This is a genomic window from Flavonifractor sp. DFI.6.63, from assembly GCF_024462255.1.
GTDB classification, from domain to species: Bacteria; Bacillota; Clostridia; order Oscillospirales; family Oscillospiraceae; genus Lawsonibacter_A; species Lawsonibacter_A hominis.
In genome coordinates this window covers 1-56716 of record NZ_JANGBE010000001.1, presented here as the reverse complement: position 1 = coordinate 56716, position 56716 = coordinate 1, and the positions used below count along the sequence as shown (strand labels likewise).

Genomic DNA, 56716 nt, shown 5'->3' with positions numbered 1-56716 from the left:
ACCTCTACGATATCGCCGTTTTTCAGGGCGGTGTCAAAGGGCACCATGCGGCCATTGACCTTGGCGCCCGTCATGTGGTTGCCCACCGCGGAATGGATGTTGTAGGCAAAGTCGATGGGGGTGGCCCCGGCGGGCAGGTTGATCACGTCGCCCCGGGGGGTGAACACGAACACCTCGTCGGCGAACAGGTCCACCCGCATGGTGCGCACGAATTCCTCCGCGTCGATGTCCTGCTGGCTTTCCAAAAGCTTGCGCACCCACTCGAAGGCCTCCTCGGTGCCCAGCTTCTCGTTGGCCATGCCCTGCTTGTACTTCCAGTGGGCGGCGATGCCGTATTCCGCCGTGTGGTGCATTTCCCAGGTGCGGATCTGTACCTCGAAGGGCAGCCCCTCCCGGCCGATGACGGTGGTGTGCAGGCTCTGGTAGCCGTTGGGCTTGGGGGTGCCGATATAGTCCTTGAAGCGGCCCAGCACCGGCTTGTAGAGATCGTGGATGACGCCCAGCACATTGTAGCAGTCGGGGATATCATCCACGATGACCCGGAACGCGTACAGGTCGAAGATCTCGTCCATGGTCTTGTTCTGGGCGTACATCTTGCGGTAGATGGAGTAGATGTGCTTGACCCGGCCGTAAATGGTGCAGCGGATGCCCTCCTCGTCCAGCCGCTCCTGGATGCGCTTTTGGATGCCGGAGAGGAATTCCTCATGGGCGGAGGAGCGGGCGGCCAGTTCGTCGGCGATCTCCTGGTAGCCGATGGGGTCCAGATATTTCAGGGAGGTGTCCTCCAGCTCCCATTTGATGCGCTGCATGCCCAGACGGTGCGCGATGGGGGCGTAGATCTCCATGGTCTCCAGGGCCTTCTCCTTCTGCTTGCGGGGGGTCTGGTAGGCCATGGTGCGCATGTTGTGCAGCCGGTCGCAGATCTTGATGAGGATCACCCGGATGTCCTTGGCCATGGCCATGAGCATCTTGCGCAGGTTCTCCATCTGCTCCTCTTCCTTGGAGGTGTACTGCACCCGCGTCAGCTTGGTGACCCCCTCCACCAGATCGGCCACGGTGATGCCGAAGAGCTTGGCGATCCCTTCGTGCGTGACGCCGGTGTCCTCGATGCAGTCGTGGAGCAGGGCGGCAATGATGGAGTCGGTGTCCAGCTCCAGCTCGGCCACAATCTCCGCTACCGCCAGGGGGTGGGTGATATAGGCAGAGCCGTCCTTGCGCAGCTGTCCGGCGTGGGCGTTATCGGCGTAATTGAACGCGTTGAACAGGCGCTGGGTGTCCAGCGCCGGGTTATAGGTCTTGATCTTGTCTTCCAGGGCGTGATAGCGCTCCAGGATGGGGTCCATAACAGGCCACCTCCGGCGAACGCGTTGCGCAGACGCGCGGGACGCGTTAAGGTTCCAGAATGCTGCGCAGCTTGCGCATGATGACGGACTGCTCCAGGTCCACCTTGCCGTCCACAGCCGTCAGGCCGATCTGCAGGTGGTCGGTGGTGCGCTCCAGACGGATCAGGCCCCGCTCGTCGAAGACCTCCAGGCACACCAGGGTGCGCATCACCGTCTCCCGCTGTCCGCAGGCACGGGCAATGTTCCGGGCCAGCCGGGGTGCGGTCTCCTCCAGCGGGCCGTGAGCGGTGTGCCCCTTCAGGTAGCGCCACAGGGAGACGAAGTCCTCCCGGCTGGGCAGCAGGGCGGCGGCCTCCGAGCGGGAGAGCGGCTCCCCCCGGCGAAATTTCTCATAGAGGGCCCGCTCGGCCTGGGCCCGGGTCAGAGCGGGGCGCAGGTCGCACAGCTGCAGCTGCACGGTGCGCCAGCCCCGGTACTCGTTGACCTGGGGGGTAAAGGCCACGTCCACCCGGTCCCCGCAGGACAGACCCGCCTGGGCCAGAGTGGCGGAAAAAAAGATGGCGTCGAAGCTCCTGCCGCCGCAGGCGAGCTTGAGCTTCAGGTGCCGTCCGCCGCCCACCTCGCTGGCGGCGGAGACGGTGCAGCCCGACAGGGAAAACACCGGCTTGGGGTTGCCCGCGCCGTAGGGCTCCAGCAGATCCAGACCCTCCACCCCATCCAGGGTGAGCGCGCCCGCGTCCTCGATCTCCGCGTCGATCTCCAGCGTGGAGACCATCTCCGCTCCGCCGGTCCGCAGGCGTACATACTCCGCCATGCACGCGGCAAAGGCGGGGATCTGTTCCTCCCGGATGGTAAAGCCCGCCGCCAGGGCGTGGCCGCCGAAGCCCTCCAGCAGGCCGGCGCAGTGCTCCAGCGCGGCAAACAGGTTGAAGCCCCCGAAGGAGCGGCAGGAGCCCTTGCCCCGGCCGTCCTGCAGGCAGATCATAAAGGTGGGACAGGAGTATTTTTCCGCCAGACGGGAGGCCACAATGCCCACGACCCCCTGGTGCCACGCCTCGCCGGAGAGCACCAGCGCGTACCGCTCCTCGCCGGGCAGGGCCTCCACCCGGGCGACGCATTCGGCATAAATGGCGGCCTCGATGGCCTGGCGCTCCCGATTGAGCTGGCACAGCTGCGCAGCCAGAAGAGCGGCCCGACCCGGGTCTTCGGTGAGCAGCAGCTCGCCCGCCAGGCTCGCGCAGCCCATCCGCCCGGAGGCGTTGATGCGGGGGGCGAGCACGTAGCCCACGGACATGGAGCTGATGGGCTTTTCCTCCAGTCCGGCCTCGTGGAGCAGGGAGCGCAGGCCGGGACGCCTGGTGTGCTGCAGGGCCTCCAGGCCCAGGCGCACCAGGCAGCGGTTTTCTCCAGTGACGTTCATCACGTCGGCCACGGTGCCGATGGCGGCCAGATCCGCATACTCCGCCAGCAGCGCCGCCCGCCGGGCTGGGCCGCCCAGGGCCAGCACCAGCTTGAGCGCCACCCCGACGCCGGCCAGGTACTTGAAGGGATAGGGACAGCCGGGACGGTGGGGGTCCACCACCGCCGTGCAGCGGGGCAGCGTGTCCTTGCACTCGTGGTGGTCGGTGACCACCACGTCCACCCCCAGGCGTTGGGCGTACTCCGCCTCGTCCACGGCGGTGATGCCGCAGTCCACCGTGACGATAAGGGAAACGCCCTGCCGGTGCAGGGTATTCACTGCGTCCCGGTTCAGGCCGTAGCCCTCCTCCATCCGGTCGGGGATGTAGGAAATCACCGCCGCGCCCTCGCTGCGGAGAAAATCGGTGAGCAGGCAGGTGGCGGTGATCCCGTCCACGTCATAGTCCCCGTAGACGGCGATGCGCTCGTCCCGCTCCAGCGCCAGACGCAGGCGCCCGGCGGCCTTGTCCATGTCCAGCATCAGCAGAGGGTCGTGGAGCAGTTCCTGCCCGCAGGCCAGAAAGGCCCGGGCCTTTTCCGGAGTGTCCTGACCCCTGGCGCACAGAGCCAGGGCCGCCAAAGGGGGGATGCCCGCCCGCTCCAGGGCGGCGCGCGCCTCGCTGTCACAGTGTGTCCGGTTCCATTGCTTATATTTCATGGGCGCGCGTTGTCCCTCCCGATCAGTCAAATCAAAATTACCCTTTATTATAACAAATTTCGTAAAGGGTGACAAGGGCTTTGGACATTTCCGCGGCGGAGACAGACAATGGTTTTAAGTTCACCAACCGTTTTTCCAACAGCAAGCGGCACCTACCCACCCTGTTTGAAGCTGCCGCCGCTAAACCAGGCATCCGGCACAAACTCATCCGTCCTTATACACCCCGCCACAACGGCAAGGCGGAACGCAGCCACCGGGAGGACCAGAAACGGTTTTACTCCTGCCACAACTTTTACTCGCTGGATGACTTCGCTAAACAACTTGCTGTCCACAACCGCCGCTCCATCAACTTCCCCATGAGGCCCCTTCACTGGCTTTCTCCCGCAGAGTTCACTGTCCAATATCTTTGACAAACCTACAATTCGCGTACGGAAGAATACAAAAGGCACGGCAAGGCGCAAACGCGGCCCCGGACCAGCCGGTCCGGGGCCGCGTTTGCGTTTATTCCGTTCGCTTTCCCTCGGGAGAGATCTCACCGCCCAGGGGGATGGGGTCCGGAGCGGCAGAGACCGTGGGCGTGTGCTTCTCGCGCTTCTGCTCCGGGTCGGGATAGCGGTCGGCCAGAGCGGGGTCCCGGCCCTCCAGGATGGCCACCATCTCCGCGCCGGTGATGGTCTCCTTCTCCAGAAGATAGGCCACTACCTTGTCCATATCCTCCCGGCTCTCCTCCAGCGTGGCCACAGCCTGCTTGTAGCAGCGGTCCAGGATCTCCTTCACCGCCCGGTCCATGGCGGCGGCGGTATCCTGGGCGCAGTCCATGCCGTAGCCGCCGTCCAGGTACTGGTTGCGCCTGGAGGCCAGGGCCATCATGCCGAACTCGTCGCTCATGCCGAACATGGCCACCATGTTCCGGGCCACGCTGGTGGCGTCCTGGATGTCCTGGGCAGCGCCGTTGGTCATGGTGCCCAGGACCACCTCCTCCGCCGCCCGGCCGCCCATGGAGACGGCGATCTTGGCCAGCAGCTCGTCCCGGGTGCGCAGCTCGGTCTTGTCCTCCTCGGGCATCAGCAGGGTATAGCCCAGACTGCCCTGCGTATGGGGCACGATGGTGATCTTCTGCACCGGTTCGGTATTCTTCTGCTTATAGGCCACCATGGCGTGGCCCACCTCGTGATAGGCCACCAGCTTCTTTTCAAACTCGGTGAGGACGCTGCCCTTTTTCTCGCTGCCGGCAATGACCAGCTCGAAGGAGACCAGCAGGTCCTCCTGATTGACGGCCTTTCGTCCCAGGCGCACCGCCCGCAGCGCGGCCTCGTTGACCAGGTTGGCCAGATCCGCGCCCACGGTGCCCGCGGTGGCGATGGCGATCTTTTTCAGATCCACGTCCTCGGCCAGGCGGATATTGCGGGTGTGGACCTGGAGGGTGGCCAGCCGCCCGGCCAGGTTGGGCCGGTCCACGATGATGCGCCGGTCGAACCGCCCGGGCCGCAGCAGCGCCTGATCCAGCACCTCGGGCCGGTTGGTGGCGGCCAGAAGGATGACGCCCTTGGTGGGGTCGAAGCCGTCCATCTCCGCCAGCAGCTGGTTGAGGGTCTGCTCCCGCTCGTCGTTGCCGCCCATGCGGTTGTCCCGGGACTTGCCGATGGTGTCGATCTCGTCGATGAAGACGATGCAGGGGGCCATCTTGCTGGCCTCCTTAAAGAGGTCGCGGACACGGGAGGCGCCTACGCCCACGAACATTTCAACAAAGTCCGAGCCGGAGATGGAGAAGAAGGGCACGTTGGCCTCACCCGCCACCGCCTTCGCCAGCAGGGTCTTGCCGGTGCCCGGCGGGCCCACCAGCAGGGCGCCCTTGGGCAGCTTGGCGCCGATCTCGGTGTACTTTTGGGGGTTGTGGAGAAAGTCGATGATCTCCACCAGACTCTCCTTGGCCTCGTCCTGCCCGGCCACGTCCTTAAAGGTCACGCCGGTGGATTTTTCGACATAGACCTTGGCGTTTGCCTTGCCCACGCCGCCCAGGCCGCCGCCCATCTTGCCGGCCATATTGCGGAACAGGAAGGAGAAGAGCACCACCATCAGCACCATGGGCAGCACGTAGCTGATGAGCAGGCTGACGATGGGGGAGAGGGGCTCCTCATAGGGGGAGCCGTACTGGACCACGCCGTACTCCTCCAGCAGGGGGATCAGGCCGTCATCCCGCACGTTGGCCGTGGTGGGAGGCGCGCAGTAATAGGTCTTCTGGGTGGTGTTCAGGGTCTCCAGCGGGGGCAGGCCCAGCTGGCTCTCGGGGCTGGGGCTCTCCGCCGGGGCGGCGCTCTCTTCGGCCGGTTCGGTCTTGGGGTAGATGGTGTACTTGGCGCTGGTCATCTCCACCGCTTCCACTTTGCCGTCCATCACCATCTGGCGGAATTCGCCGTAGGTGATCTCCTGCGTATGGGCCGAACGGGCCATGGAAGTGGCGTAGTTGACCAGTACGGTGATGACCAGGGCCCACAGGATGATGGAAATGATGGCGGTGGCGTTGCGCTTGCCGCCGGTCCCCCCGCCTCTGCCGCCGCTGTTACGATTATCGGGCATGAAATGTATATCCTCCTTGGAACGAATCGCTCGCAATTATTTTCGGTATGGAACGAAAATGCGGTAAGACTGTTATAGCACACACCACCCCAAAAAACAAGGAAACCGGCGGGGAAACCTGTAAACTTTCTATGAAATCGGCCCACCGGGACGGTATTCCGCCGAACCAAACGGCGCTTTGCGGCGGCCGGCGGCCGTGGGCGCGCCGCCTTGCTTTTCTGTTACAGGCGCATTTTTGGCTTTTTCTGTACGCCGTCTTGTGGTATACTGTTGCCGTTATCACACGGGGAAAGGCGGGACAAGCCATGAAGGAGCGCAGGATGGAGGCCCAGGCCGAGGCCGACGGCATCATCGAAGGGCGCAACGCCGTGTTGGAGGCCCTCCGGGCCGGTACCAGCATCGACAAGATCTATCTGGCCCGCGGCGAGACCGACGCCGCTCTGGGGCATATTGCGTCCACGGCCCGGGACAAGGGCATCGTGGTGGTGGAGGCCGACCGCCGCAAGCTGGACGGCATGAGCCGCACGCACGCCCACCAGGGCGTGATCGCCCTGGCGGCCGTGCGGGAGTATGCCAGTGTGGACGATATTCTGAACGCGGCGCGTGAAAAGGGCGAGCCGCCCCTGATCGTGGTGTGCGACGAGCTCTCCGATCCCCACAACCTGGGCGCGGTGATCCGCACCGCCGAGTGCGCGGGGGCCCACGGGGTCATCATCCCCAAGCGCCGCAGCGCGGGGCTCACCGCCGTGGTGGCCAAGACCTCCGCCGGGGCGGTCTCCCATGTTCCGGTGGCACGGGTGGCCAATCTGCCCGCTCTGCTCCGTCAGCTCAAGGACGAGGGCGTCTGGGTCTTCGGCACCGACGCCGGCGGGGACCGGCTGCTGTACGAGGCCGACCTGAAGGGTCCCGCCGCCATCGTCATCGGCAGCGAGGGCTCCGGCATGGGGCGTCTGGTGGGTGAAAACTGTGATTTTCTGGTGCGGATCCCCATGCGGGGAAAGCTGAATTCGCTCAACGCCTCTGCGGCGGCGGCCATCCTTTTATACGAAGCCGTGCGCCAGAGGATGCTCTGACGATGATCTTCACGTCCGCCTCCGCCGTGCACCCACGGCTGGAACCGGACTGGAATAACGGGTGATATGACACATGGCAAAGGACCGGGACGACGAACTGAATAAAGGCCCCTCCAGCGGGGAAGAGACGTTTTCCCTGGAGGAGATCATGGCGGAGTTCGGCGCCGGGCGGGGCAAGCGCCCCGTGGGCGACGACACCATCCCTTTTCCCACCGTCCCCTCCGCCGCCTCCCCCGCCCCCACCGGGCGCAGGCCCGGCAAGGTAGTCTCCTTCCCCGGCGCCCCCGCGCCCGCTCCGGCGCCGCCGGAGGAAAAGGTGGTGGAGTTCCCCGCCGCCGCCCCCCCGCCGGAGGAGCCGGCGGGGGCGGAAGCGCCGCCCGGGGCCGAAGTGCCCGCCCCGGCCTCGGACAACCCCATTGCGGAGGGGCTCAACCGTCTGATGCAGAAGGCGGACGATTACGCGGGGCATATGTTTGAGGAGGAGGGCGCCGAGCAGGACGAGGCCGTCCGCCGGGCCGAGCGGTATATCCCAGGCACCGACGAGGAGGCGCCGGAGCAGGCGCGGCGGGAGCGCCGGAAGCGCCGTGCGCCGCCGCCCGCCCCCGACCTGCCCCCGGCGGACCTGGCCCGCCGTTACCACAAAGGGCTCAAATCCCTGCGTGTGCGGAGCGTACTGGCCTTTTTGCTCTGCCTGCCGATGCTCTACCTGACCCTGGCCCCCCTGTTCCCCCTGCCCCTGCCCGCTCCGCTGACCCCACGCCTCCAGACGCTGGCCCTGGCCGGGCTGCTGGTGCTGGTGCTGCTGCTGGGGGTGGATGTGCTGGCCCGGGGGCTGTTCCGGCTCTTCCGGCTGGAGCTGGGCATGGATACGCTGCTGGTGTTTTCCTGCGCCGCCACGCTGGCCGACGCGCTCACCCTTCCGCAGCTGGACCCCCGGGACGGGCAGCTGCCTTACTGCGCCGCCGCCGCGCTGGCGGTGGCGTTCCTGCTGCGGGGCACTTGGCTCAAGCGGCGGGGACAGCGGCTGGCCTGCCGCACGGCGGCCTCCGCGTCCGAGCCCTATCTGGTCACCCTGGACGAGGGGAAATGGAACGGACGGGATACCTATTGCAAGTGGTCGGGCGCTCCCATCGGCTTCGGCCGCCAGATGCAGGCCGCCGACGGAGCCGAGCGCATCTTCCACCGCTTCTGCCCGCTGCTGTTTGTGGCCTGCCTGGTGCTCTCCCTGGTGGCCTCCGTGGGCATGGGCGCGCCGGAGCGGCTGCTGTGGTGCCTCTCCGCCACCCTGGCGTCGGCCTCCTCCTTTTCGGGGGCCCTGTGCTTTGGCACGCCGTGGCATAAGCTCTCCCGCCGCCTGTCCAAGTCCGGGGCCGCCATCGCCGGATGGGACGCGGTCACCAGCACGGGCGCGGGCAGCGGCATCCTGCTCACCGACGCCGATCTTTTCCCGCCCGGCTGCGTCTCTCTGAACGGCATCAAGGTCTTCGGGGACTTTTCCGTAGACAAGGTGGTCTCCGCCACCGCCACCCTGATCCGGGATTCGGGCAGCGGGCTGGACAAAATCTTTCACGACCTGCTCCGCTCCCAGGGCTGTGTCTACCGCCGCGCCCAGGACCTGTGCTGCTACGAAGGGGGCGCGGGGGCGCTCATCCGCGGGGAACAGGTGCTGGTGGGCTCCTCCGCCTTCATGCACCTGATGGACGTGGAGCTGCCTCAGGGCCTCAATGTAAAAAACGCCGTCTTTTGCGCGCTTGACGGGGAGCTGGCGGGTATTTTTGCCCTCAACTACTCGCTTCACGGGCTGATCGAGCCCTCCCTCAACGCCCTGATCCGCAACCGGATCACCCCCGTGCTGGCCACCCGGGACTTCAACCTGATCCCCGCCATGCTCCGCCAGCGCTTCAAGCTGCCGGTGGAGAAGATGGAGTTCCCGGCGGTGGAGCGGCGGCGGGAGCTGTCCGGAGCGGAGCAGTCCCACAGCGATATCCTGACCGCCGTCCTCTGCCGGGAGGGCCTGGGGCCCTATTCGGAGGCAGTGGTGGGGGCCGCCCGGCTGCGCCGGGCCGTGCGCTGCTCCGCGGTGCTCGCCTGCGTCGGCGCGGCTGTCGGCGTGCTGCTGGCCTTCTATCTCACCTCCGTGGGGGCCTACTCCTCGCTGTCTCCTTCCAACCTGCTGGTATTCCTGTTCATGTGGCTGGTGCCCACCCCGCTGATCTCCGGCTGGGTGGACCGGTATTGACCCGGACAGAAGAGGCTCCCCGGACGGCTTGGGCCGTCCGGGGAGCCTCTTCTGAGTCTCTGGAAGCGCCGGCCCGCCGCACGCAGGAGTTGTCCGCCAGAAGCGGACAACTCCCCAGGCTGCCGAAGACCCCTCCCGCAGGAGCGCCCGGGGCGGAGCCGGCCGGTATGGGGGCGCAAGTCAGTCCAGCGCGGCCAGAGCGGCGGTAAAGGCTGCCTCGCCGGCGTCGGCGTTCTCCGCGATCAGGAAAAGCACATACCCGTCCTGCACCAGCAGGCGGGCGTCCTGCACCTTGGGCAGATTCTGGGACAGGTACCAGGAGAACGTGTCCTCCTGGCTCTGGCGGTAGGCCTCCAGAGCGGTCTTGACGGCCTGCGTGTCGGCGCCCTCGGCCAGCTTGCCGAGAACCAGGGTGTCGGGGCTGACCATCATGGGGAAGAAGCCGACAGCCTGCTCAAAGGCGTCGGCGGGCAGGCCGTAGGTCTCGGCCATCCCCTGCGCGTCGGTCTTCATGCCGTAGCCCATGCCCGACGCATCCATGATCTGATAGGCCAGCTTCACCAGCGGCGCGTTGTTGGGGGTGGTGATGGCAAGGCCGTCTTCCGCGGCTTCCACCGTGTACCCCTCCAGCCCCTCCAGAAGCGCGGCGGGCAGGAAGGTGACGCCCTGCACCACCCGGGCGGTCACGCCTTCGGCCGCCGTGTCGTTGACGGTGACCGATCCGGTGGCAAAATCCACGCTGATCACGTTCCCGTCCAGATAAAACGCGCCGGTATTCTCCTCTTCGTACCAGGCGGCGGAGCCGTGATCGGACTCGGCCACCAGGCGCATGGGCAGCAGCCCCTGGCCGGACACGGCGGGGACCCCGGCGGTGTCCAGCGCCTGTCCGTTGACGGTAATGGCGCCGGCGCAGGCCGTGGGCTTGGGGGAAATGAGCCGCTCGGGCTCACCGGCCAGGGCGCCGATGGACAGGGCGCCGGTCAGGGTCACGGCCAACGCCAGTGCGGGAAGCTTTTGGTTCATATTCTGCATTCTCCTTGTCGTTCAAACTACCGGGCTTACCCGGCCATGTTACATCAGACGGACCGGGGCGCAAAAAGTTCCCCCGGGCGTTTATTTCCCCACCGGGGCGAAGCTGCCCCGGCTCAGGCGGCACAGGTCGCCCGGCGCCAGCTCCACCTGGGCGCCGATGCGCCCGGCGCTTACCGTCATGCTCTCCCGTCCCCGGGCGCTCTCGTCCAGCACGGTGGTAAACTGCTTTTTCATCCCCAGCGGGGAACAGCCCCCGTGGACGTATCCGGTCAGCGGAAGCAGCTGGGCCTGCCGGATCATCTCGATGGATTTCTCCCGCACCGCCCGGGCCGCCGCCTTCCGATCCAGCTCGCTCAGCACCGGCACCACAAACACGTAATACTTCCCCGTGGCCCCCTGGGTCACCAGGGTCTTGAACACGGCGCCGGCATCCTTGCCGATCCGGGCCGCCACCGAGACCCCGTCCACCGCCCCGTCGGGACAGGCGTAATAGTGGGGGATATAGGGGACCTTCTTCTGGTCTAACAGCCGCATCACGTTGGTCTTTTCTTCCGCCATGTTTCTCGCGCTCCCGCTTGTAATTTCGGCCCGGCCGGGCTATGATTGGGATATCATACTACAAATAAGGAGTCAATGCAAATGCATCTGGAAGACTGCAGGGAGTTTCTCATGAACACCGCCCGCCGCCTGCTCGCCGCCGACAGCCCCAGCGGCTTTACGCAGCAGGCCGCCGCGGTGGTGGAACAGATCGCGGAAGAGCTGGGCTATCCTGTGCGGCGCACCAACAAGGGCAACGTGATCCTCTCCGTGCGTGGGCGGGAGCGCGGGAAAACGGTCGGCCTGTGCGCCCACATCGACACGCTGGGGCTGATGGTGCGCTCCATCACCGCCGACGGCATGCTGATGATCACCAAAATCGGCGGGCCGATCCTGCCCACCCTGGACGGGGAATACTGCCGCATCTACACCCGGGACGGGCGGATGTATACCGGCACCATCCTCTCCCTCTCTCCGGCGGCGCACGTATTCGACGACGTGCTGACCCGTCCCCGGGACGAAAAGAATTTGGCGGTGCGCATCGACGAACCGGTGCGGGACAAGGCCGGCGTGGAGGCGCTGGGCATCTGCGCCGGGGATTTTGTGTGCTTCGACCCCAAAACCCAGGTCACCGGCAGCGGCTTTTTAAAGTCCCGCTTCATCGACGATAAGGGCAGCGCCGCGTGCCTGCTCACGCTGCTCAAGCTCCTGCGGGATACGGGAGCCGCCCCCCGGTACGACACGGAGCTCTGCTTCACTGTACACGAGGAGGTCGGTCACGGCGGCTGCGTCATGCCGGCGGTGGACGAGCTGCTGGCGGTAGACATGGGGTGCGTCGGGGAGGACCTGAACTGCACGGAGTACCAGGTGTCCATCTGCGCCAAGGACAACAACGGCCCCTATGACTACGGTATGGTGTCCCGGCTGGTGGAGCTGGCCCGCGCCAACGGCGTGGACTACGCCGTGGATATTTATCCGCATTACGGCTCCGACGTGGCCGCTTTCTGGAAGGCGGGCAACGACACCCGGGGCGCCCTCATCGGCCCCGGCGTCCACGCCTCCCATGGCATGGAGCGCACCCATTTCGACGGCATGAAGCATACCATCCATCTGGTGTGGCTTTATCTGGAGTGCGCATAAGGCGCGCACAGTGCGCTCCATCGCGCCGTCAGGCGCGCAGCCCGGCGGGATTCACTCTCGCCGGGCGGATGCAAGGCACGGGGTCCCCGCGGGATCACATCCCGCGGGGCGCGCACCCATTTCGACGGCATGAAGCATACCATCCATCTGGTGTGGCTTTATCTGGAGTGCGCATAATACGCGCACAGTGCGCTCCCAGCCCGCTTTTTCGGCAGGACTCCGCCGGGTTTATTTCACGGCATGCCTATCGCAGCAACGCCCAGGGATGCAGCAACGACCGCCGCCGTGCGGGCAAGCGTGTTTTCGACTTGCGGGCCATGATTCGGGGGTAATCCCCGTACAATCAGGGGAAAAAGGCGGCTTTACGCCCGGGGGTTGCATTTTGTTTCCAAATAGATTACAATATAGTAACAAAAAATATCGGTTGGAAACAACTGTCTGCCGTAAGGAGTGATTCCCATGCGCAAACAGCTTTTGGCTCTGCTGCTCTGCCTGGCCGCCCTGGCCGGCGTTTCCGGCCCGGCTCTGGCCGCCGGGGAAGCCGCCTCCGCAGAGCCATCCGTACCCCAGATCTACGTCGACGGCGCGCTCTACGAGCACGCCTACACCGCCGTCATCGAGCATGTGACCTATGTATCCCTGCCCGCCCTGGCCCAGGTGATCCGTCCCACTGTGACGGCGAGCTGGGAGAACGGCCGCGCGGTGCTCCGGGACGAGGGACTGGAACTGACCGCCAAGCCAGGCGACCTGTACCTGTGTGTCAACGGCCGGTATCTTTACATCGCCGGCGGCGTGCAGGTCGGCTATGACGAAAACGGCGGTGCCGTATGTACGCTGGTCCCGGCCCGCACGCTGGCCCAGGCCCTGGGCGCCGCGCTGACCTGGGACGGAGCGATCCAGATCTCCACCGCCGGGGCCGTGCTTCCGGTCTCCGGCGCGGAATTTTACGATGCCGACGCCGTCTTTCTGCTCTCCCACATCATCTACAACGAGAGCGGAAACCAGCCTATGGAGGGCCGGATCGCCGTGGGGAACGTGCTGCTCAACCGGGTGGCCCACCCCTCCTTCCCCGGTACGCTGTACGACGTGGTCTATCAGCCGGGCCAGTTCTACCCGGAAAAGACCGGCTGCATGGAGAAGACCCCCAACGCCGAAAGCGTCGCCGCCGCCAAGCTCTGCCTGGAGGGCGCCGTGGTCGTGCCCAACGCCTATTGGTTCAACGGCGTGGGCAAAAGCTGCTGGGCCTCCCGCAACAAGACCTGCGTGGCGGTCATCGGCGGCCATGCCTTCTACGGATGACGAAAGCACGCTCAGCGCCCGGCCTAAGGCCGGGCGCTGTTTTTTGCTTCCGCCGCGGAAATGTCCAAATGTAGGTTTGTCAAACATATTGGACGGTGAAGTCAATAGGAGAAAGCCAGTGAAGGGGCCTCATGGGGAAGTTGATGGAGCGGCGGTTGTGGACAGCAAGTTGTTTGGCGAAGTCATCCAGCGAGTAAAAGTTGTGGCAGGAGTAAAACCGTTTCTGATCCTCCCGGTGGCTGCGTTCCGCCTTGCCGTTGTGGCGGGGTGTATAAGGACGGATGAGTTTGTGCCGGATGCCTGGTTTAGCGGCGGCAGCTTCAAACAGGGTGGGTAGGTGCCGCTTGCTGTTGGAAAAGCGGTTGGTGAACTCAAAACCATTGCCTGTCTGGACACACTCCACCCGGATGCCTCGGCAGGCATACCACTTCCGCAACTTTTTCAGGAAATCGGCAGAGGAATAAGTGGACTGCTCCGGGTAGGCAGCCAGAAAGCGCAGACGTGTGAACTCGTCAATGGCGGTGTACTGGTACAAACGCAGTTCCGGGTTGGCGATACAACAACGTGGGACTACCTTCACATCTACCGGTACCCGTTGCCCTGGATACGTTATCTGCTCATAGGGCTTTGGCTTGTAGACTGGTTTCTTCTCGGCCTGCCCCAGCTTGCGCATGACCCGGAACAGGCTCTCTGGACAGCGGGTGTAGCCTCTGAGCCGCAGACGGTGCCACAGTTCCACCATGCCCAGTTCGGGATTACGGCGGCGCATATCCCGGATCAGCTTCAGTTCTGCCTGGGTGTGTTGGTTTGGATGACTATGGGGCCGCCGGGATCGGCAGGCTAAAGAGACTGCTGTTCCATCCCAGCGGGTCTTCCAGAAGCAGATGTACGACCGGCTCTTGTTGTACTTCCGGCTGGCGCGGCTGACCCCGTAGTTCTCCGCGTATTTCATCAGGGATTGCCGATACGCCATGTCTTGTGCTATACGCTTGCTCATGAAGGATATGGCCCCCTCTCATCAAGTTGTTGTGTGGTAACTCAACTTTATCCGATGAGGCCATTTCCTTCATCCTTTTTATTCGACTGTCCAATATGTATTGTACTCTTACACCTTTTGTATTCTTCCGTACGCGAATCTTCTTGACAGGAAAGCATCGGCGACTTAAAATAGATTTGGTGTAATATTTTGAAGCGCGAGGGGTAAGCGCTTCAAATTTTGTGCGGATGGACGAGCCGTTCCGATCCGCGTGCATCATTTGATTACGATCCTACGATAAAAGAAAATCTGAAAACGGAGGTGTATTCCCAACTCATGCTGCCGTATATCCTGACGGGCGTGATTTGCTTCGTGGTCGCGGCTGTCCTGTTTTTTGTGGTTGGCGTCCAATACCGTAAGAAGGTCGCAGAAAAAGAGATCTCCAGCGCGGAGGAAGAGGCCAAGCGCATCATCAACGAATCCATCAAGAGCGCCGAGAGCAAGAAGCGGGAGGCGCTGGTAGAGGCCAAGGAGGAGATCCTGCAGGCCCGCAACGAGTACGAGCGGGAGGTCAAGGAACGCCGGGCCGACCTGCAGAAGCAGGAGCGCAGGCTCCAGCAGAAGGAAGAGACCCTGGACCGCAAGACCGACAACATCGAAAAAAAGGAAGAGACCCTGCAAAACAAGCTGGCCGAGCTGGAGACCGCCCGGGAAGAGGTCGCCACCCTCAAGAAGACGCAGATGGAGGTGCTGGAGCGCATCTCCGGCTTTACCGCCGAGGAGGCCAAGAACTACCTGATCCGCCAGCTGGCCGACGACGTGACGCACGAGTCCGCCATGAAGGTGCGGGAGATCGAGGCCCAGTTCAAAGAAGAGGCCGACACCAAGGCCCGGGAGATCCTGTCCCTCGCCATCCAGCGCTGCGCCGCCGATCACGTGGCGGAAGCCACCGTCTCTGTGGTACCCCTGCCCAATGACGAGATGAAGGGCCGCATCATCGGCCGCGAGGGCCGCAACATCCGCACGCTGGAGACCATGACCGGCGTGGACCTGATCATTGACGACACGCCGGAGGCCATTACCGTCTCCTGCTTCGACCCGGTCCGCCGGGAGATCGCCCGCATCGCCCTGGAGAAGCTGATCCAGGACGGACGCATCCATCCCGCCCGCATCGAGGAGATGGTGGAGAAGGCAAAGCGGGAGGTGGACGCCACCATCAAGGCCGAGGGCGAGCGCGCCGTGTTTGAGACCAACGTCCACGGCCTGCACCCGGAGCTCGTGAAGCTGCTGGGACGCCAGCGCTACCGCACCAGCTACGGCCAGAATGTGCTCAACCACTCCATCGAGGTCTCCCATCTGGCCGGCCTGCTGGCCGCCGAGATCGGGGCCGACGTGACCGCCGCCAAGCGGGCGGGCCTGCTCCACGACCTGGGCAAGTCCATCGACCATGAGGTGGAAGGCTCCCACGTGCAGATCGGCGTGGAGCTGGCCCGGAAGTACCGGGAGAACGAGGACATCGTCCATGCCATCGAGGCCCACCACAACGATGTGGAGCCCCGCACCATCGTGGCCTGCCTGGTCCAGGCGGCCGACGCGATCTCCGCCGCCCGCCCCGGCGCACGGAGAGAGAACCTGGAAAACTATATCAAGCGCCTGGAGAAGCTGGAGGAGGTCACCTCCTCCTTCCCCGGCGTGGAGAAGTCCTTCGCCATCCAGGCCGGCCGGGAGGTCCGCATCATGGTGGCCCCCGACAAGGTCAGCGAGGATCAGATGGTGCTCCTGGCCCGGGACATTGCCAAGAAGATCGAGGAAGAGCTGGAGTACCCCGGCCAGATCAAGGTCAACATGATCCGGGAGACCAAGGTCATCGAGTACGCGAAATAAGAAGCACGCAGGCTGTGAACAGGGCAGATAAGACCGGAGCGGATGAGCGCACGCCGAGGGGGCGCGAAACGCCGCCTGTTTGCGGCCGGAGCCGCAGGACGGATCTTCCCGGCCGTGAGCAGGCCGGAGCGTGATCCGGAAGCGCGCGGCGCCCGGGACCGGGCGGCGGCGCAGAACCGCCCAAAACCGCAGCAGGCGCCCTGGTAAGCACCGGGGCGCCTGTTTTTCCGAACAGCAAAGGAGGACCGCCATGGCGGCAGAACAAAAGCAGGGCAGCGTTGCACAGGAGGGCTACGAGTGGCTCCAGGTGCTGATCTGGGCGCTGGTGGCCATCGTGCTGGTGTTTACCTTTCTGGGGCGCATTACCCCGGTGGACGGCCACTCCATGGAGCCGACCCTCCGGCACGGGGATCTGATGCTGGTGCGCAGCATCGGCTATGCGCCGGAGGCCGGGGATGTGATCGTGCTTACCAAGAAATTTGACGCCGCCGACGGACCCATCGTCAAGCGGGTAGTGGCTGTCGGCGGGCAGACGGTGGAGATCGACTATGACGCCGGAGCGGTCTATGTGGATGGACAGGCGCTGGACGAGCCCTACCTCAAGGAGGCCATGCGGGAGCCCTGGTATGAAAACAGCGCCTGCGTTACGGTACCGGAGGGTTCCCTCTTTGTCATGGGGGACAACCGCAACGGCTCCAACGACAGCCGGGACGTGACCCTTGGCACGGTGGACGAGCGCTATGTGCTGGGCAAGGCGGAGCTGGTGTTCTTCCCCTTCCGGGATTTTGGAACGATTGATTGAAACGCCTGCGCCGGTGGACCTTAGGTCCACCGGCGCAGGCGCTTTGCAACTGAAATGGAGAAACGGCCGGGGGTTCCAAAGGGACCGCAGTCAGTTCAGCGTCAGGTCCCCCTCGCGGATCCAGCCGATCTTTCGGAACAACAGGCCGAAGCCCCAGCAGACCACGGCGGGCAGAAGAACGCTGATCAGGAGCAGTCCCGCCCAGTCAAGCAGGGTGATCGCCCGCCCGCCGGCCACCCAGCCGGAGTAGACGCCGATCTGGCCTACCAGACCGCAGGTCCCCATGCCCGAGGAAATGGCGGGGCCGTTCATCTCCAGATGGAAAAGGCAGGTGGCGATGGGGCCGGTCACGGCGGAGGTCAGAATGGCGGGCAGCCAGATGCGGGGATTGCGGACGATATTGCCCATCTGGAGCATGGAGGTGCCCAGTCCCTGACTCACCAGGCCGCCCCAGCGGTTTTCCCGAAAGGAGAGGACCGCAAAGCCCACCATCTGGGCGCAGCACCCCGCCACGGCGGCGCCCCCCGCCAGGCCGGTGAGGCTCAGGGCGTGGCAGATGGCGGCGGAGGAGATGGGCAGGGTAAGAAAAATGCCCACCAGCACCGATACGACGATCCCCATCAGGAACGGCTGCAGCTCGGTGGCCCACATGATGAGCTGCCCCAGGGCAAGGGCGAGCGCGCCGATGGGGGCGGCGATGAGCATGGAAAGACCCGCGCCTGAGAGGATGGTGACCAGGGGGGTGACGAGGATGTCCACCGGCGTCTCCTTGGAGACCAGCTTTCCCAGCTCGCAGGCCGTTACGCTCACCGCCAGCACGGCCAGCGGCCCACCGGCGCCCCCCAGCGCATTGGCCGCCCAGCCTACCGCCGCCAGCGAAAAGAGCACCAGCGGCGGGGCCTGAAGGGCAAAGCCGATGGAGATGGCCATGGCCGGACCGGACACCGCCTTGGCAAACGCGCCGATCTCCACCAGCCAGACGGCCCCCAGCTGGCCGCCCAGGGTATCCAAAATGGTGCCGATGAGCAGGGACGCAAACAGGCCCTGCGCCATCGCCCCCAGAGCATCCACGCCGTACCGCCTGGCGGAGACGACCACATTTTTTCGCTGCAGAAAAGACTTCCAGGTTCCCATGGCGATCCCTCATTTCCGATCTGAAGTCAATAGGACAATATATGTGTCAAGACACATATATTGTCCTATTATAGCGAACGGATCAAAAATGTCAAGGCATTACCGCATCATTCAACACGTGCGGATCGGCGCGAAAATTTGTGCCGCAAAAAGGCGCGAAACCGCAGGAATACTTTTTGTATTGCAAGGTTTTGCAACGCATTTGTGGGGCAAATTGGCCGCCAAGACGTGCGTGGGGAATTGTGCGGTGATGCCTCAAGTCCTTCCGGCCCTATTCATAGCCCAAAAGGCCCCGGACGGAGACCTCGCCGGAGGAAAGCGCCTCTTGCTCCCCGTTGTCCCAGCGGACCAGCAGCGCAAAATCCTCGTTCACTGCTTCGGCGGTCCCCGTGCGGACCTGGCCGGGACGCAGTACCCGGACCGCTCGCCCCGCCGTCACGCACAGCGCGCGGTAGCGCGCCAGGTAGTCCGCCTTTTGCGCCGGAAAGGCCCGGTACAGGTCATCCAGGGCGGAGAGCACCTCTGCCGCCAGTTGGGAGCGGCGGGGGGCCTGCCCCAGGGCCTGGGCCAGGGAGATGGCGACCGGGGCCACCTCCGGGCCGAAGTCGGCCGCGTCCTGGCTCACGTTGATCCCCACGCCCACGATCACATGCCGCAGGGCGGCGGTCTCTGCCTCCAGCTCCAGTTCCGTGAGGATGCCGCAGAGCTTTCTGCCCTCCAGCACGATGTCGTTGGGCCACTTGATCCCGGCGCGGACGCCGCAGCAGCGTTCCAGCGCCCGGCAGACCGCCACCGCCGTCCAGGCCGTGAGCATCCCCGCGTCGGCCAGCACGCATTGGGGCCGCAGCAGCACGGAGAGGTAGAGCCCCTTTCCGGCGGGAGAGACGAACGAGCGGCCCAGCCGCCCCCGGCCCCCGGTCTGTTCCTGGGCCAGCACCGCCAGGCCGTCGGGGGCGGTGTCGGCGCGGCGCTTGAGCTCATTGTTGGTGGAATCTACCGTGTCCAGACAGAGCAGCGCCGCCCCCACGGTCCGGCCGGCCAGCGCCCCGGCCAGTTCCCCGGGCGAGAGCAGGTCCGGAGAGTCCTCCAGCCGGTAGCCGCGGTGGGGCGCGGAGGAAATGACGTAGCCCTCCTGCCGCAGCGCCTCCACGGCCTTCCACACCGCCGCCCGGCTTACCCCCAGCGTTCGGCTCATTCCCTCGCCGGAGCAGGGAGCATCCCCCGCCTTCAGCAGCGCCAGCACCTGATCCCGCAGCACAGCGCCGCCTCCTTTCGTTTTTTTGTATCGTATCAGAGAAACCGGGTCCTGTCAACTTATCGGAAGTGACAGTTTACAATTGACGAAATGTAAACTAAAATATAAAAAAGGTTTACAATGGAGGGATAAAAATGAGGAACCATACCCGTATGCTGATCCTGTGCGCCCTGTTTGCCGCGCTGACCGCCGTAGGCGCCTTCCTGCGCCTTCCGGCAGGGGCCATGTCCATCACCCTGCAGTTTTTCTTTACCGCCATGGCGGCCCTGCTGTTGGGGCCCAGGTGGGGCGCCCTGTCCCAGATCGTTTACGTGGCGCTGGGATTGGCGGGCCTGCCGGTGTTTACCCAGGGCGGCGGTCCGGGATATGTGTTTCAGCCCAGCTTCGGCTTTCTGCTGGGGCTTATTCCGGCGGCCTGGGTCATGGGAAAGCTGGCGGGAGACGGAACGCGGCCCTGGCGGACGGCGCTGGCCTGCGCGGCGGGGGACGGCGTGCTTTACCTGGTGGGCATCCCCTACATGTACCTTATTTTCAACGGCTACCTGGGCCGGGGCATGTCCCTGTCCGCCGTGCTTTGGGCGGGCATGCTGGTTTACCTGCCCGGCGACGCGGTGAAGATCGCGGCCGCCGCGCTGCTGGCAAAGCCGCTGCTCCGCGCCCTGCCCCGGCAGCAGGCGTAATATCCTGCCCCCCTGTCCCATATACATCAATGAGATCATAACGGGAAAGGCGGGGTCATCCGAATGCCGTATGAGGAGAACAGGACCCGGGCCGAGGCGGCCCATCACATCGTTTTGGAAGAGCGGGAGCAGCTTTCCGTCTCCGGCGTGGAGGAAGTGGAGAGCTTCGACGAGAATACCATCGTCATGTACACCAGCCGGGGCACCCTGATCGTCCGGGGCCAGGGGCTGCACATCGAAAAGCTGAGCCTGGACGGGGGAGACCTGAAGGTGGAGGGGGACATCGATTCCCTGACGTACGAGGATTCCGGCCGGGAAAAGGCCGGGGGCCTGCTGGCCCGCCTGTTCCGCTGAGATGGAGATCTCGGTCTCCGCCCAGGCTGCCCTGCTGGCCGGAGCGCTGCTGCTGGGAGCGGCGGTGGGGCTGCTGTACGACTTTTTCCGCATCCTCCGCGTCCGCATCCCCCTGAAGCTGCTGGGCGCCCTGCTGGATTTGGTGTTCTGGCTGGCGGTCACCGCGGCCCTGTTCGTCTATGCCGTCGCCGCCGGAGACGGGGCGGTGCGCATCTACCTGGTCTTGGGCGTGTTGGGGGGCGCTACGGTCTACTTCTTGCTGCTCAGCCGCTGGGCCCTCAAGCTGGGCTACCTGCTGGCGGATTTTCTGGGGGTGTTGTGGCGCCTGGCCATACTACCGGTTGTGGCCGCAGGACGTCTATGCAAAAAAATCGGAAAAAGAGCAAAAAAAACCTTCCATTATCGGCGCAAGTGGTATAAAATAAAGCTGATATCTAGGGAAATGGAAGAAGCGCACCGGCAAAATGCCGACGCGGCGGCAGGAGGGAAGGGCCATGAAAACCAAAAAAGCGTCCATCCTGACCAAGCTGGTGGTCCTGGCCCTGCTTATCGGCGTGGCAAGCGCCCTGTTGAACCTGCGGGGGCAGATTCAGCAGGCTCAGTCCGACCTGACGCAGGCCCAGGCAGAGGTAGCCGCCCAGAAGCAGGTCAACGCCGACTTGGCAGACGCCGTGGAAAACAGCGGCGACCCCCAGCGGCAGGCTGATATCGCCCGCAGCAAGCTGGGGCTGGTGGAGCCGGGCGAGTATGTCTTCTATTTCACCAATTAGTGCGTTTACCCCGCGCAGATTGATAAGGAGGATATGTCTGTCAGATGGAGTTCGGTGTTGGTTCGGTTGTAGAGGGGAAGGTCACAGGCATCACAAAGTTCGGCGCTTTCGTCGCCCTGCCGGAGGGCAGGTCGGGTTTGGTGCATATCTCTGAGATCGCCTACTCCTACGTAAATGATGTAAAGGATCATCTTAAGGAAGGGGAGCAGGTCAAAGTCAAGGTCATCGGCATCGACGAAAACGGCCGCATCAACCTCTCCATCAAAAAGGCAATGGATCCCCCGCCCCGTCCGGCGGGTCAGGGCCGCCCCATGGGCCGCCCGGCGGGCCAGAGCGGCGGCGGCTTCCGCGGCAAGAGCGCTCCGGCGGAGCCGGCCACCTTTGAGGACCGGCTCAAGCAGTTCATGGCCTCTTCAGACAGCAAGCTGTCCGAGCTGCGCCAGGCGGAGCGGCGCAATTCCCGCAGGGGCGGGCGCAAGTAAACGCCCTTTCCCGGCGGCACAGACCGAAAACGAGAAACGGGACCAACCTTCGGGTTGGTCCCGTTTTTGAGGGCAAGCGGAGCCGGCCGGGAAAGGGTCAATACCCGTTGACCAGCGCGTCCAGCACCTGGGCGGCTACGGAGCCCGCCGTATCCGCGCCGGAGCCGCCGTTTTCCACCAGCACCACAAAGGCGTAGGGCGTATCCGTCCCCCGCAGGAATCCGGCGAACCAGGCGTGGGGGCTGCCGCCACCCACTTCCGCCGTACCGCTCTTGGCGCACACGTCCATATTGGGGAAGCGGCCGGCCCCATAGGTCTCGGTCACGTTGCGGTGCATCATCTCGGCCAGGGTGGCCGCTGTGGCTGGGGCGACCAGGGTGCCGGTGCTCTTTCTGCGGTAGAAGCCGGAGGGCAGTCCCAGGGCGTTTTCCGTCTTGAGGACGAGCTGGGGCGCCGCCGCGCTTCCCCCGTTTGCGATGGCTCCCATGTAGACCATCAGCGCGCAGGGGTTGACCAGGTCGTCCCCCTGCCCCACGCCGGCCCAGCCCAGCGCCCCCTGCGAAAGGCCGCTGAAGGCAAAGCTCCCGGCGGCGGTATTCAGGCCGCTGACGGAATAGCGCGCCGTCAGGCCCGCCTGCCGGGTGTAAGCCTCCAGCACCGCGTCCCCCAGCTCGGCGGCCAGAAGGGCGAACACTCCGTTGCAGGAGCTGGAGAGCGCTGCGTAGATATCCAGCTCCCCGTGCGCGTGAGGACAGGTGACGGCCTCACCCGCCACGTCGGTGGAGCCGGTACAGGTCCAGGTGCGCGTGAAGAGATCGGGAATGTTCTCAATGGCCGCGGCCAGAGTAATGGTCTTATACACCGAGCCGGGCACAAACGTACCGGACAGGAAGCGGTTGAGATAGACTCCGTCGTAGGCGGGATCGTCCTCCACATGCTCCGGGGGATCCAGGGGATCGAAGGAGGGGGCGGAGACCATGCACAGGACTTCCCCCGTCTGATAGTTGTACACGCCCACGGCCCCCTTGCGCCCGCCCAGCGCCTGATAGGCGATGTAGTTGAGCCGGGCGTCCAGGGTCAGGTACAGGTCGTTGCCCCGGCCCAGGGGGGAGTAGGCTCCGGTGAGCAGGTTGTAGCCCGAAAGCCGGTCGGCAAAGGCGGTCAGGGCGCCGGTGCCGATGTTGCCGCCCCGGTCCCCCACTGCATGGAGGGTGGCTTTCCGTACCGTGGCGTTTTCGTAGTAGGCGCGCCGCCCGGCGCCGTCCACCCAGGAGAGCACGTCGCCGTCCCGGTCCAGCACCCGGCCCACGGCCAGCTCCCCGCTGGAGTTGAACAGATGCCGGTTGGCGGCGTAGGAGGCCCAGCGCCCGCCGTTCAGCGCCCAGCGCCCCACATACAGCGCCAGCCCCGCGATCAGGGCGGCGGCCAGGAGCAGGCACAACAGGGCCCGGCGTTCAATCTTCTTCATCATCCGCCTCCTGTTCCCAGCCCTCCGTGTCCCGGGGGGCCAGCGCCGCACCCCGGCGGTCCTCCCGCCGGGAAGGCAGGCGGATGGCAAAGCTGGCGTTCTGGCGGGTGTCGGTGGCTTTCAGAAAGGCCAGCAGGCCCCAGGAAGCCAGCATGGACGATCCGCCGTTGGACACGAAGGGAAACGTGACCCCGGTGAGGGGCAGCAGGTCCACCGCACCGAACACGTTCAGGCAGGTTTGAAAGACCATCATGGAGGTGGCGGCGCAGGCGGCGATGGTGTAAAAGCTGCTCCGACCCGCCCGGCAGGCGCGCACGGCGAAGACCGCCAGTGTGAACACGGAGAGCACCGCCAGCGCCGCGATGATCAGGCCCCACTCCTCACAGAGCATACCGAAGACCAGATCGGTATCCGCGGCGGCCACCCGGTGGAGCCAGCCCTCCCCGGGCCCCACCCCCACCAGACCGCCGGAGGCGGCGGCCGACATGGCGCGGGTCTGCTGGTAGCCCCCGGCGGAGGCGTTCTCCCAGGCGTGGCCCCAGGTGGCAAAGCGCCGGAGGATATAGGGCTTGAGGGAGAGCATGGTGAGCACGGCGAACACGCCGCCGCCCGTGATCAGGGACAGGGTGGCGAAATCACCGGAGCGGAGATAGGCGATGACCAGGAAGGTTACGAAAAAGATGGCGGCGGTGCCGAAATCGCTCATCAGGGCCAGACAGCCCAGGCACACGCCGGTCAGGACGATGAACAGGCCCAGGTTCCGCTTGCGGAAGAGCCGCTCCAGCGTGGCCGAGCCGGCAAAGATGTAGCAGATCTTGGCCAGCTCCGAGGGCTGGAGGGAGAGCGCGCCCAGCCGGATCCAGTTGGCCGCGCCGTACTGAGGGGCGGATCCCAGCACCAGGGTGACGGATACCAGGCCGATCGCGGCGGCGGCCATGAGCCAGCGGATGTGCTTGGCCCGCTCCAGATCCCGCAGAAAAACGCCCAGTATCAGGAAGAGGACCAGGCCCAGCAGCAGGGCGAGAAATTGCTTGAACAGCGCCGACGGCGCGGAGGAGGCGGTGATGGCCAGGGACAGGGTGGACAGGAAGAACGCGATGGTCTCCATCTCGAACCCCACCCGCCGCAGCAGGCGCATGGTGAGAAAGTAGAGCCACATCACCAGCGAGAGGCAGAGAAAGGCGCCGGGAAGGTTGAGCGTGGCCTGCGCCCCGGCGGAGAGGATCAGCTGCAGCGCGCACAGCACCTGAAACACCGTCAGCAGCACCAGCCCCAGCCAGGGAGAGGCGGGCTTGGCAGCACGGCGGCGGTGGCGGCGCTGGGCCTTTTCCTCCGGAGACACGGGCAGCAGCACGGTCTCCACCCCGCCCAGGCCCAGAACGTCTCCGTAGGCCACCGGGGCGCTGCCCTCCACCGCCGCGCCGTTGACGGTGACGCCGCCGGTGGAGCCCAGGTCGTGGACCGTCCAGGTGTCGTCCTCGCGGCGGATCAGGGCGGCGTGCTGGCGGGAGACCACCGGATAATTCAGCACCACGTCGCAGGCGCCGCCCCGGCCCAGGATGTTTTCCCAGTGGGTCAGGGGCTCCCCCGACCCGTTGGGCAGGGTCAGGTAGGCCCACACCTCCGGCAGATGGGGCACCGTCAGCAGGGAACGGATGGAGCGGATAAGGATCAGCAGAGCCAGTACCGGGAACACAAAGCGTACGATGGACGTAAACCAGCCGCACAGCTGCGGGTTGGCCGCCAGCCAACCGGTCAGCGCGTCCATCCACTGCTGGGGCAGGGCAAACAGCGCTTCCATCCGGACCCCCTCCTTTCCCTGAGCGGTGCAAAGCGGCCGTTTACCGCATAAAACGCCGCGGGCTTCCCAAAACCGGTTTGCTTCTCTGAAAGTTGTTTGATTATAACACAGATACGGTGGATAAAAAAGCGGAAGCCGTCCGGCTTCCGCTTTTTTTACGAAATCTTCATTTTTTCGCCAGGAAGTCCCGCACCGTATCCACCAAAAGGGGCAGGGACGGATTGGCGCTGCCCCGCCGCCAGCTCAGGCTGTGGCTGGACAGCGGCACGCCCACCAGGGGGACAAAGGTCACCCGGCCGCGGGTCAGATACTCGAAGTCGTTGGTCAGGGTACTGATCCCCAGGCCGCAGGCCACCAGCATCAGCAGGGTGGGCACATGGCCCACCTCCGCCACGATCTCCGGCACGAAGCCGGCTTCCGCCGTGATCCGCCAGAGAAAGTCGTGTCCGGGCTGGGAGGCGGAGCGGGCCATGGCGATAAACTTTTCCCCCTTCAGATCCTCCATCCGCAGGCTGCGCTCCAGGGCCAGGGGCGAGTGGGGCGGGACCACCACGCACTGGTGGTCCCGGCGCAGCACCAGGCTCTCCACCTCCGGCGGCATCGCCTCGGAGCCGAAGTTGAAAATGGCGTCCAGCTCCCCGTCCAAAAAGCGCCGGATCAGCTGGGAGTGGCTGTATTCCCGCAGGAGCAGGCGTACCTCGGGATAGCGCCGCTCCATGGCCTGATAGATGTCCACCGCCTCGGGATGAAACGCATCCCGCAGGATGCCCAGGGTGAGCGTGCCCGCGTACCCCTTCTGGGCCAGCTGGGCGGCGCTGACGCTGCGGCGGTAGCCGTCCAGAATGGCGGGGCACTCCCGCAGGAACGCCTCCCCCGCCGGGGTGAGGGACACCCCCCGGGAATTGCGGTGAAAGAGCTGGACCTCCAGCTCCTTTTCCAGGGCCGCGATCAGCCGGCTCAGGGCAGGCTGCGCCATGAACAGGTCGTTCGCCGCCTGCGTAAAATTGAGCCGCTGTGCCAGGACCAGAAAGCTCTCGATCTGTTCCAAGTTCATCCGTACACACCTCGTCTCCTGCGTTGTTTGCTTCAGTATAGCAGATTTTTCGGGGGGTGTCATGGCTTTCTATGTAAAATCGGAATGGCAGCTATGCTTTTTTCGTTATAGAATCGGCGCATTGCTGAAATCCCGGGGCCCCATTTTGCCCTTTTACACAAAAAAGCCGTCCGGGTGGCGCAAAACGAGGGGGAAGAGGGGGCCCGCACAGCCGGTCAAGCGTTTTCCGTATGGGAGCCATACGGAATCGGTATTTTACGTCTGCCGCCGCCTGCGATAAAATACAGGCGTTTACGGGCGGTGTGGGAAGAAGCCGCCCGGAGGTCTACGAATAAAAGGAGGAATCTGGTTTGAACGCACAAAATAAAACCACCAAGGTCACTGCCAACTTTGGCGCCAAGGGCTGGCTGCTGATGCTCTTTTCCTTCGCGTGCATCTTCATCGACAGCTCTCTGATCAACGATTCCCTGAACGTTACCCGCGAGGTGTTCGCCGGCACCACCGGCATGAACTACGGGGTGTTGTCCATGTTCTCCACCGTGGGCGGCTGGATCGCCGTGGCGGGCGGCGTGCTCTGGGGCTATATCGGCGCCAAGAAGTCCGCCCGTTTTGCCTGGACCTGCTCGCTGGCCATCACCGCCATCGCCTGCTTCGCCTGGGGCTACGCCGCCAACTACGTGGTGTACTTCGTCTGCGTGTCCGTGGCCATGGTGGGCGGCATGGGCTTTGCCTACATTGCCAACGGAAACGTCATCGGCAACTGGTTCCCCAAGAAAAAGGGCCTGGTCATGGGCTGGATCACCATCGGCTTCCCCCTGTCCGCCGCTACCACCACGGCCCTGGCCTCCATCCTGGTCGGCATGGGCGGCACCCGCGCCGTCTATACCTTCTACGGCGTCGCCTGCACGGTGCTGGCCGTGCTGTGCGCCGTCTTTGTGCGGGACTATCCCGAGCAGGCCGGCGCCTTCCCCGACAACGACCGCTCCTTCGACAAGGCGCAGGCGGAGCAGGAGCTCAAGGCCGGCCTGGAGTACATGAAGACCTCTCCCTGGACCCCTGGGAAAATGCTCTCCTACAAGCGCACCTGGATGGCCGGCTTCTCCCTGGGCGTCATGGAGCTGCTGTCCCTGGGCATCATGACCAACTTCTTCGCCCGCCTGTCCAGCATTGGCTACCAGCCCGGTGAGATCATCGGCATGCTGGCCATCGCCGGGATCGCCGCCTGCTTCGGCAGCCCCCTGTGCGGCGTGCTGGATGCCAAGGTGGGTCCCAAGAGGGCCATCATCATCACCTTCGGCATCGGTGTGGTCTCCCTGATCCTCAACCTGACCGGCATCCGCGCCTGCATCTACCTGTCGCTCCCCTTCCTGGCCCTGATGCTGGGCGGCGCGTCCAACTATCTGGTGTCCTTCACCAGCACCGTCTGGGGCCGCTATGACTTCCCGCTGGCCTACAAGGTGCTCAAGCCCATCGTGGCCGCCATCGGCGCCATCGGCGTTTCCCTGGTCGCCATCATCGGCGAGGCTTCCTCCTACGCCACCGCTTACGCGGTGCTGGCCGTTCTGGCCGTCGTGGCCGCCGTCGTCATGGCCGTCACCAAGGACGACTTCGTGGGCCGCAACTAAACGGGCTGTTTCCGCCGAAACCCTCTGAGGGGCGCTGCCATTCGGGCAGCGCCCCTTTCGTTTGCTTGACAGGGGGAATGCGGCGGTTATAATGAGAGGAGAAGCAGATACGGAACGGAGATGCATGGATATGAAAATGATCGACGCCAGAGGAAAAAACTGTCCCATCCCGGTAGTCCTGGCCCAGAAGGCCATCGCTGCCGGCGAGACGGCCTTTACCGTCCGGGTGGACAACGCCGCCGCCGTGGAAAACCTGAAGCGTCTGGCGGAAAGCAGGGGCTATCAGGCACATCCCGTAGGGGACGGGGAAGGGTTTGCCGTGACGTTTGCCGCCTCCGGCACGCCGACGGCGCAGGCGGCAAGCCCTTCCCAACACGCCGCCGCCGGGGATTGGACGGTCTTCGCAGGCCGGGACTGCATCGGCGACGGGGACCGGGAACTGGGGAGCAGCCTGATGCGCATGTTCTTTTATACCCTCACCCAGGGAGACGAGCTGCCCGGAACGATCCTTTTTATGAATGCGGGGGTAAAGCTGCCCACCCTGGACGCCCAGGTGGCGGAGCACCTGAACGCTCTGCAGGAGCGGGGGGTAAAGGTGCTGGTATGCGGCACGTGCCTGAACTTCTACGGCCTGGCCGATCAGTTGAAGGCGGGCACGGTGAGCAATATGTATGATATCGTGTCCTGCATGGCCCGCTCCGCCAAGGTGGTCACCCTCTGATGGACTACGTTATGGCCGCATTTTCCTCCACCTATGCCGCCCTGCTGGCCCAGCGTGCGGGAGCGGAGGTCGCCGCGGTCCAGGTCATGCCCGTGCTGCGGGAGGTGTCCCAGGGCTGCGGCATCGCCCTGCGCCTCCCGCCTGAGGCACTGGAGCGGGTGCGCGGCGCGCTGGCCGCCTGCGGGCTGAAGCCGGAGGAGTACGCCTTTTACGCGGTTTCGGGGCAGGGGGATGCGCGGTCGGTTCGGCTCCTGCCCGGCGGTTAGTCCCGTCGTGCCGGGGAGACTGGGAGCGCGGCCGCGGGCTTCAGGATGCGGACTGGCCTGCGCCTGCCCGGAACAGCACCAGAGCGGCGGCGCAGCAGGCTGCGCCCAGCAGCAGCGCCCGTTCCACGCCCTGGTCGGCCAGCGCCCCGAAGGCGGGGTAGAGACACATGCTCCCCACGTCCATGAGCATGGCGTTGCAGGAGAGCTGGGCGGCCCGCCCCGTCGGGTGGGCGCGCTCGTTCTGGATCGACAGGGACAGGGGCGTCAGCAGGGACTGTACGGCCCGCAGGGCCGTGACCCCCAGCACGGCGGCGGCGGGGGCGGGAGACAGGACCGGCAGCAGGCAGGCCGCCGTTCCCGCGGTCAGGAGGGCCGCCGCCGCCCTCCGCTGCCCCAGACGGCGGGACATCCGATGGGAGAGGCCCCCCAGCAGGCCCGCCGCCGTCATGGCGGCGTGGAGGGCGCCGAACCACTGCTGGGGGATGCCCGCGCGTGTATAGAGGAGCGGGCTGAGAAAGACGGTGACGCTCTGGCCGGTCTCTTCCGCCAGGCAGAAGGCCAGCAGCACCGGGGCGAGGGCCAGGGTGCGCCGGGCCGCCTGGGCAAAGGACAGGGGCTCCGCCGTCCGGGTCTGGGCGGCCCGCTCCCCCTCCGGCTCGGCCAGGCCCAGGGTGAGCAGGGCGGCGGCCGTGTAGGAGCCGACCGTGAGCAGGGCGGCCAGGCGGTAAGTTCCGCCCCAAAGGGGCCAGGACAGAGAGGCCGCCAGCACCCCCAGCGTCTGCACTGCCTGGCTCAGGGCGTAGGCCCTGCGGTGCCCGTCGTCCCGGCAGCAGGCGAACAGGAAGGCGCTGTCGCATCCGGACAGGCCGGACAGGCTGACTGCCAGCAGCGCCCGCTCCGCCAGAAAGGCCGCGAAGGTCTCCGCGCGCCAGAAGACTACCTTGGATGCGGCGAAGACGAACGCGCACAGTACGATGGTGCGCCGGTGCCCCAGCCGGTCGGCCAGCCACCCCCAGGGCAGTTCCAGAAGGAGCATCAACGCCAGGGAGAAGCTTTCGATCCCTCCGATCTGTACCAGATCCAGACCGCTCTCCTGCCGGTAAAGGGTGGCCACAGGACTGTAAAAGACCATGCCCTGCAAAAAAAGAACAGCAAAAAGGAGCGCAATATTGCGCTGATTCCGAATCATAATCGTTCCTCCTGAATTGAAACAAGCTTCGCGTCCGCTCCATGGGCGGGGCGGAGCGTCGGATTCAGAAGAACCTCAGTTCGGACAGCGCATATCGTGCTCCTTTTGTGTAAGATGAGGACATTATACCACGCCGGAGGCGGATTTGCAACGCTCCCCCGTCAGCAGGCGGCCGGTCAGGGGGGGCAGGGGAACCGTATCCGTAAAGCGCTCCCCGCTCATCCGGTCCCGGAAGGCGCCGTCCAGGGGCAGCTGCTCCGGAGCGTCCCCGGCGTTGACGGCAGCGATCACCGTCTCCCCTTCCCAGGTCCGGGAGAAGGCCAGCACCCGCCCCTCGGCCCGCAGCCAGCGCAGGTCCCCCCGGCGCAGGGGGAGAAGGGACTTTCGGGCCTGCCCCAGCGCGGCGTACCAGGCGGTCAGGGCCTTGTCCTCCGCGCCCCAGGGGAAGGTGCGGCGGTTGAAGGGGTCTTCGAAGCCCTCCATCCCGGCCTCGTCCCCGTAATAGATCGTGGGGGCGCCGGGAAACGCGAACAGCACCAGGGCCCCCAGACGCAGCCGGGCCAGGGCCAGGGCGCGCTGGCCGGCGTCCATGCGGAAGTCGGCCCGCCAGGCCTTGGTGTTCTCCCGGCAGTCGGAGCCCACGCCCAGCAGGGTGAGGATGCGGGGGGTGTCGTGGGTGCCCAGAAAGTTCATCGCGGAGGCAAAGGCGAAGGGGGGATAGTTCTCCCGCAGGGTCTCCATGGCATCCCGGAAGCAGGCCGCGTCCGCGCCCAGCAGGAAGGAGATCAGGCCGTTGCGGAAGGGGTAGTTCATCAGCCCGTCGCAGTGTCCGCCCAAGATATGTCTGCGGCGGACCCCATAGGCGATCTTGGTGGAGCCGTCCTCCCACACCTCCCCAATGACCACGGCGTTGGGGTCGGCCGCCCGGACGGCCTGATGGAGCTCGCGGATGAAGTCGTCGGGCAGCTCGTCGGCCACGTCCAGCCGCCAGCCGTCCGCCCCGGCCTGCAGCCAGCGGCGCACAATGCTGTGTTCCCCCCGGATGATATAGTCCCGGTAGGAGTCCTCCCCTTCGTTGACGGCGGGCAGGGTATAGATGCCCCACCAGGAGTCGAACCGGTCGGGCCAGTGCTGGAAGTGGAACCAGGGGTAATAGGGACTCTGCCGGGACTGGGCCGCCCCCGGCTGGGGGTAGAAGCCGTCGCCGTTGAAATAGCGGCTGACAAAGCCGGTGTGGTTGAACACACCGTCCAGAATGACCCGCATCCCCCTGGCGTGGGCAGCCCGGCACAGAGCGGAAAAATCCGCGTCACAGCCCAGCATGGGGTCTACGTGCTCATAATCGGCGGTGCCGTAGCGGTGGTTTTCCGCCGCCTCGAAAATGGGGTTGAAATACAGGGTCTCCACGCCCAGGGACTGGAGGTAGGGCAGCTGCTCCAGCACGCCCTTCAGGTCTCCGCCGAAGAAGTCCCGGTTGCGCACCTCGCCCCGGGCGTCGGGGCGGTATTCCGGCTCCTCCTGCCAGGCGGCATGGACGCTCCGGCCGCCCACCATGCCGCCGGGGTCGGGGATGCGGCTGCGGCGGAAGCGGTCGGGAAAGATCTGATAACAGGTCCCCTCTCCAAACCAGGCGGGCACCTGCTCGCAGCCGTCATACACCGTCAGCTGGTATTCCCCCAGCGTCCGGGTCCGGCCGTCCAGCCCCTCCAGGCGGAAGGAGTAGAAGATCAGACCCACATAATCCCCCGTGGGCAGGGAGCCCGCGAACACGTCCCGTTCGCCGTCCCGGCCGCTCCAGGGCAGAAAGATGCGCACCAGCTCATTGGCCCGGCTTTCAAACCGGGCGGTGAGCACCGCCCGGGAAAAAGCCTGAGCGCGCTCCGGCCGGAGCGCGAAATGCACCACGGTTCCGGCGCTGACCGCCCCGTAGGGAGATTTATACCGCTCGTCCCGGGGATCGAAGAGAAGGGTATCCGTCATCCAATCATTCCTTGTCAGCGCAGGAGCGTGTTCTCCGGGTCCACGGACTCCAGAGTGTCCTCGGCGCTGAAGTAGTAATCCAAGATCTCGGCGGCGGCCTGGGCCAGATTGCTGCCGGACGCGCCGCCCTCCACCACGATGGTCATGGCGATCTGAGGGTCGTCATAGGGGGCGAAGCAGACAAACACGGCGTCTGCCTCTACATTGGAGGCCACCTGGGCGGAGCCGGTCTTGGCGCCCACCTCCACCGGAAGGCCCGCAAAATAGCGGCTCACGCTGCTCTTGGCGTCGTTTGCCACCTTCCACATCCCCAGCTTCACCGCTTCCACGTTGTCCGCGTCCAGCTCCAGGGTGTCCAGCAGCTGGGGCTCATACTCCAGCACGGTCTGGCTGTAATCGCTGGACTTGACGGCGCGCAGCAGATGGGTGGCGTAGTGGTTGCCGCCGTTGACCAGGGTGGCGATATAGTTGGTCAGCTGGAGCGGGGTGCAGGCGGTGTTGTCCTGGCCGATGGCAACGTTGAGCAGGTTGCCGCCGTACCAGGTCATATTCAGAGCCTCGCTGGTCGCGGGGCCGGCCACCCGGCCCTTGCTTTCGGACAGCTCAAAGCCCGTCTTCTCCCCCAGCCCGAACATCTTGGCGTACAGGTCGATGCGTTCGATGCCCAGCCGGTGGCCGATGGTGTAGAAATAGATGTTGCAGGAGTCCCGCAGAGCGTCGGCCAGGTTCTCCTGTCCGTGGGTGCCGCCATACTGGCGGTAGATCCAGCATTGAGGGTGAAAGTCGCCGTAGGGGTATTTCTCCTCCTCCGGCAGGGTAAAGCGGCCGGTGTCCCGGATCGTTTCGGAGGGGGTGGTCACCCCTTCCTCCAAAGCGGCAATGCCCACCAGAGGCTTGAAGGTGGAGCCGGGGGAGTACAGGCCCATGGAGGCCCGGTTGTAAAAAGGCTCCAGCGGGTCGCTGCTGACCTGGGCGTAAAGGGCCTGGTCGGAATATACGGTAGCCAGGTCGTAGGTGGGGTAGGAGGCCATGGTGAGCACGCCGCCGTCGGACACGTCCTGAATGACGACGGCGCCGCCGCCGGTATCTGCGGATTCCAGGCTGCTGATGGTATCCGCCAGGACCTGCTCCGCCTTGGCCTGGAGCTTCACATCCAGGGTGAGCAGCACGTTGTCGCCCGGCTCCGGCTCATGGGTCTCCCCGGTCAGCGGATCAGTGTACCAGCTTTCGCTGACCACCTTGCCGCTGGTGGAGAGCTCCTGCTCCCGCACGCCGGCCTCCCCGCGCAGGTAGGGCTCGAAGGCGCTCTCCGCCCCGTCGATCCCTACCGTGTCGTTCATGTTGTAGCCCAGTTCTTTATAGTAGGCCCAGGTGTCGGCGTAGATGGGGCCCACCCGGCCCAGCAGGTGGGCGGCGTGGGAGGTGGCATATTCCCGGACGGTGGCGGCCTCGATCTGCACGCCGGTCAGGCCGTGCTCTTTAACGGTGGAGATGAAGTCGATATCCACGTCCTGGGCAAAAATGTAATCGCTGTAATCAATGTTTTTTTGCCGGAGGTTGATTTCGTAGAGCACGCCGATGAGGGCGCGGGCTTCCCCGTCGGAGAGGCTCTCGTCCACTTCAAAGTAGCCCCGCAGGGCCTGCATCAGCGCCGCCGCCGAGGGGTCGGTCTCCCCTGCGGGAAGAAAGCCGCGGCTTTGCAGCGGCAGGGCGTCCACCAGCTTGCCCAAGCTGGTGCGCACCACCGTCTCCGCTGCGCTGCTGTCGGCGGCGCGATAGGACAGCGCGGTGTCGCTGGTGTAGGAAAAGGGGCCGCTTTCGGAGATGGGGAGCGTATCGCTCCACTCCACCTTCTGTTCCCGGCAGATCTCCAGCAGGGCGAGCAGGTTGGCGTTGCGCTGCGCCTCCTCGCCCATCCGGGAGAGATCCAGCGTCACCTGGTAGACGGCACGGTTGGTCACCAGGACCCGGCCGTAGCGGTCCCGCATCTCCCCCCGGGCGGCCTCCACCGTCTCCCGGTTGGCGATCTTGCGGGTGGACAGGCCCCGGTAGTAGTCCAGATTGGTCACCTGCAGGTTCCACAGCACCGCCGCGAAGGCCGCCACCAGCAACGCCAGAAGCGCCGCGGTGAACAGCGCCCGTCTTTGAAATTGTTTTCCTTCCAAGTGCGCTCACCTCCAGGCAGCAAAGTCCCCCCGCTACAGCACGGTGCGTTTGGGGACCCGGTGGAATACCCACAGGTACAGGGCGTAGACCGGGAAAACGAACACCATGGACCAAAGCGCTTCCGGTACGGCCACCCGCAGCAGCGCGCCCAGCGAGGCGCTTCCCCGCAGCAGATGGACCGCTACCCGGACGGCGTCGATGCACAGCAGCGCCCCCAAGGAGCACAGCAGGCAGCCTACCAGATTCTGCCGCAGGGCGTACTGGGCCAGGGCGCCCGCCGCCATGCCCAGTAGGCAGAGCCCCAGGGTCATGGCGCCGTTGGTGCCGTGATAGGCCGCGTCGCACAGGATCCCCACGAACAGCCCGTAGCCGGCGCCTCCGGTGGCGCCCTCCAGCACGGCAGCGGCCACGGCGGCCAGGGGCATCAGCATGGGCGTCACCCCCAGCACCGGCAGGCGGTTGAGCACGTAGACCTCCAGAAACCAAATAGGCAGGATGGCCAGGGCATACACGCCCCATTTTATCATAAAATCGCTGCGGGTCATAAACGCCCTCCTTCCCGCTGCCTTCCCGATTAGCTTGTCGAAAAACCCTCCCGCAGGAAAGCCTCGCAGAGTTCCGTCGCCATCTCCGCGCTAAGACCCGCCCCGATGGGGCGGTTGCGCTCCGAAACGCGCCTGCGGGCGCAGGCAGGCGGCGGAATAAAATCAAAATCCGTCATTTCCGGGGACATGCGCCTCGGAAATGACACTTCACACGCAAGGCGGGCCGACTTTTCCGCAAGAAATCGAGGTCCGCCTTGCGTGTGATCCTCCTCGAAAAAGGTGCGAAGCACCTTTTTCGACCGCTTGCGACGTCACTCCACGATGGTAAATTCTTTGATCACGAAGACCTGCTTGAGCCCGTCCAGATCGGTCTCCGGTACGATGACGGCATAGCGCGTCATGCCGCTGGCCTCGGTATGGACCTCCTCCACATGGCCCACCGCCAGCCCGGCGGGGTATACGCCCCCCCGCCCGGAGGTGGTCACCAGATCCCCGGCGATGAGCTCCGCATTCTCCGGCAGGTAGCTCAGCTTGAGCTTGCCCTCCCCCATCAGGGCAAAGTCGCCCTCCAGGATGGCCGCCCCGCCGGTGCGGGCCAGCTGTCCGCCCAGCTCCAGGCCGGAATCCGCCACGGTGGCCACACGGGCCCAGTTCTCCCCCACCTCAAGGACGATGCCGACCAGGTTCCAATATTCGTCCACGACACAGTCGTCGGCTTCCAGGCCCGAGGAGCTGCCCTTGCTGATGGTGAGCGTGGACTCCCAGTTGGAGGTGGAACGGGCGGTGACGGTGGCCGATTCCAGATCGAACTCCCGCTGGCTGGGCCGCAGGTCCAGCAGGCTGCGCAGCCGCTCGTTTTCCTGGAGGGCGGCTTCCGCGGCCCGGGCCTGTTCCTCCAGCTCGGCCACGCGGAGCTTGAGCTCTGCGTTTTCACTTTTGAGCTGTTCCCGCTCAAAGGCGTCGGCGTATTGTTCCTCCGTCCAGCCGGCCAGGGCGCTGATGCCGTTGCGTACCGGGGTGGTGACGATCCCCACCAGATTGGACAGCGGGTCCGCCGTCCCTCCCAGCAGCATGGAGACCACCGCCGTCACCAGCGCCAGCAGGACGGCGGCAATGAGGATGAGGACCCCATTGTGCCGGAAAAAGTCTTTCACGTGTCGCCCTCCCTCTCAACGGTCACAGCTCGCTCCAAAGCCGGGCGCAGTCCACGCCCAGCCGGGCCAGGATGCGCCCCAGACGGCACACCGGCAGGCCCATCACGTTGTAATAATCCCCCTCGATCCCCTCCACAAACAGGGCGCCCCGCCCCTGGATTCCATAGGCGCCCGCCTTGTCCATGGGCTCGCCGGTCGCAATGTAGGCGCAGATCTCCGCGCTGGACAGGCTCCGAAAGGTCACGGCCGTGACCTCGTGCTCGGTCAGACGCTGCGCGCCGCATACCACGGTCAGGCCGGTGTAGACCTGGTGGCGCCGGCCGGAGAGGGCGGAAAGCATGGCAAATGCGTCCGGCCCGTCGGCGGGCTTGCCCAGGACCCGGCCGTCCAGGGCCACCACAGTGTCGGCGGCGATGATCAGGTCCCCGGCCGCCGCCGCGTGCTGCACGGCTGCGGCCTTTCGGGCGGAAAGCGCTTCCACCAGCGCCGGGGGCGTCAGGCCGGGGGACGCCGTCTCATCCGCGTCGGAGCAGACGATGCGGAAGTCCCGCAGGCCCATCTGCTCCAGCAGCTGGCGCCGGCGGGGGGACCGGGAGGCCAAAACGATGCCCATGCGCCTCACTTCCCCGTGGAGCCGAAGCCGCCCGCGCCCCGCTGGGTGGCGGGCAGCTCGTCAAGCTCCAGCACGCAGGCCCGGGCTACGGGCACCACCATGAGCTGGGCCACCCGGTCGCCGGGCTGGACCGTATAGGGCGTGTCAGACAGGTTGGTCAGCCCCACCCGGAGCTCTCCCCGATAATCGCTGTCGATGACCCCCACTCCGTTGGACAGGGCGATCCCGTGCTTGATGCCCAGGCCCGAGCGGGCGAAGACCAGCGCCACCCAGCCCGCGTCGGGCAGCGCGATGGCAAGCCCCGTGGGGATGTTCACCAGGGCGCGGGGGGCGATGGTCACCGGCGCGTCCAGCAGGGCGGCCAGGTCCATGGCGGCGGAACCGGGGGTCTGGCAGGCGGGCAGCGGCGCACGGGGGTCCAGCCGCTGGACAAAAAGCTTCATCTGCATATTGGCGTTCTCCTTATTCTACGTCCCGGTAATAGAGGCCTCTGGTATATTCGGCGGGGGCCCAGCGGTCGTTTTCCAAATACCGCCGGGTCACCTGCACGCACTCTTTGGGGTTTTCCGTGGTAAACAGCAGCCGCTGGGCCCACAGGCCGATGCGGCGGTAGTCGGCGGCCTTGTCCGCCAGGAAAAGCTTTTGGGAATTCAAAAGCTCATTGCGGCAGCCGGGGGCCTGGATCACCGGGAAACGGGCCCCCCTCCGGTCGGTAAGCACATTGGGGTTTTCACAGCCGCAGTGCCCGGCGCGGGTTTGAATGATGCAGTTTTCCAGGATCATCAGGGGCAGCCGCCCGTAGGTTATCATCTCTATGTCCATGCACTTGGAGATATCCCGGATCTGGGCCAGCTTCAGCTCAAAGGAGACGGCGGCGGACCGGAGCCCCAGCCGTTTGAGCTGCTTGAGCGCCTGGGAGTTGTACACCTCCAGGCCAAAATCCCCCCGGAGGGTGAAGCCCAGTTCTTTGACGCAGGAGAGCATGCCCAGGTTCCCCGCCAGGGCGTCCTCCACGCCCAGCGCGCGGGCCCTGCGCAGCTGTTCCAGCAGCTGCGGCCACTCCCGGTCCCAGGCCACCCGGGGCAGGGTGACGCCGATGCGGGTGTTTGGAGTCCCGGCGGCCTTGTCCGGATGGGCGCACAGCTCGTCCAACGGGAGGTAGACCAGCGCGGGCGAGAGGGAGAGCAGCTCCGCGGTGAGCTGTTCGGCGTACCGCAGGGAGAGCGTGAGCACGGGGGGGTCCTTCCGGTTTTCATACCGGGCCCCGGCATGATAGGTCCCGCCCCGCCGGCGTGGCGGCTGGCAGCGCTGCCCGCTCAAGGCGTCCAGAGCCTCCCGGCGCAGGGCGTTCAGGGATGCCAGGGGGAGGGACAGGCCCGGTTCGACCAGGGCGCGGACCTTCTCGCAGCGGTAGGGGGTGCCCCCGGTGCGGGAGAGCTGCTTCTCCACCGTCGGGGCGTCCAGGGCGCGGGTATGGGCGGCCTCAGGCACGCTGCCTTCGGCGGTGGCCACCCGGCCCTGGGGGTCCTCCACCCCGACCCGGGCGGGCTCGCCGGGACGGATCAGAGCGTAGAAGGTCACGGGGACCCGGGCGGCCTCTCCGCTCTGGTAGGTATTACGGGCCCGGGCAAACAGCTCGCGGGGCTCCTTGCCCGCTTCCTCCCGCACGCCAAACATCTCCGGGCCCTGCCGGTCCAGATAGTATCCCTGGGTAAAGCCCTGCCGGGAGAATGCGGCCTCCAGCTGGGCCAGCTCCTCTGCCGTGGGCTCCCGGTTCTCCCGGATGGCGGCGGCGTAGATGCCGGTGACAATGGCCACGTACTCCGGGCGCTTCATGCGCCCCTCCAGCTTGACGCAGGCCACCCCCATCTTGCGCAGTTCCTGGAGGTGCCCCGCCAAGGACAGGTCCTTCAGGGAGAGCGGATAGGCGTCGGCCCGCTCCGCCCAGCCGTACTTCAGACGGCAGGGCTGGGCGCAAAGGCCCCGATTGCCGCTGCGTCCCCCGATGACGGAGGACAGAAAGCACTGCCCCGAGTAGCACATGCACAGGGCCCCGTGGGCGAAGACCTCGATTTCGATGGGGGAGCGCTCACAGATGTAGGCGATCTGGTCCCGGGACAGCTCCCGGGCGAGCACCGCCCGCTGAAGCCCCAGATCAGCGGCCTGCTTGACGCCGTCCAGATTGTGCAGCGTCATCTGGGTGGAGGCGTGGAGGGGCAGATCGGGGGATACCTGCCGCAGCATCCGCAGCACGCCCAGATCCTGTACCAGCACCGCGTCCGCCCCGATGGCCGAGGCGTCTGCGGCGTATTTGGCGGCTTCGGGCAGCTCCCGGTCGGTGAGCAGGGTGTTCAACGTCAGATAGACCTTGGCGCCCCGCAGATGGCAATAAGAAACCGCCGCCGCAAATTCCTCCCGGGAGAAATTCTTTGCATTGCGGCGGGCGTTAAAATCCCCATATCCCAGATAGACGGCGTCCGCGCCGTTCTGCACGGCCGCGGCCACCGCCTCCATGGAACCGGCAGGAGAAAGCAGCTCTAACATAAGGACCTCCGGGGTGATCGAATTTCCGGATTTGGTAAGGCGGCGGCCGCCCCGCCGCGGAAGCGGCGGAGCCGGACGGGATTCACTCCCGTCCGGTGATAAGCTCGAATCAAAGGGGCCCCCGCGCGGCCGGTCGCGCGGGGAACAGCGCCTCCATGGAACCGGCAGGAGAAAGCAGCTCTAACATAAGGACCTCCGGGGCGATCAAATTTCCGGACCTGGTAAGGCGGCGGCCTATTTGGCCTTTTGGTTCTGAAGCTTAAAAATCTCGCGTTTGGCCTCGGAGAGCTCCAGCTTCATCTTGGTGGCCTCCTCCAGGTACTCCTTGAGCTGACGGCGCAGGTTCTCGGCGGTCTCCACTTCCTTGAAATACTCGTCGGCGATGTTTACCGCAGCCAGAACGGCGCCGTCCACCATGGAGACCTTCGCGCCGTCCAGCACCTCCTGCACCTTGGCGTCCACATGGCTGGCGACCCTCTGGACGTAACGCACATCCTCGGCGGCGACGAGGGTATACTCCTGCCCGGCAATGGTTACGGTGACGCGGTTCTTCATGGAAAGCCCTCCTGACCATACGAATCTAGTTTCATTATACTGCATACGGCGCAAAGCCGCAAGCCTGGAACATACAGGCGTCTTCCGGTGCAAGTGCTTTGGGCAAGGCGGCCGGAACGCGCCGCATCATTTGCGCGCCGGTGGAAGGGCGCATGGAAACCGGTCCTGAAGTACGAAACTGCGGACGGATGCAGCCGCCGTTCAAACAAATGCGGCAAAACCGCGGGAATCAACCGAAAAGCGGCTGCGCCCGTTCGTATTATTATAGCATAGCTGCCGTAAATTAAAAATAAAATCTTCATGAACTTTGCGGGTTTTGGTGGAAACGCTCGAAAATGTCAAAGGGCCCGGGCACGAGTTTTGCTCGCGCCCCGGCCCCGCCGGAAAGACCTTATTCGATTGCGATGCGGTTGGGCTGCTGCGCGGTCTTGACGTCCCGCTTGGGGATGTGCAGCGTCAGAACGCCGGACTCGTACTTGGCGCGGATTTCCTCCGGCTTCACATCGCCCACATAAAAACTGCGGGTGCAGACTCCGGCGTACCGTTCCTGACGGATGTATTTGCCGTCCTTGTCCGTTTTGTCCTTATCCAGGCCCTTGGCGGCGCGGATGGTCAGATAGCCGTTCTCCAGGCCCACGTTCACCTCGTCCTTCTGAAAGCCGGGCAGATCTACGGCCAGCTCGTATTCCTCCGGTCGCTCTTTCACGTCGGTCTTCATCAGGTGCTTGGCATGCTTGCCGTACAGCGCATCGCGCCCGCCCCAGAAGGCCCGGTCGAAACCGGAATCAAAGAAGTCGTCAAACAGGTTCTCACCAAAAATGCTGGGCAACATAAGTCATTCCTCCATTCGTCGTCTTACCTTATGCCCTGCGGAGGGGCCGCTCCGGTCCCTCTTTCTTGGTACGCCCTTATCATAGACCGGCGGATTAGCACTGTCAATATGAGAGTGCTAACGTTTACAAAAAAACAATATATTATGCAAAGAAAAGTCACAAATTCCGGGGAACTGCTCCGCTGGGGCCTGGAAGCGGGCTTGGCGCGCGGGCGCATCCGGCACGATGCGCCTATCTTCTGCATAAGATAGCGGTACAGAATGGAGGTTATTCCGCGTGGAGAACAACTGTATCCGCATCGGCATGAAGGCGCCCGATTTTTCCGCAGCCACCACCTTCGGGCCCATCAAGCTGTCCGACTATCAGGGCAAATGGGTCGTTCTTTTTTCTCACCCCGGCGACTTTACGCCGGTCTGCACCACCGAGTTTCTTGCCTTTTCCAAGGCGCAGCCCCAATTTGAAGCCCGCGGCGCCCAGCTGCTGGGACTGAGCATCGACAGTAACCCGTCCCATCTGGCGTGGGTCTACGCCATCTACGTGGCGACCGGCGTACAGGTACCATTTCCAATCATTGCGGACCGCACCGGCGAGATCGCGCGGCTCTACGGGATGATGGCGCCCGATGTGAGCCGTCAGGAGACCGTGCGCAATGTGTTTTTCATCGACCCGGAGCAGACCATCCGGGCCATTTTGGTCTACCCGCTGACCAACGGCCGCAGCATACCGGAGATCCTGCGGCTGCTCACCGCGCTTCAGACCACGGACCGGGAGCATGTGGTCACCCCCGCCAACTGGCAGCCGGGACAGCCGGCCCTGGTGCCGCCGCCCCGGACCTATGACGAACTGCTCTCCCGGCAGAACAACCCGCAGGCCCAGCATCTGGAGTGTGAGGACTGGTTCCTGTGCAGCCGGCAGATCCCGGGCGAGGCAAAGCAGTAGCGGAGGGCGGCAGAACGGAATGCCCGCAGATGTTTTTTGTGTACAACAACGGAAGGTTGTGATATGATAGAAACACAATACCTGCGGAGGGAGGGACGCCCGTGGCACAGGAGCTGCTGCTGCCTGGAGAGATCGTATCGATGACCGGTCCGGCGGCGGACCGGCTGCTGCGCGCCGGGAACGGAGACGCGGCGCTGCTCTACCTGTGGCTGCTGCGTCACGGGCGTTCCGCCGCACCAGACGCGGCCCGGAGGGCCCTGCGCTGGGACGGGGTGCGGCTGGACGCCGCCCTGGAGGCGCTGGCGCAGCTGGGCCTGGCGGAACAAAGCGCCCAGCCGGCTCCTCCTCCGGCGCCGCCGGAGCCGGAGGGGCCGCCGGAATACTCCGCCGCCGACATTACGCGGGAACTGGAGGACGGACGCTCCGGCTTTCCGGGCCTGGTCGCCGAGGTCCAGCGGCGGCTGGGGAAGATCCTCTCCACGGCCGGGCTCAAGAGCCTGTTTACCCTGTACGACTACCTGGGCCTGCCCCCGGAGGTCATCTGCCTGCTGGTGAGCTGGTGCGTGGAGGAATTCCAGCGCAAGTACGGGCCCGGGCGGGTGCCCAGCATGTCGCAGGTCCAGAAGGAAGGCTTCCTTTGGAAGCGGCAGGGGGCGGATACGCTGGAGGCCGCCGAGCAGCACCTGAAGCGCCTGGCGACCCTGCGTACCCGGGAAGGGGAGATCCTGCGCCTGCTGGATCAGAAGCCCCGTCCCCTGGTGGAGAAGGAACGGAAAAAGATCGCAGCCTGGACGGATATGGGCTTTGGGGACGAGGCCCTCCGCCTTGCTTACGAAAAGACGGTATACAAAAAGCAGGGCATGGACTGGGATTACATGAACGGGATCTTGTGCCTCTGGCACAAAAAGAACCTGCATACCCTGGCGGAGATCGAGGCGGGAGACCGGCCGCGGCCGGTCCGGGCGGGGGCGGCGGAACCCGGGCGCTCCGCCGCCCCAGGCGAGGCGGACGCGCGGGTACGGGAGGACCTGGAGCGGATGCGGGCCTTTATGAAAAAACAGCGTGAGGAGGGGGGATAAGCCATGGCCTACGAGGCGAGCGTTCTGCGCCGGGCCGCCCGGCGTCTGGAGGAAGCCCGGGAGGACCGGGCGCGGGAGCTGGAGCGCCGGCGGGCGGAGATCTACCGGCGCCTGCCCCGGGTGGCGGAGATCGACAGGCAGCTGCGGGGGACCATTTTGCAGATCATTTCAGCCTCCCTGCGGGAGGGCCGGGACCCGGCCCCCGCCATCGGCGTGATCCGGGACCGGAACCTGGACCTGCAGGCCGAACGCACCGCCCTGCTGACCGGTGCGGGCTATCCGGCCGACGCCCTGGACGAGCGTCCCGCCTGCCCCAAATGTAAGGATACGGGGTGGATCGGCGTGGAGATGTGCACCTGTTTGAAAACGCTCTGCGCCCAGGAGCAGATCCGGGAGCTGTCCAAGCTGCTGGAACTGGGAGAGCAGTCCTTTGACGCGTTTTCCCTGGACTACTATAATGCCCAGGCCTGGCCGGGGGAGGCCGTCTCCCCCCGGGAGAACATGGAGTTTATCTATGAGGTGTGCCTGAATTACGCCCAGAAGTTTGGAAAATTCTACTTCAAAAACCTCTTCCTGACCGGCGCCCCGGGGCTCGGGAAGACCTTTTTGTCCGCCTGTATCGCCCGCACCGTGTCGGAAAACGGCTTTTCCGTGGTCTATGATACGGCGGTGAATATTTTTGCCCGCTTTGAGGAGCAGAAATTTGCTCGGGACAAGCTGGACGCGGAGGAGGCCCGGGACGAGACCCGGCGGTATCTGGGCTGCGATCTGCTGATCCTGGACGACCTGGGCAGCGAGCTGACTACCCCCTTTGTCCAGTCCGCCCTGTATACCCTGGTCAACGCCCGCCTGATGGCGGACAAGCGGACGGTGATCTCCTCCAACCTGTCCATGGACGAGGTACGCCGCCGCTACACCGGCCAGATCGCCTCCCGGCTGGAGGGGGAATACCGGGTGCTCCCCTTCTACGGCGAGGATATCCGGCTTTTGCGCAAGCAGCGGCTGTAACGCCGTAAAAGGCCCCGGGGAACGCAGGTCCGTTCCCCGGGGCCGCTCTGTTTGCCGATCCGGTCGCATGGGGAGCGGCGGAGCGGGGGATGGGTGGCCCCCCTTGGCCGCTTGCGGTGCGCCCGGTCGGGACTTGTTCTCCTCCCGCATCTGACGGAACAATTTGAGATCGATCAGATGGCTGCGGTATTGCTTCGTCCTGCGGGCGGCATCCGACTCGCCTATCCCTGCCATTAACCCCGGCTCAATGGGCGGCATCTCGCAATTAGAGGATACGTACGGCTTCTCCGGATCGCCCCGGAGATACAGGGCCGGCGCTTCCCGGTACCGGTCACGCAGGTAGTTGGAGCAGGGTCTGCTCTCCGGCGTATCCGCTGCCAGGTAATAGCGCCGGCGCGTCAATGCGCTGAGCGTTTGGTTTCGCTCTTTATAAATAGCTTGCCTCTCGTTTCAGCGCCTCCTGCGTGGCCTGGTCCACCTGTTCAAAGGGGATGGATTCGATGCAAAATCGGCCCCCGATCTCACATAAAACTTGCTCTTTGCTCTTTTTGCCTGCAACCATGCGCTTCGCTTCACCCGCTTTTTGCCGTCTCCGTTGATTCATACCGCTCGTGTGTCGCATTGTACTCCGAATGCGTCTTCGCGGCTGCCGGCAGTGATTGGCCTGTGCCGGCAGGGCCCCACTCCGGAGGATGCTCCCCGGCGCGTCCGGAAAAGCTGGGGATATCGGATTGCTTGGTGAAGGAGATCAAATCGGCGTCTGCAAATAAATAGGTGGCGTCCCTTGTCCGCAGAACACAGCGGTATGCCCCCGTGCTTGCAGTTAAGGAAATCTGGTTTTCTCCCCCTTCGGCATATGTCCCGATTTCAAACACGCCTTGCGCTTGCGCGTACCTGCAGTAATTCCCGTTGCGGTCAAAAACCAGATACGCGCCGGCGCCTGGCGTGGTTTCCGCAGTACGGTAGGTCCCGCCGAGCGGCGGGAGGGGGGCTTTTTTCGCCGCATACTGCACTAGGTTGAACGCCAGAGAGCACGCCAGCGCAGTCACAAGGATCGGAATTCTAACGGAGGACTTGACGTTATGCATGTATACGGGCTCCTTTCGGCTGTATATCTGGGGCGTGGACTTCGGGTCACACGGATACGATAACGCAATCGTGGCCAAACTTCAAGGCGCAATTTTTCCTGTTTCGATTGAAGCCGAACATGGCCTGAAGCAAGATTTCTCTGGAGATTGCCTGTGCCTGTCTCTGTTTTTCCATTCAGCCGCCGTTTGAACGCACCGACCTGCCGGCCGGGAGCCGAATTCCCTCCCGCTCCGATCACGCACCGGCGTCCGGTTTCCGTACAGATTTTTTGAAAAAATTCATGGGGAGGATTTTTGCAATATACAACAACCAGAGGTTTTGATATAATAAAACCCAGGAAGGGGAAGCCCCGGAAAGGAGGTCCCACCCGTGAACCTGATCCAGATCAAGTATTTTTTAGAGGTGGCCGAGTGTCTGAACTTCACGGCGGCGGCGGCACGGCTGTTTGTGTCCCAGCAGTGCGTCAGCAAGCAGGTGGCCAAGCTGGAACGGGAGATCGGCGTGCGCCTGTTCGAGCGCAGCACCGCCAAGGTGGCCCTCACCGACGCGGGCAAACTGCTCCAGGGGGAATGGAGCGCCATGCTGGAGCGCTGCGATCAGGCGGTGGTCCGTGCCCGGGCGGTGCAGGACGCGGGGCGGCCCTCCATCCGCATCGGCCTTTTGGAGCTGTGCGGCGTGGTGGACTTTGTGCTGCCCCGGCTGAGCGCCTATAATGAGGCCCATCCCGGCGGGGAGCTGGAGTATGAGATCGGCGGCTTCCTGCAGGTGCAGGAGTGGCTTTTCATGGGTCAGGTGGACGCCATCGTCACCTTCAATTATGAGGTGGCACGCCTGCCCGACCGCTACCAGTTCCGCAATCTGCGGGATATGGACGTCTTTATCATCCTCTCCAGGCGCCACCCCCTGGCCCGGCGGGAGCAGGTCACCCTGTCCGACCTGAAGGGCCAGGTGATCTATGCCTTTGCGCCCAACTATTCCACCTACGCCAGCGACACGGTGCTGACCCACTGCCGCAAGCTGGGGTTTGAGCCGGAGTTCAAGTATTTCAACAGCATCAACGCCATGGAACTGGCGCTCCAGGCGGGCAAGGGAGTCAGCGTGGCATTCCGGGAGTTTTACCGCAACCAGGGCGGCGAGCTCCTGTTTTACCCCACCCCCGTGCTGGAGGGCTGGCAGCAGCCCTCAATCTCCGTGTGCTGGAGCAAGGAGAACACCCCGCGGCTGGAGGAGTTCATCCAATGCCTGGAGACCTGAAAAGCGCGCGCTGCAGCGAACAAAACCGGGCGGCATACGGCCGCCCGGTTTTTTGCAGCAGGCCTGTTTTTGACTGTTTACTGCAGCAGCGCCCGGTAGGCGTCGGCACTCCCGACCCGGCCGACTGCCGAGAGGGAGGCGTTCTGAAACTGGAACAGCTCCTGGGCCAGCCGGCGTACGTCCTCCCGGGTGACCGCGTCGTAGCGGGCGATGACCTCGTCTTCGTCCAGTACCCGGCCCACCAGCAGCGCCCCCCGGCCCAAACTGCTCATGCGGGACTGGGTGGACTCCAGCCCCATGAGCACATTGGCCTTGGACTGCTCCCGGGCGCGGGAGAGCTCATCCTCCGTGACCCCATGCTCGGCAAAGTCCCGAATGACGGAGAAGACCGTCTCCAGCGCCGCTCCCTCCGTCTCCCGGCCCAAGGCGGTATAGACCCCGAAATAGCCGGTATCGTCATGGCAGGTGCCATAGGAGTAGATGGAGTAGCACAGTCCGCGCTGTTCCCGGACCTGCTGGAACAGACGGGAGGACATGCCGCCCCCCAGGATGGAGGAGAGCAGCTGGAGGGTAAAGCGCCGCTCGTCGGCAAAGGGCAGGCCGGGGAAGGCCAGGGTCAGGTGGTTTTGCTCGATGGCCTTGCGTTTGACCGTGACGGCAGGGGTGTAGCGCCCCGGCGGGGAGGGGGGAAGGGGCCTGGCCTCCATGGCGGAAAAGCGGGCGCGCAGGGAGTCCACGTCGGCCTGGGCAAAGCTGCCCGCCAACGCCACCACGATCCGCTCCGGGCCATAGTGGGCGGCCTTGTAGTCCCGCAGCCAGGCTCCGCTCATTTTCTCCAGGGTGGCCTTGCGGCCCAGGATGGGACGGGCCAGAGGGGTGCCCTGAAAGACCGCCGCCGCCAGCCGCTCGGCGCACAGATCCTCGGGGTTGTCCTCGTACATGCCGATCTCCTCCAGGATGACGCCCCGCTCGGTGGCAACGTCGGCCTCGTCGAACCGGGAGGAGAAGAACATATCGCACAGGATATCGGCGGCCTGGGCGAGGTGGGTATCCAGCACCCGGGCGTAAAAGCAGGTGCACTCTTTGGTGGTAAAGGCGTTGATCTGTCCGCCCACCGCGTCCATTTCCCCGGCCAGCTTCTCGGCGGTGCGGTGCTGGGTGCCCTTGAACAGCATATGCTCAATAAAATGGGCGGCGCCGTTGGCGCCGCTTCGCTCGTGACGGGAGCCGGTGCCCACCCAGATGCCCAGAGCGGCCGAGCGCACATAGGGCACCCGCTCGGTCAGGATGCGCACCCCGTTGGGAAGGGGGATCGTTTCGTACATGAAAAGACCTCTTGTAATTGAATTTAGGACCCGCGCAGGGCGATCAGCAGTAAAACCACCGCCGTGCAGAGCAGGACAAGGGCCAGATAACCCAGGACTTTTGTTTTTGTCATCACGCCTCGCTCCTTCTGGTTCAAATGGGGTCGTGCTGCGGTTCCGGCGCGGCCGTCCCGCAGGGGGCGGACCGGACGTGCCGGGCAAGGGGCACGCGGCGGCGTCCGCGGTTGAAGCCTGCAGGGCGGGAGCAGACCGTGCCGCTCAAGCGGTATCATAACCGTATCGCAGCTATTATACCATATCCGCAGGCGCTTGTCAGCCGGGAAATTCCGCATGACGCCCCGAGTCCGCCCAGCGGGCACAGCGGCGGAGCGGTCCGCGCCGCACCAAACGGATCGCCAGCCCAGGCCGTACGCCGTCCCAGCGCAAGGCGCGCATGGCTCTTTGGCTTTACAGGAGAGGCGAAACTTGCTATACTGATCCTCAGCGAAATCGTCGTTTCTGCGCGAACGAACGGAAGGATAAGGTCGGATCGCAAATGCGGGAGAATCTGTTTTTGGTGGCCTCTCAGGTGGGGACGCTGTTTTTGATGATGGCGGTGGGGTTTGTGCTGGCCAGGCTGGGCAAGCTGACCCGGGACAATCTGCCGCGGATGACCTTTTTGCTGCTCTATGTCGTTATCCCCTGTCTCATCGTGAACACGCTGCAGACGGAATGCAGCCCGGAAGTGCTGCGCTCCATGGGGGCGGCGGCGCTGGTGACGGCGGGGCTGTACGCCGTCTACTGCCTGCTGATCCTGCCCTTTTTCCGCCGTCAGCCGCCGGACACCCGCGCGCCCCTTCAGTTCGGCGTGGTCTACGGAAACGTGGGGTTTATGGGCATACCGCTGATCCGGGCCGTGCTGGGTACGCCCGGGATGCTCTACGTGACGGTGATTTTTATCGTCTTTAATGCCTACAACTGGAGCCATGGCATCCTGCTGATGGGGGGAAGGCGCCGCTTCTCCCTGAAGCGCGCCGTCCTCAACCCCGGAATCCTGGCTACCGCCGTGGGCCTGCCCCTGTTCCTGCTGGGGATACGCCTCCCGCCCGTCGTGGGCAGCGCGGTGAGTTTCCTCGGAGACATGAACACCCCTCTGGCCATGATCGTCATCGGGGCGCAGATGGCCTTTGCCGATCTGGGGGCCACCTTCCGGGACCGGCGGCTTTATCTGGCCGCCTTCCTCAAGCTCGCCGCCATGCCGGCCCTGACCCTGCTGGTGCTGTACCCCCTGGGGCTGGACCCGGTGCTCTATTCCGCTCTAATCATTCTGGCCGCCACGCCCACCGGCGGTACCGCCTCCATGTTTGCCCAGCAGTTTGAACGGGATGCGGTCGCCGGAGCCCAGGTCGTCACCCTCACCACCCTGTTCTCCATCCTCACCTTGCCCGCCTTCGTCCTGCTGGCGAAACTGGCGGGCGGGGCCTGAGCGCAGATCGCAGCACCGCCCCCTCCGGATCAGGCCGGAGGGGGCGGTGTTTTATCCGTTCAGAATCAATTCCACCGGGCAGTGGTCGCTGCCGTACACGTCCGCGTGGATCACGCTGTCCCCGACCCGGGGGGTCAGGGCGTTGGAGACGATGAAATAGTCGATGCGCCACCCTGCGTTGTTCTCCCGGGCGTGATACAGATAGCTCCACCAGGTGTAGGCCCCGGTGCGCTCCGGGTAGAGCTGCCGGAAGGTGTCGGTAAAGCCGCCCGCCAGCAGGCGGGACATCTTGGCGCGCTCCTCGTCGCTGAAGCCCGCGTTGCCGCGGTTGGACTTTGGATTCTTCAGGTCGATCTCCTGATGCGCCACGTTCAGGTCCCCGCACAGCACCACCGGTTTTTGGGCCTCCAGGGCTTTCAGATAGACGAAAAAGGCGTCCTCCCAGGCCATGCGGTAATCCAGCCGGGCCAAGCCCCGCTGGGCGTTGGGGGTGTAGCAGTTCACTAGGTAAAAATCAGAAAATTCCGCCGTAATGACCCGCCCTTCGGTATCGTGCTGCGCGGCGCCGATCCCATAGGAGACGCTCTGCGGCGCCGTCCGGGTAAACAGGGCGGTGCCGGAATAGCCCTTCTTTTCGGCGCTGTTCCAGTACTGATGATAGCCGGGCAGCTCCAGTTCGATTTGGTGGGGCTGGAGCTTCGTCTCCTGAAGACAGAAAACGTCGGCGTCCGCGGCGCGGAAAAAGTCCAGAAAGCCCTTGCCCAGGCAGGCGCGCAGGCCGTTGACGTTCCAGGAGATCAGATGCATGCGTCCGCCTCCGTCCCCCATCGCATGGGTTTGCCCGCGCCGTCCAGCAAAGGCGTGAGCCCGCCGGCGTAGCCGCTGATCGTCTGCAGATAGAGCGCCCCCGTCTGGGTATCCAGCAGGATGCGGACGGTCTCCGTCACGCCCTGCGTATATACGACCTGAAACCGATCGTTCTTTCCCATACGCGTCTCCTCTCAATCGGTCATACACTGCCGCCGAACCAGCCCCGGCGGTCGAAGTGGACCACCTCCAGCTTGATGCCGTCCGGGTCCTTAAAGAAAAAAGCGTAGTAATCCGGGGTATACTCTGCCCAGAGCTTGGGCGGGGAGACGATGGTCACGCCGGGAAGGTCCTTTACCTGGGCGTAGACCCGGTCCACCTCCTCCCGGCTGTCCGCGCCAAAGGCCAGGTGGTGCACCGCGCCGGGACGGCGGCGGCAGACGGTCTCCTCCGCAAAGTCGGGCCGCGGGCAGATCAGGGACAGGGAAAATTCCGCTCCGCTGTAATCGACGGCCCGGTACTCATAGGCGGGCTCGTCCCCCTTGGCCTTCATGGTCAGCTCGAAGCCAAGAAGGGGCAGCAGGGCGTCGTAAAAGACCTCCTCCCGGTCCAGGTCCTTCACGGTGATGTCCAGATGGTCGATGCGTGGGCGCATGGCGCAATCCTCCTTATGGTCGCAAGGCGGTTGGGAGCGGGCACGGCGGGAAGCGGCGGACGGCTCAGTACCGCCGCACCACAGCCACGACCTTGCCCAGGATCTCACAGCCGTCGCCGTCGATGGGCTCATAATCCGGGTTCTCCGGCATGAGCCAGGTGTGCCCGTCCTTGCGGCGCAGGGTCTTCACCGTGGCTTCGTCTTCCAAGAGGGCCACCACGATCTCGCCGCTGCGGGCCTCCTGCTGCTGGTGGACCACCACCAGGTCGCCCGGCAGGATGCCCGCGTACTTCATGGATTCCCCCCGCACCTGAAGGGCGAAGTGCTCCCCGGCGAGGCCGCCGGTATCGAACGTCAGATAATCCTCGATGCACTCCTGCGCCAGAATGGGCGCTCCGGCGGCCACACTGCCCACCACGGGCACCTGGTCCGCCCGCTCCTCCGGCTCCGGAAGCCGGGCCTGCGGGACGTGCTGCGCGCCGCAGGCCGTAATGGAGCGGGTCTTCCCCTCGGCCTTGGTGATCAGGCCCGCCGCCTCCAGCCCCTTCAGATGAAAGTGAACGGTGGAGGGGGATTTGAGCCCCACGTGCTCCCCGATTTCCCGCACGGAAGGGGGATAGCCGTGCCGGGCGGCGAAGTCGATGATATAGTCGTAGATCTGCTGCTGCTTGGGGGATAGCTTTTTCATGGCAGACCCTCCTTTTTTCGCGTGATCCACGCTTACTATAACATAGTTTTCGCAAAACTGCAAACATTTGTTCTAAGCAATTTGCAAAATGGCCCTTGATTTTGGGGCGGGAAGCGTCTAAACTAGATAAGCTCTTAACGATTAAGCGGTTAACGAAAGGAAGTGCTTGGGATGAACCCACGGCCTGATCTGCCGGGCATTCTGGTGCACGCCATCCACCGGCTCCATCGCAATGCGGTACAGACAAAGCTGAGCGCCATGGGCCTGGAAGGCGTCGGATCGCCCATGATCCTGATGCTGCTCAAGCGCCGGGGCGCGGAAGGGGGAGGGGCCTATCAGCGGGAGCTGGCCGACGCCCTGCGCATCTCTCCCGCGGCCATCGCCATGTCTCTGCAGTCCCTGGAGCGCGCGGGCTATGTGGCGCGACGGGGGGACCCGGGCGACCAGCGCCGCAAGCGCGTGGTCATCACGCCCCGGGGGGCGGCGGCGGTGGAAACCTGCCGGGACGCCCTGGCGGCGGCGGACGCGCAGATGCTCGCCGGTTTTACCGCTCAGGAGCGGGAGACCCTCACCGCCCTGCATCTGCGGATACTGGACAATCTGACCCCCGGGGACAGCCCCGCGGGGGACCCTTTTGAAAGGTTGGGATGCAATTGCTCAAGACCTTAGCTTCTTACCTGCGGGAGTACAAAAAGTACGCCCTGCTGGCTCCGCTGATGGTGGTGCTGGAGGTGCTCTGCGAACTGGCGCTGCCCCTGGTCATGGCCAAGATTGTGGATGTGGGCATCGCCGGCGCGCAGGTGCCCTATATCCTGCGCATGGGCGCGGCCATGCTGGCGCTCTCCCTGGCCGCCATGGCCTTCGGGGTGCTCTCGGCCCGGTTTTCCGCCGTGTGCAGCCAGGGCTTCGGCGCAAACCTCCGCCAGGGGCTGTTCGACCAGGTACAGGAATTTTCCTTTGCGGACATCGACCGGTTTTCTTCCGCCTCGCTCATTACCCGCATGACCAACGACGTCAACGCCATCACCATGATGCTGGCCATCGGCCTGCGGATGCTCACCCGGGCGCCGGTGACCCTCGTTGCCGCCCTCATCGTCACCGCGTCCATCAGCCCCAGGCTCTCCCTGGTGCTGCTGGCCGTCATCCCGGTCATGGCGGCGGCCATCGTGCTGCTGATGAAGATCTGCAGCCGCCTGTTTGAGGTGATGCAGAAGAAAATCGACAACCTGAACAACACCGTGCAGGAAAATCTGGTGGCCATCCGGGTGGTGAAGGCCTTTGTCCGGGAGGGGTATGAAAAGACCAAGTTCATGCGCTCCAACGATGAGCTGACCGCCGCCTCCCTGAACGTGGGCATGCGGATCATCGCCATGCTGCCCATCATGATGATCTCCCTCAACGTGGCCACCGTACTGGTGCTGTGGATCGGCGGACGGATGGTCATGAACGACACGCTGCTGGTGGGACAGCTTTCCTCGTTTATCAGCTACATCGCGCAGATCCTCATGAGCGTGATGATGGTGGCCATGGCGCTGCTCCAGCTTTCCCGGGCCCAGGCCTGCGCCCGCCGCATCTGTGAGGTGCTTTGGGCCACGCCGGACATCCGGGACTGTGAACTGAGCCGGGAGCTCCCCGCGCCCCGGGGCAGGGTGGAGTTCCGGGACGTCTGCTTCAAATATGTCGCCACCGGCACCGGGGACGACGTGCTCCGGGATGTGAGCTTTACGGTGGAACCCGGCCAGTTTGTGGCGATCGTGGGCGGTACCGGCGTGGGCAAATCCTCCCTGGTCAACCTGATCCCCCGTTTCTACGACGTGACCGGCGGCGCGGTGCTGCTGGACGGAGTGGATGTGCGGGATTATCCGCTGGAGGAGCTGCGCGCGCGCATCGGCATGGTGCTGCAGAGCAACGTGCTTTTTTCGGGTACGGTCCGGGACAATCTGCTCTGGGGCAAGCCGGACGCCACGGAGGACGAGCTGATCCAGGCCGCCCGGGACGCCCAGGCCTATGACTTCATCATGGGCCTGCCCGACGGGTTCGACACCTGGCTGGAGCAGGGGGGCACCAACGTCTCCGGCGGACAGAAACAGCGCCTGTGCATCGCGCGGGCCATGCTGCGCCGCCCGGCGGTGCTGATTCTGGACGACTCCACTTCTGCCGTGGACTCGACTACCGAGGCCAAAATACGGGAATCCTTCCATCAGAACCTGAAGGATACCACCGTTCTCATCATTGCCCAGCGCATCAGCTCCGTGCAGTACGCGGACCAGATCATCATCCTGGAGGACGACCACATCGCCGGCATAGGCACCCATGCGCAGCTGCTGGCGGGCAATGAGATCTATCAGGAGATCTACCAGTCTCAGCAGGAGGGGGTGGGGGAAGCATGACACAGCGTCAAACACAGCAGCGGCCCATGCATGGGCCCGGCGGCGGCCCCCGGGGCGGATATCAGAAGCCCAAGGATATGAAGAAGACCATCCGCCGCCTGCTCACCTATCTGACCCGTCACAAGCTGGCCCTGGCGGGGGTGTTCCTCTGCCTGCTCGTCTCGGTGGGCAGCAATTTGGGCGGCTCCTATCTGCTGCGGCCCATCATCAACAACTTCATCTACTCCGGCGGCCGGGACTTCGCGGGGCTGGCCCTCTCCCTGCTCCAGCTGCTTGGCATCTACGCGGTGGGGGCCGCGGCCTCCTACGCCCAGTCGGCGGCCATGGTGCGGCTGGCCCAGCGCGGCGTGAACAAGCTGCGCCGGGATCTGTTCGACAAGCTGCAGGCGCTGCCGCTCTCCTACTTTGACCGGCACCCCCACGGGGAGCTGATGAGCCGCTTTACCAACGACGCGGACAACGTGCAGACCGCCCTGGAACAGAGCCTGGTCTCCCTGATCTCCAGCGCCCTGATGTTCGTGGGACTGGTGGTCATCATGCTGGCGACCAATCCCCTTTTGTTCCTCATCACGGTGGTTGTTCTGGCGCTTACCCTGTTCCTCTTCTCCAGGCTGGGGGGCAAGAGCCGGAACTATTACCGGCAGCAGCAGGCCACCCTGGGCGACATGAACGGCAATATCCAGGAGATGATCGAGGGACTGCGCGTGGTCAAGGCGTTCACCCACGAGCGGGCGGCCAAGGAGGAATTCCAGCGCCGCAACACCGCCTACCGGGACGCGGCCACCCGCGCCAACTTTTATTCTAATGCCATCATGCCCGTCTCCAACAACCTGATGAACATCAGCTACGCCCTGACGGCGGCCTTCGGCGGGCTGATGTCCATTCTGACGGGCTTCGATCTGGGCGGCCTGGTGATCTACCTGAACTACTCCAAGCAGATAGGCCAGCCGCTGAACCAGATCTCCATGCAGCTGACCAACGTGCTCTCCGCCCTGGCGGGCGCCGAGCGGATGTTCGAGGTCATGGATACCGCGCCCGAGGCGGACGAGGGCAGGATCACCCTGGTGCCTGCCGTTTTGGATCCGGCGGGCCGCCTGGCCGAGCGCACCGACGCGGGCCGTGGGGGCATGTGGGCCTGGAAGACCCCCAAGAACGCGGGCCTGGCGCTGGTCCCGGCCGCCGAAGGCCCCGGCGGGACGCTGACGGAACTGGACGCGCCCGCGCCGGGCTGCCGCTGGGCCTGGCGGTATCCCGGCCCCGACGGCGCGCCGTCTCTCCACCAGATCCGGGGCGCGGTGCGCAGCGTGGACACCGAGGACTGCTGGCTCACCGAGCTGCGGGGGGCCGTGCGCTTTACCGATGTGGACTTTTCCTATGTGCCCGGCAAGCCGATCCTGAAACAGGTGAACGTCTACGCCAATCCGGGCCAGAAGATCGCCTTCGTGGGTTCCACCGGCGCGGGCAAGACCACCATCACCAACCTGATCAACCGTTTTTACGAGATCGACTCCGGCCTGATCACCTATGACGGCATCGACGTGAGGGCCATTCGGAAGGAGGACCTGCGCCGCTCCCTGGGGGCGGTGCTCCAGGATACCCACCTCTTCACCGGCACCATCCTGGACAACATCCGCTACGGACGGCTGGATGCCACCGACGAGGAGTGTGTCGCCGCGGCGAAGAGCGCCAACGCCCATTCCTTTATCCGCCGCCTGCCCCAGGGCTACGACACCCCCGTCTCCGGCGACGGCGGGAACCTGTCCCAGGGCCAGCGGCAGCTGCTGGCCATCGCCCGGGCCGCTGTGGCCGACCCGCCGGTGATGATTCTGGACGAGGCCACCTCCTCCATCGACACCCGCACCGAGCGGCACATCGAACGGGGGATGGACGCTCTGATGGAGCACCGCACCGTCTTTGTCATCGCCCACCGCCTGTCCACGGTGCGCAACGCCAACTGCATCGTGGTCATCGAGCGCGGCGCAATCGAAGAAAAGGGCGACCACGCGCAGCTTTTGGAGCACCGCGGCCGCTACTATCAGCTCTACACCGGTCAGTTCACACTTTCCTGAAAGTATCTACTTGCGCACGATTCCGACGCGTGCTATCATGTTCACCATCATATGTTGAACCGTCCGGTTTAAATGGAATGACCTGCGGACGGCGCGGATCCAAAGGAGGATATGCATCATGGGGAAATTTGACGGCAAGGTTGCCGTGATCACCGGCGGCGGTAAGGGCGGCGGGATCGGGTACGGTCTGTCCACCGCGTTTGCCAAGGAGGGGTGCGATCTTGTCATTACCGGACGCAACACCAGGAAGCTGGACGACGCCAGGGAGGAGTTGGAGCGGCTCTACGGCGTCAAGGTCCTGGCCTGCCAGGCCGACGGCGGCGTGGAGGAGCAGGTGGCGGGCGTGGTCAAGCAGGCGGCGGATACCTTCGGCCGCATCGACTTTTTGATCAACAACGCCCAGAACTCCGCCTCCGGCGTTCCTCTGGCCGAGCACACCAAGGAGGACTTTGACAAGGCCGTCTACTCCGGGCTGTACGCGGTGTTTTTCTATATGAAGCACGCTTACCCCTATCTCAAGCAGGCCCGGGGTTCCGTGGTCAATTTCGCCTCCGGCGCGGGCCTGTTCGGGAAGCCCGGCCAGAGCTCCTATGCCGCCGCCAAGGAGGGGATCCGCGGCATGACCCGGGTCGCCGCCACCGAGTGGGGCCCCGACGGCATCAACTGCAACTGCATCTGCCCCCTGGTCATGACCGACGCGCTGAAAAAGTGGAAAGAGGAGTACCCCGCGGTCTATGAGCAGACCATCAAGGGGATCCCCGCCGGCCGCTTCGGCGACCCGGAGAAGGATATCGGCCGAACCGCCGTGTTCCTGTGCTCGGAGGACGCAAAGTATATCTCCGGCGAGACGATTACCATGCAGGGCGGCTCCGGCCTGCGGCCCTAAGGCATCACCGCACAATTCCCCGCGCGCGTCTTGGCGGCCGATTCGCCCCGCAAATGCGTTGCAAGACCTTGCAGTATACAAAGTGTTCCTGCGGTTTTGCGCCTTTTTGCGGCACAAATTTTCGGGCCGATCCGCACGCGCTGAATGATGCGGTAATGCCCCAAGGAAAAATTTGCAGCTTTCCTGTTTACCTTTTGCCCCAAAACCGGTATACTGTAGGCGAACGATCAAACAGGAAAGGAAGGTCATTGTTTATGATGAATCTGGAAGCGCTGAAGCTCCTCAGAGAGCGCCGCAGCTGCCGCAGCTACAAGAACGAACAGATCGCCGACGCCGAACTGGAAGCCGTGCTGGAGGCCGGTACCTACGCACCCACCGGACGGGGCGCACAGTCCCCTGTGATCGTGGCGGTGCAGGACCGGGAGACCATCGGCCGGCTGCGCAGAATGAACGCGGCCATCATGGGCAACCCGGACGCCGACCCCTTCTACGGCGCCCCCACCGTGTTGGTGGTGCTGGCCGACAAGAGCCTCCCCACCCATGTGTATGACGGCGCCTGCGTCATGTGCAACCTGCTCAATGCCGCCCATGCCGCGGGCCTGGACGCCTGCTGGATCCACCGGGCCCGGGAGGAATTCGACTCCGAAGAGGGCAAGGCTCTGCTGAAGCAGTGGGGGATCGAGGGCGACTATGAGGGCATCGGCCACTGCATCCTGGGCTACCGCTCCGGCGAACTCCAGAGCGCCGCCGAACGCAAGGCGGACTATGTGATCCGTGTAAAATGATCCGGAAAAAACGCCCCGGGGGGGGGGGGGGGGGGGGGGGGGGGGGGGGGGGGGGGGGGGGGGGGGGGGG

The 56716-nt window shown here is 64.7% G+C and carries 51 protein-coding genes and 1 pseudogene (1 of these 52 cut by a window edge); 25 read left to right on the top strand and 27 right to left on the bottom strand.

The genetic code is table 11. The features are described 5' to 3' along the window. Positions 1-1343: the 5' portion of a bifunctional (p)ppGpp synthetase/guanosine-3',5'-bis(diphosphate) 3'-pyrophosphohydrolase gene (locus NE547_RS00255; protein ID WP_186908180.1), read on the bottom strand. It extends 883 nt beyond the left edge of the window; only the first 1343 of its 2226 coding nucleotides appear in the window; it begins with the start codon at positions 1341-1343; the stop codon falls past the left edge of the window. Positions 1344-1389: 46 nt separating this feature from the next. Next, positions 1390-3459: a single-stranded-DNA-specific exonuclease RecJ gene (gene recJ, locus NE547_RS00250; RefSeq protein ID WP_256174446.1), complete on the bottom strand. Its 2070-nt coding sequence runs from the start codon at positions 3457-3459 to the stop codon at positions 1390-1392. An 80-nt stretch (positions 3460-3539) separates the two neighbouring features. Here recJ and NE547_RS00245 point away from each other — a divergent pair, with 80 nt between their 5' ends. Further along, positions 3540-3869: an integrase core domain-containing protein gene (locus NE547_RS00245; RefSeq protein WP_207723774.1), complete on the top strand. Its 330-nt coding sequence runs from the start codon at positions 3540-3542 to the stop codon at positions 3867-3869. Positions 3870-3960: 91 nt separating this feature from the next. On the opposite strand, the gene ftsH is transcribed toward NE547_RS00245, so the two are convergent. Further along, the gene (ftsH, locus tag NE547_RS00240; protein WP_256174445.1) at positions 3961-6036 is read right to left on the bottom strand and encodes an ATP-dependent zinc metalloprotease FtsH; all 2076 of its coding nucleotides are present in this window, start codon (positions 6034-6036) and stop codon (positions 3961-3963) included. A gap of 305 nt (positions 6037-6341) precedes the next feature. On the opposite strand from ftsH, the gene rlmB reads away from it, so the two are divergent. Together rlmB and NE547_RS00230 are read left to right on the top strand one after the other, a co-directional pair. Further along, positions 6342-7109, top strand: a complete 768-nt coding sequence (gene rlmB, locus NE547_RS00235; RefSeq protein ID WP_186908177.1) for a 23S rRNA (guanosine(2251)-2'-O)-methyltransferase RlmB — start codon at positions 6342-6344, stop codon at positions 7107-7109. Positions 7110-7182: 73 nt separating this feature from the next. Further along, on the top strand, positions 7183-9348 hold the full coding sequence (locus tag NE547_RS00230; protein ID WP_256174444.1) for a hypothetical protein: 2166 nt from the start codon (positions 7183-7185) through the stop codon (positions 9346-9348). 180 nt (positions 9349-9528) lie between these two features. Here the strand turns inward: NE547_RS00230 and NE547_RS00225 are convergent, their stop codons facing one another. Both NE547_RS00225 and ybaK read right to left on the bottom strand, forming a co-directional pair. Further along, on the bottom strand, positions 9529-10371 hold the full coding sequence (locus tag NE547_RS00225) for a DUF4358 domain-containing protein (protein WP_186908175.1): 843 nt from the start codon (positions 10369-10371) through the stop codon (positions 9529-9531). 90 nt (positions 10372-10461) lie between these two features. Then, a complete protein-coding gene (gene ybaK, locus NE547_RS00220) occupies positions 10462-10938 on the bottom strand; it encodes a Cys-tRNA(Pro) deacylase (RefSeq protein WP_186908174.1) in 477 nt (158 codons plus the stop codon). A gap of 81 nt (positions 10939-11019) precedes the next feature. On the opposite strand from ybaK, the gene NE547_RS00215 reads away from it, so the two are divergent. Together NE547_RS00215 and NE547_RS00210 are read left to right on the top strand one after the other, a co-directional pair. After that, positions 11020-12057 (top strand): M42 family metallopeptidase, encoded by a 1038-nt coding sequence (locus NE547_RS00215; RefSeq protein WP_186908173.1) that lies wholly within the window; start codon positions 11020-11022, stop codon positions 12055-12057. 459 nt (positions 12058-12516) lie between these two features. Then, the gene (locus NE547_RS00210; RefSeq protein WP_186908172.1) at positions 12517-13356 is read left to right on the top strand and encodes a cell wall hydrolase; all 840 of its coding nucleotides are present in this window, start codon (positions 12517-12519) and stop codon (positions 13354-13356) included. Positions 13357-13435: 79 nt separating this feature from the next. Here the strand turns inward: NE547_RS00210 and NE547_RS00205 are convergent, their stop codons facing one another. Beyond that, positions 13436-14353, bottom strand: coding sequence for a DDE-type integrase/transposase/recombinase (locus NE547_RS00205; RefSeq protein ID WP_256174443.1), 918 nt, complete (start codon positions 14351-14353; stop codon positions 13436-13438). A 315-nt stretch (positions 14354-14668) separates the two neighbouring features. On the opposite strand from NE547_RS00205, the gene rny reads away from it, so the two are divergent. Both rny and lepB read left to right on the top strand, forming a co-directional pair. Further along, positions 14669-16216, top strand: a complete 1548-nt coding sequence (rny, locus tag NE547_RS00200; RefSeq protein ID WP_186908170.1) for a ribonuclease Y — start codon at positions 14669-14671, stop codon at positions 16214-16216. Between the two features lie 250 nt (positions 16217-16466). Continuing rightward, positions 16467-17018: a signal peptidase I gene (lepB, locus tag NE547_RS00195; protein ID WP_186908169.1), complete on the top strand. Its 552-nt coding sequence runs from the start codon at positions 16467-16469 to the stop codon at positions 17016-17018. 90 nt (positions 17019-17108) lie between these two features. Here the strand turns inward: lepB and NE547_RS00190 are convergent, their stop codons facing one another. Both NE547_RS00190 and NE547_RS00185 read right to left on the bottom strand, forming a co-directional pair. Further along, positions 17109-18152, bottom strand: a complete 1044-nt coding sequence (locus NE547_RS00190; RefSeq protein WP_186908168.1) for a PTS transporter subunit IIC — start codon at positions 18150-18152, stop codon at positions 17109-17111. A 271-nt stretch (positions 18153-18423) separates the two neighbouring features. Beyond that, complete coding sequence (locus NE547_RS00185; protein WP_186908167.1) at positions 18424-19410, bottom strand: biotin--[acetyl-CoA-carboxylase] ligase; 987 nt, start codon at positions 19408-19410, stop codon at positions 18424-18426. A 131-nt stretch (positions 19411-19541) separates the two neighbouring features. Here NE547_RS00185 and NE547_RS00180 point away from each other — a divergent pair, with 131 nt between their 5' ends. From NE547_RS00180 to NE547_RS00165, 5 genes and pseudogenes are all read left to right on the top strand, one after another. Next, on the top strand, positions 19542-20087 hold the full coding sequence (locus NE547_RS00180; protein WP_243204794.1) for a biotin transporter BioY: 546 nt from the start codon (positions 19542-19544) through the stop codon (positions 20085-20087). Between the two features lie 63 nt (positions 20088-20150). Next, the gene (gene yabP / locus NE547_RS00175; protein ID WP_186908165.1) at positions 20151-20441 is read left to right on the top strand and encodes a sporulation protein YabP; all 291 of its coding nucleotides are present in this window, start codon (positions 20151-20153) and stop codon (positions 20439-20441) included. Between the two features lies 1 nt (position 20442). Next, a pseudogene (yabQ, locus tag NE547_RS18495) lies at positions 20443-20703 on the top strand (spore cortex biosynthesis protein YabQ); the annotation flags it as partial. Positions 20704-20935: 232 nt separating this feature from the next. Continuing rightward, positions 20936-21211, top strand: a complete 276-nt coding sequence (locus NE547_RS00170; protein WP_186908164.1) for a septum formation initiator family protein — start codon at positions 20936-20938, stop codon at positions 21209-21211. Between the two features lie 44 nt (positions 21212-21255). Further along, positions 21256-21693, top strand: coding sequence for a S1 RNA-binding domain-containing protein (locus NE547_RS00165; RefSeq protein WP_256174441.1), 438 nt, complete (start codon positions 21256-21258; stop codon positions 21691-21693). A gap of 97 nt (positions 21694-21790) precedes the next feature. Here the strand turns inward: NE547_RS00165 and NE547_RS00160 are convergent, their stop codons facing one another. The 3 genes from NE547_RS00160 to NE547_RS00150 form a co-directional block, all read right to left on the bottom strand. Next, positions 21791-23161, bottom strand: a complete 1371-nt coding sequence (locus tag NE547_RS00160) for a penicillin-binding transpeptidase domain-containing protein (RefSeq protein ID WP_256174440.1) — start codon at positions 23159-23161, stop codon at positions 21791-21793. Continuing rightward, positions 23148-24962, bottom strand: a complete 1815-nt coding sequence (locus tag NE547_RS00155; RefSeq protein ID WP_370866804.1) for an FtsW/RodA/SpoVE family cell cycle protein — start codon at positions 24960-24962, stop codon at positions 23148-23150. Before NE547_RS00155 ends, NE547_RS00160 begins: the two co-directional genes overlap by 14 nt. A 166-nt stretch (positions 24963-25128) precedes the next feature. Continuing rightward, positions 25129-26016, bottom strand: a complete 888-nt coding sequence (locus tag NE547_RS00150; RefSeq protein ID WP_186908161.1) for a LysR family transcriptional regulator — start codon at positions 26014-26016, stop codon at positions 25129-25131. A gap of 350 nt (positions 26017-26366) precedes the next feature. Between NE547_RS00150 and NE547_RS00145 the strand changes: the two genes are divergently transcribed. The 3 genes from NE547_RS00145 (at position 26367) to NE547_RS00135 (ending at position 28628) form a co-directional block, all read left to right on the top strand. Further along, entirely contained in the window at positions 26367-27641 is a 1275-nt protein-coding gene (locus NE547_RS00145) for an MFS transporter (RefSeq protein WP_256174439.1), read from the top strand. A 130-nt stretch (positions 27642-27771) separates the two neighbouring features. Beyond that, on the top strand, positions 27772-28362 hold the full coding sequence (gene yedF, locus NE547_RS00140) for a sulfurtransferase-like selenium metabolism protein YedF (protein ID WP_186908193.1): 591 nt from the start codon (positions 27772-27774) through the stop codon (positions 28360-28362). Beyond that, entirely contained in the window at positions 28362-28628 is a 267-nt protein-coding gene (locus NE547_RS00135; RefSeq protein WP_186908159.1) for a DUF3343 domain-containing protein, read from the top strand. The genes yedF and NE547_RS00135 overlap by 1 nt, the downstream gene beginning before the upstream one ends. 40 nt (positions 28629-28668) lie before the next feature. Here the strand turns inward: NE547_RS00135 and NE547_RS00130 are convergent, their stop codons facing one another. From NE547_RS00130 to NE547_RS00085, 10 genes are all read right to left on the bottom strand, one after another. Further along, positions 28669-29817, bottom strand: coding sequence for an MFS transporter (locus tag NE547_RS00130; RefSeq protein ID WP_256174438.1), 1149 nt, complete (start codon positions 29815-29817; stop codon positions 28669-28671). 123 nt (positions 29818-29940) lie between these two features. Further along, entirely contained in the window at positions 29941-31797 is a 1857-nt protein-coding gene (locus tag NE547_RS00125) for a glycoside hydrolase family 13 protein (RefSeq protein ID WP_186908157.1), read from the bottom strand. A gap of 14 nt (positions 31798-31811) precedes the next feature. Further along, positions 31812-33962: a penicillin-binding transpeptidase domain-containing protein gene (locus NE547_RS00120; RefSeq protein WP_186908156.1), complete on the bottom strand. Its 2151-nt coding sequence runs from the start codon at positions 33960-33962 to the stop codon at positions 31812-31814. A gap of 33 nt (positions 33963-33995) precedes the next feature. Beyond that, positions 33996-34508 (bottom strand): rod shape-determining protein MreD, encoded by a 513-nt coding sequence (mreD, locus tag NE547_RS00115; protein ID WP_186908155.1) that lies wholly within the window; start codon positions 34506-34508, stop codon positions 33996-33998. Positions 34509-34819: 311 nt separating this feature from the next. Continuing rightward, positions 34820-35662 carry a rod shape-determining protein MreC gene (gene mreC / locus NE547_RS00110; protein WP_256174437.1) on the bottom strand — a complete coding sequence of 281 codons (843 nt, stop codon included), beginning with the start codon at positions 35660-35662 and terminating at the stop codon, positions 34820-34822. Between the two features lie 22 nt (positions 35663-35684). Continuing rightward, positions 35685-36275, bottom strand: a complete 591-nt coding sequence (locus NE547_RS00105; RefSeq protein WP_186908153.1) for a nucleoside triphosphate pyrophosphatase — start codon at positions 36273-36275, stop codon at positions 35685-35687. A 5-nt stretch (positions 36276-36280) separates the two neighbouring features. Continuing rightward, complete coding sequence (gene dut / locus NE547_RS00100; protein WP_256174511.1) at positions 36281-36718, bottom strand: dUTP diphosphatase; 438 nt, start codon at positions 36716-36718, stop codon at positions 36281-36283. Positions 36719-36737: 19 nt separating this feature from the next. Next, positions 36738-38819 (bottom strand): U32 family peptidase, encoded by a 2082-nt coding sequence (locus NE547_RS00095; protein ID WP_256174436.1) that lies wholly within the window; start codon positions 38817-38819, stop codon positions 36738-36740. Positions 38820-39053: 234 nt separating this feature from the next. Beyond that, positions 39054-39374: a cell division protein ZapA gene (locus NE547_RS00090; RefSeq protein WP_186908150.1), complete on the bottom strand. Its 321-nt coding sequence runs from the start codon at positions 39372-39374 to the stop codon at positions 39054-39056. A 391-nt stretch (positions 39375-39765) separates the two neighbouring features. After that, complete coding sequence (locus tag NE547_RS00085; protein WP_186908149.1) at positions 39766-40206, bottom strand: Hsp20/alpha crystallin family protein; 441 nt, start codon at positions 40204-40206, stop codon at positions 39766-39768. Positions 40207-40483: 277 nt separating this feature from the next. Here NE547_RS00085 and NE547_RS00080 point away from each other — a divergent pair, with 277 nt between their 5' ends. The 3 genes from NE547_RS00080 (at position 40484) to NE547_RS00070 (ending at position 43233) form a co-directional block, all read left to right on the top strand. Further along, the gene (locus NE547_RS00080; RefSeq protein ID WP_186908148.1) at positions 40484-41146 is read left to right on the top strand and encodes a peroxiredoxin; all 663 of its coding nucleotides are present in this window, start codon (positions 40484-40486) and stop codon (positions 41144-41146) included. A 101-nt stretch (positions 41147-41247) separates the two neighbouring features. After that, positions 41248-42225, top strand: coding sequence for a DnaD domain protein (locus tag NE547_RS00075; RefSeq protein ID WP_256174435.1), 978 nt, complete (start codon positions 41248-41250; stop codon positions 42223-42225). Between the two features lie 3 nt (positions 42226-42228). Continuing rightward, a complete protein-coding gene (locus NE547_RS00070) occupies positions 42229-43233 on the top strand; it encodes an ATP-binding protein (protein WP_186908147.1) in 1005 nt (334 codons plus the stop codon). Positions 43234-43805: 572 nt separating this feature from the next. Here NE547_RS00070 and NE547_RS00065 read toward each other — a convergent pair. Then, a complete protein-coding gene (locus tag NE547_RS00065; RefSeq protein WP_256174434.1) occupies positions 43806-44321 on the bottom strand; it encodes a hypothetical protein in 516 nt (171 codons plus the stop codon). A gap of 370 nt (positions 44322-44691) precedes the next feature. On the opposite strand from NE547_RS00065, the gene NE547_RS00060 reads away from it, so the two are divergent. Further along, a complete protein-coding gene (locus tag NE547_RS00060; protein ID WP_256174433.1) occupies positions 44692-45576 on the top strand; it encodes a LysR substrate-binding domain-containing protein in 885 nt (294 codons plus the stop codon). A gap of 77 nt (positions 45577-45653) precedes the next feature. Here the strand turns inward: NE547_RS00060 and NE547_RS00055 are convergent, their stop codons facing one another. Beyond that, positions 45654-46901 (bottom strand): pitrilysin family protein, encoded by a 1248-nt coding sequence (locus NE547_RS00055; protein ID WP_256174432.1) that lies wholly within the window; start codon positions 46899-46901, stop codon positions 45654-45656. Positions 46902-47436: 535 nt separating this feature from the next. Between NE547_RS00055 and NE547_RS00050 the strand changes: the two genes are divergently transcribed. Continuing rightward, positions 47437-48366, top strand: a complete 930-nt coding sequence (locus NE547_RS00050) for an AEC family transporter (RefSeq protein WP_256174431.1) — start codon at positions 47437-47439, stop codon at positions 48364-48366. 51 nt (positions 48367-48417) lie between these two features. Here the strand turns inward: NE547_RS00050 and NE547_RS00045 are convergent, their stop codons facing one another. From NE547_RS00045 to lexA, 4 genes are all read right to left on the bottom strand, one after another. Continuing rightward, the gene (locus NE547_RS00045) at positions 48418-49173 is read right to left on the bottom strand and encodes an exodeoxyribonuclease III (RefSeq protein ID WP_256174430.1); all 756 of its coding nucleotides are present in this window, start codon (positions 49171-49173) and stop codon (positions 48418-48420) included. Further along, the gene (locus NE547_RS00040) at positions 49164-49355 is read right to left on the bottom strand and encodes a DUF6440 family protein (RefSeq protein ID WP_186908776.1); all 192 of its coding nucleotides are present in this window, start codon (positions 49353-49355) and stop codon (positions 49164-49166) included. Before NE547_RS00040 ends, NE547_RS00045 begins: the two co-directional genes overlap by 10 nt. A gap of 20 nt (positions 49356-49375) precedes the next feature. Next, positions 49376-49828: a VOC family protein gene (locus NE547_RS00035; RefSeq protein WP_186908777.1), complete on the bottom strand. Its 453-nt coding sequence runs from the start codon at positions 49826-49828 to the stop codon at positions 49376-49378. A gap of 64 nt (positions 49829-49892) precedes the next feature. Next, positions 49893-50516 carry a transcriptional repressor LexA gene (gene lexA / locus NE547_RS00030; protein ID WP_256174429.1) on the bottom strand — a complete coding sequence of 208 codons (624 nt, stop codon included), beginning with the start codon at positions 50514-50516 and terminating at the stop codon, positions 49893-49895. A gap of 171 nt (positions 50517-50687) precedes the next feature. On the opposite strand from lexA, the gene NE547_RS00025 reads away from it, so the two are divergent. The 5 genes from NE547_RS00025 (at position 50688) to NE547_RS00005 (ending at position 56646) form a co-directional block, all read left to right on the top strand. Beyond that, a complete protein-coding gene (locus NE547_RS00025; protein WP_256174428.1) occupies positions 50688-51185 on the top strand; it encodes a MarR family winged helix-turn-helix transcriptional regulator in 498 nt (165 codons plus the stop codon). Then, positions 51170-52906: an ABC transporter ATP-binding protein gene (locus tag NE547_RS00020; RefSeq protein ID WP_256174427.1), complete on the top strand. Its 1737-nt coding sequence runs from the start codon at positions 51170-51172 to the stop codon at positions 52904-52906. Before NE547_RS00025 ends, NE547_RS00020 begins: the two co-directional genes overlap by 16 nt. Next, positions 52903-54975 carry an ABC transporter ATP-binding protein gene (locus NE547_RS00015; protein WP_256174426.1) on the top strand — a complete coding sequence of 691 codons (2073 nt, stop codon included), beginning with the start codon at positions 52903-52905 and terminating at the stop codon, positions 54973-54975. The genes NE547_RS00020 and NE547_RS00015 overlap by 4 nt, the downstream gene beginning before the upstream one ends. A 118-nt stretch (positions 54976-55093) precedes the next feature. Then, on the top strand, positions 55094-55861 hold the full coding sequence (locus NE547_RS00010; RefSeq protein WP_256174425.1) for an SDR family NAD(P)-dependent oxidoreductase: 768 nt from the start codon (positions 55094-55096) through the stop codon (positions 55859-55861). Positions 55862-56118: 257 nt separating this feature from the next. Then, positions 56119-56646 carry a nitroreductase gene (locus NE547_RS00005; protein ID WP_256174510.1) on the top strand — a complete coding sequence of 176 codons (528 nt, stop codon included), beginning with the start codon at positions 56119-56121 and terminating at the stop codon, positions 56644-56646. Positions 56647-56716: the final 70 nt, after the last annotated feature.

Excerpts from the sequence above, each read along its gene's own strand:
- recJ (WP_256174446.1), bottom strand. The coding sequence starts at position 3,459 with ATGAAATATAAGCAATGGAACCGGACACACTGTGACAGCGAGGCGCGC.
- ftsH (WP_256174445.1), bottom strand. The coding sequence starts at position 6,036 with ATGCCCGATAATCGTAACAGCGGCGGCAGAGGCGGGGGGACCGGCGGC.
- rlmB (WP_186908177.1), top strand. The coding sequence starts at position 6,342 with ATGAAGGAGCGCAGGATGGAGGCCCAGGCCGAGGCCGACGGCATCATC.
- NE547_RS00230 (WP_256174444.1), top strand. The coding sequence starts at position 7,183 with ATGGCAAAGGACCGGGACGACGAACTGAATAAAGGCCCCTCCAGCGGG.
- NE547_RS00225 (WP_186908175.1), bottom strand. The coding sequence starts at position 10,371 with ATGAACCAAAAGCTTCCCGCACTGGCGTTGGCCGTGACCCTGACCGGC.
- ybaK (WP_186908174.1), bottom strand. The coding sequence starts at position 10,938 with ATGGCGGAAGAAAAGACCAACGTGATGCGGCTGTTAGACCAGAAGAAG.
- NE547_RS00215 (WP_186908173.1), top strand. The coding sequence starts at position 11,020 with ATGCATCTGGAAGACTGCAGGGAGTTTCTCATGAACACCGCCCGCCGC.
- NE547_RS00210 (WP_186908172.1), top strand. The coding sequence starts at position 12,517 with ATGCGCAAACAGCTTTTGGCTCTGCTGCTCTGCCTGGCCGCCCTGGCC.
- NE547_RS00205 (WP_256174443.1), bottom strand. The coding sequence starts at position 14,353 with ATGAGCAAGCGTATAGCACAAGACATGGCGTATCGGCAATCCCTGATG.
- rny (WP_186908170.1), top strand. The coding sequence starts at position 14,669 with ATGCTGCCGTATATCCTGACGGGCGTGATTTGCTTCGTGGTCGCGGCT.
- lepB (WP_186908169.1), top strand. The coding sequence starts at position 16,467 with ATGGCGGCAGAACAAAAGCAGGGCAGCGTTGCACAGGAGGGCTACGAG.
- NE547_RS00190 (WP_186908168.1), bottom strand. The coding sequence starts at position 18,152 with ATGGGAACCTGGAAGTCTTTTCTGCAGCGAAAAAATGTGGTCGTCTCC.
- NE547_RS00180 (WP_243204794.1), top strand. The coding sequence starts at position 19,542 with ATGAGGAACCATACCCGTATGCTGATCCTGTGCGCCCTGTTTGCCGCG.
- yabP (WP_186908165.1), top strand. The coding sequence starts at position 20,151 with ATGCCGTATGAGGAGAACAGGACCCGGGCCGAGGCGGCCCATCACATC.
- NE547_RS00170 (WP_186908164.1), top strand. The coding sequence starts at position 20,936 with ATGAAAACCAAAAAAGCGTCCATCCTGACCAAGCTGGTGGTCCTGGCC.
- NE547_RS00165 (WP_256174441.1), top strand. The coding sequence starts at position 21,256 with ATGGAGTTCGGTGTTGGTTCGGTTGTAGAGGGGAAGGTCACAGGCATC.
- NE547_RS00160 (WP_256174440.1), bottom strand. The coding sequence starts at position 23,161 with ATGAAGAAGATTGAACGCCGGGCCCTGTTGTGCCTGCTCCTGGCCGCC.
- NE547_RS00155 (WP_370866804.1), bottom strand. The coding sequence starts at position 24,962 with ATGGAAGCGCTGTTTGCCCTGCCCCAGCAGTGGATGGACGCGCTGACC.
- NE547_RS00150 (WP_186908161.1), bottom strand. The coding sequence starts at position 26,016 with ATGAACTTGGAACAGATCGAGAGCTTTCTGGTCCTGGCACAGCGGCTC.
- yedF (WP_186908193.1), top strand. The coding sequence starts at position 27,772 with ATGAAAATGATCGACGCCAGAGGAAAAAACTGTCCCATCCCGGTAGTC.
- NE547_RS00135 (WP_186908159.1), top strand. The coding sequence starts at position 28,362 with ATGGACTACGTTATGGCCGCATTTTCCTCCACCTATGCCGCCCTGCTG.
- NE547_RS00130 (WP_256174438.1), bottom strand. The coding sequence starts at position 29,817 with ATGATTCGGAATCAGCGCAATATTGCGCTCCTTTTTGCTGTTCTTTTT.
- NE547_RS00125 (WP_186908157.1), bottom strand. The coding sequence starts at position 31,797 with ATGACGGATACCCTTCTCTTCGATCCCCGGGACGAGCGGTATAAATCT.
- mreD (WP_186908155.1), bottom strand. The coding sequence starts at position 34,508 with ATGACCCGCAGCGATTTTATGATAAAATGGGGCGTGTATGCCCTGGCC.
- NE547_RS00105 (WP_186908153.1), bottom strand. The coding sequence starts at position 36,275 with ATGGGCATCGTTTTGGCCTCCCGGTCCCCCCGCCGGCGCCAGCTGCTG.
- dut (WP_256174511.1), bottom strand. The coding sequence starts at position 36,718 with ATGAAGCTTTTTGTCCAGCGGCTGGACCCCCGTGCGCCGCTGCCCGCC.
- NE547_RS00095 (WP_256174436.1), bottom strand. The coding sequence starts at position 38,819 with ATGTTAGAGCTGCTTTCTCCTGCCGGTTCCATGGAGGCGGTGGCCGCG.
- NE547_RS00090 (WP_186908150.1), bottom strand. The coding sequence starts at position 39,374 with ATGAAGAACCGCGTCACCGTAACCATTGCCGGGCAGGAGTATACCCTC.
- NE547_RS00085 (WP_186908149.1), bottom strand. The coding sequence starts at position 40,206 with ATGTTGCCCAGCATTTTTGGTGAGAACCTGTTTGACGACTTCTTTGAT.
- NE547_RS00070 (WP_186908147.1), top strand. The coding sequence starts at position 42,229 with ATGGCCTACGAGGCGAGCGTTCTGCGCCGGGCCGCCCGGCGTCTGGAG.
- NE547_RS00065 (WP_256174434.1), bottom strand. The coding sequence starts at position 44,321 with ATGCATAACGTCAAGTCCTCCGTTAGAATTCCGATCCTTGTGACTGCG.
- NE547_RS00055 (WP_256174432.1), bottom strand. The coding sequence starts at position 46,901 with ATGTACGAAACGATCCCCCTTCCCAACGGGGTGCGCATCCTGACCGAG.
- NE547_RS00050 (WP_256174431.1), top strand. The coding sequence starts at position 47,437 with ATGCGGGAGAATCTGTTTTTGGTGGCCTCTCAGGTGGGGACGCTGTTT.
- NE547_RS00045 (WP_256174430.1), bottom strand. The coding sequence starts at position 49,173 with ATGCATCTGATCTCCTGGAACGTCAACGGCCTGCGCGCCTGCCTGGGC.
- NE547_RS00040 (WP_186908776.1), bottom strand. The coding sequence starts at position 49,355 with ATGGGAAAGAACGATCGGTTTCAGGTCGTATATACGCAGGGCGTGACG.
- NE547_RS00035 (WP_186908777.1), bottom strand. The coding sequence starts at position 49,828 with ATGCGCCCACGCATCGACCATCTGGACATCACCGTGAAGGACCTGGAC.
- lexA (WP_256174429.1), bottom strand. The coding sequence starts at position 50,516 with ATGAAAAAGCTATCCCCCAAGCAGCAGCAGATCTACGACTATATCATC.
- NE547_RS00025 (WP_256174428.1), top strand. The coding sequence starts at position 50,688 with ATGAACCCACGGCCTGATCTGCCGGGCATTCTGGTGCACGCCATCCAC.
- NE547_RS00015 (WP_256174426.1), top strand. The coding sequence starts at position 52,903 with ATGACACAGCGTCAAACACAGCAGCGGCCCATGCATGGGCCCGGCGGC.
- NE547_RS00010 (WP_256174425.1), top strand. The coding sequence starts at position 55,094 with ATGGGGAAATTTGACGGCAAGGTTGCCGTGATCACCGGCGGCGGTAAG.
- NE547_RS00005 (WP_256174510.1), top strand. The coding sequence starts at position 56,119 with ATGAATCTGGAAGCGCTGAAGCTCCTCAGAGAGCGCCGCAGCTGCCGC.